Source organism: Sphingobacterium sp. lm-10 (assembly GCF_023554555.1).
GTDB lineage: Bacteria > Bacteroidota > Bacteroidia > Sphingobacteriales > Sphingobacteriaceae > Sphingobacterium.
The window spans coordinates 1614801-1672471 of record NZ_JAMJWC010000001.1 but is presented as its reverse complement, the minus strand read 5'-3'; the positions used below and the strand labels follow the sequence as shown (position 1 = coordinate 1672471).

Here is a 57671-nt window from a genome sequence, read left to right as displayed (position 1 = left end):
CTGAATACCAAAGTCTACCACTACGGCCATATCGTGTGATAATAGTACAATCGGCAAGATCATGAGTACTAATAGCATCGACCGTAGCACGACTTCTTTCTTCGAGGAGTTCGTCTTATCAGCGTCTTTATGGAATGCTACTTTTTCTGGCGAAATTTTCTGCGTTCGCGGGTACGGGATACGCATAGATCCTAATTTTGGCTGTATGTATAAATGCCGATAATCGGTCGTTTGGTACTTCAAAAACATCCCATAGATCATAAGGACTAGTACGGAGATGAAAATGGATTGTGTGGTAGTAAATTCGCCCAAGCCCTTACCCACGATATAATTGGGAAGTATTAAAGCAATTCCGCCCAGTATCACAATCATGGCAAAGTACGTGAGTGTGCCTTGCGCATTGTACTCCTGTTCTTTGTGTCGGATACTGCCCAGCAGTATACACAGACCAATAACCAGATTCATAATAATCATCATCACAGAAAAGATCGCATCTTTTCCGATATCTGGCGACTCTGCCGGACCTAAAAGCACAGCAGCGATCAACACCACTTCAATGGATACGATAGACAAAGTTAGGATGAGTGTGCCATAAGGCTCGCCCAATAAATGAGCCAGTTGATCCGCCTCTTTGACTACGCCAAAAGAAGCAATGATTATCGTGATCAACAGAATGGTAAACGAAACTCCGGCAGTGCCGTATGACATACCGGTTCCAAGAACGTTATCACCAAACAGAAACAGAAGGCCTACTACTGCCCAAATAAAGGCCAAACGAAGGAGCGTGCGGATGGGGATAATCTGTTTCATGACGAACGTGGGTAAATAATACTGTAATTTGTCACAAAATTGGATATAATATAGTGGATAATAATTTACATAGGATAAATAATGGAGGCAACGATCCGGATGTCAGTGTGTTCATCCAAATTTTTATAGTGCAATCAAGCAGTGGCTGGCAAGCAATAAAAAACTTCCCTTGGTTTGTCAAACCAAGGGAAGTTCGGAGTTTTAACTAATCGACCGAAGGCCTTTTGAGAAAAACTAATATCCAGGATTCTGATACATTCTAGTAGGATCCAACTGATATTCGTCAAATGGAATAGGGTAGTACCGATCTTTTGTGGTGATATTGGATATCTGGGCATTACCATAATCCGCTTGGCTTTTACTTTTGAAGTAATTGACCAACTCCTGCGCATTGTAATTACGAATCAAGTCAAACCAACGGTGATTTTCAAAAGCCAATTCCACGCGCCGCTCATGTAAGATAGCATCTTTGAGAGTCGGATATTTAGTGTTGTAGTTGGCATCAGCTCTGGAAGTAGCGTAAGCAGGCAAACCCGCTCTTTCGCGCACCTCATCTAGCAAGGCTATGGCTTCCGCTTCTTTTCCTAAATGCATTTTAGTCTCGGCTAATAATAGCATAACATCAGCATAACGGATCAAGATAAAATCATTTCCGCCCCAGCCTTGTGTACCAGCTGCATCGCTATTGTCACGATATTTCGTGATAAACCAGTCATTCACCTGCGGACTAGTAGCGAATTTTATGGAAAAATCTTTACGCGCATCGTTGATTTCATAATCTTTTACCAAGTCCATTTTCACATTTCCGCCTAGCCCGGTAGATGGGAATTGGGAGTTGATCGTTTCACCGCGCGCTTGATTGTTCCGCGCAATAGAAGAACTGTAGATCTGATCGCCCTGCAAGTACTGGATCTGGAAGACCAACTCCTTACAGGTCATCTTATTTTCCACGCTAAACACTTGTTCGTACGGGATCTCATTCAGTCTGCCAAAGGTACGCATACCATATGCTGCCGTCAGATGTTGCTCTGCTTTTTCTAAATTGGCAGGCCTGTTTTCGGTCATGGTGGCGCCCATAGTGAGGTATACCTGTCCTAAGGTAGCATTAATAGCTGCCTTCGAAGTTCTGCCTACGGCATATTCCCATTGCGTGTTAGGAAGGTTACTGTCTAATGCGTCTGTAAGATCTGCTACGATTTGTGTGTATATAACGGTTTCTGCTTGTCTAAAAGCCAGGGCGCTGGCCTGCTCTTTGCTCGTGATCTCTACCGTAGAAAGAGGCAAATCGCCAAACTTGCGTACTAGGTGAAAATAGAGCAAGCCACGCACAAATTTGGTTTCGGCCATATAGCGCTTTTTCATCTCTTCGTTAGCGAAGTTAACCTGATCAATGCGCGATAATAATGTGTTGCAACGAGCAATGCCGTCATACATGTTTGCCCAATGCGTTTTGAGGTAAGAGTTACTTGGCAGGATAGAGAAATCATTAAACTGGAATGGTTCACCAGCATTGGACTGGTTATCATCACGGCCGGTATTGTCCGAACGTTCTTCGCTGTAAAGCCCGCTGCCTTCGCCTAAATTGCTGCCAGAGCGTAATGCTTGGTAAATCCCATTCACAGCCAACTGCACATCATTCTCCGTTTCAAAATAGTCTCCTACAGTCACGGCATTTGGATCTCTTTGATTCAGGAAATCTTGTTTACAAGACCCTAAGCTTAACAGCAGGAGAGGTAATATATATCTTTTTTTCATGTCAATATGTGTTGGAGCTAACCGCTACTATACCGTAACGATTAGCTGAATAATCTTTAGAATGTAACTTTCAAACCTAAATTGTACCCTCTCACTAAGGGGTACAAACCATAATCTACACCGGGAGTAAGGTTGCCACGTTGGTTGTAATCCGGCTCTGGATTGTATCCTTTGTATTTGGTAATGGTGAAAGGATTTTCGACGCTGGCATAGACCCGTACTCCAGCAATCTTGAGCCTACTGGCCAAGGTTTGCGGAATGGTGTAACCCAATAAGATGTTGGTCATGCGTAGGAACGAACCATCTTGCAGGTAGAATGAAGATAGGCGTGTGCTGTTACTTTGCGTGCCAGCACGAGATGCGCGGTACACCGAGCCGTTGCCTGGATTTTGTGTCGATCTCCAGCGCTGTGCTACGTCGGCGTATTGATTTCCGGATCCCTCCATATTGTATAGGTAATAATCATACCCATCCAATACCTGATTACCTTGTGAACCGTTGAATGAAGCGCGGATATCAAAGCGTTTGTAGCTGGCATTAAACGCAAAACCGTAGGTGAAGTTCGGATGTGGGTTTCCGATGATGCGCTTGTCTAAATCATTCACCACGCCATTCCCATCCACATCTTCGAAGTATAGATCGCCCGGCTGCAACGGGTTGGTAGATCCCGCAGATTGCGCCAGGTCACGGTAATTCTCTTCTGTAGCGATACCTAATACCTGAAAGCCGTAGAACATACCGATCGGACTACCTTCCTGTGTAATATGCGTAATGTATGAGCGTTCTGCTCCATTAGTCATAATCGTGGATGCACCGCCTAAGTCAAGCACTTTGTTGCGGTTCACGTTGATATTTCCGCTAAAGCCTAATTCAAAGTCGCCCCTGCGGATCAACGTGGCATCTAACTGTACGTCAAAACCTTTGTTTTGTACTTTACTGTTGGGCAGGTTCGTTAAGATAGAGGTAGCACCGGTGATTGCAGTGATCGGTTGGTTGAATAATAGGTTGAATGATCGGCTTAAGTAGAAGTTGGTCATCAAATTCACACGGCCATTGAATAAGCCAAAATCTACCCCGGCGTTATATTGCGAGGTAGTTTCCCAGCCTAAATTAGGATCTTTCAAATCGCCAGGGAAGTAACCTGTAGCTACATTGCCACCGATAATTACACCGCTTGGCGCATTGTAGGTGGTGATAGCACGGTAGTCTCCGATGTTATTGTTTCCACTCAGTCCCCAGCTTCCTCTTAGTTTTACAGAAGATCCTTGACCTAACCAGGCATCGTAAAAGTCCTCATTAGACAATGTCCACCCGGCCGAAATCGAAGGGAATGTTCCCCATTTGGTATTCGGGCCAAAGCGCGAAGAACCATCCGTACGGAAAGAGGCCGCCAACATATATTTAGCGTCGTAATTATACATCACCCGACTAAAATAAGATTGTAAGGTCGTCACCCTTTTGTATGCATCGCGCAACTGGAAGTTTGATGGATCGGCACCCTTGTCCGTAATCTCCCCAATCTTATCGTTTTGAAATCCATTTGCCCGCAGGGAGATGAAATCTATGTCAGTACGTTGTGCAGAATACCCTAATAAGGCATTCAATTGATGTTTCTCGTTGAAAGTCTTGTTGTAATTTAAAGTCGTCTCTACTAATTTGTCGATCTCACCCAGCGTGCGTGCATCAGCGAAAGCTGCTGTTTTAGCTTGGTTGGAGAATGGTGGATTGTTACCATCCGAGAGACTGGTCGGTTTGTAGTAATCGAACTTCTCATCATAGGTTGAAATTCCTCCATTTACTTTCAGGTTTAATCCGGTAATGATCTCGAAGTCAGCAAATGCATTGTATAGCCCACGTTTACCGCGGCGATTATTTTTTATTTGCGTCACGTAGGCCAAAGGATTTTCCGGGTTTTGAATGCCAAAATTATTGGCCGACAGATTGCCCATCAAGTACTGAGCGTACGAGCCGTCTTCGTTGTATACAGGCAAGGTGGGCAGGTAAATTAATGCTGCCATCGATGGACTCTGATCGTAACGGCCCGTTGTTACCTCGTTATTATCGTTATACGTGAATGATACATTGGCACCTACTGTTAGCCGATCGCTCACCTTAGCATCTACGTTCGTGCGGAAATTGAACGTCTGCTGATCCGTGCCTAACATAATACCTTGCTGATCTTGATAAGACCCGCTCATCATATAACGTGTTTTGTCATTTCCGCCATAGGCAGAAAGGTTATGGCGTTGAAATGGCGCATTTCTATACAAGGCATCTTGCCAGTCTGTATCATAGGGTGATTTCTTCGCTGTACCCGTCGCGAAGTCATAATATTCTTCCGGGATGGATACCGAACCTGCATTCCCCACGCGACCCACACGGGTTGCATTTGGATCCATTCGCATGGCATCTGTCCAAGTCATCCCCCGATTCACCACCAAATCCTTATAAGCATTGTTGCGCCCATCGATTAGGAGATCAATAAATTGCTCCGCATTCAATAGGTCAACTTTTTTCGAGAGCTGACCAAATCCTCCCAATACTTCGTAATCTACCGTACTTTTACCTTCTTTACCACGTTTGGTTGTAATTAGAACGACTCCGCCTGCGGCTCTAGAGCCATAGATCGCCGCAGATGCAGCATCTTTCAGTACGTCGATTGTTTCAATATCGTTTGGGTTGATGTTTAGATTATTTCCGGCCGGATAGCCGTCAATCACGTACAATGGATCCGAACCGGCATTTACCGATCCAATACCACGCACGCGGATTTTGGTCCCATCGTAAGGAGCACCTGAAGTTTGCATAATCTGCACGCCCGCAATTTTACCGACTAAGGCCTGAGATAGTTTTGGAGCTGTTAAGTTCATCTCTTCGGCTTTCACACTGGCAATAGCACCTGTTAGATCAGATTTGCGCACGCGCTGATATCCAATGGAAACCATCACTTCCTCAATTGCCTGCGATTGAGGCTCCATCGAGAATACGATATTGTCAGCAGCGGCTATTCGTTGTTCCGTCGTGTTGTATCCAATAAAACGTACAGAAAGGCTATCACCGATTCGCCCGGCGAGTGTAAAACTACCGTCGTTGCTGGTCTGGATTTGTTCTTCTGTTCGGTTGTTGACTACGGTTGCGCCAGCGATAGGGTTGCCTTGAGAGTCGACAACCTTCCCCCGAAGTTGCTGCTGATTGTCCACGCGGTGAAATAGGTTGCTGTTCGCTAGCGTACGAGCTTCTGTAGGTAGGGAAGTAGCGCTGAGTGAAATTAACAACCAGAGTAATCTGGATGGTTTTGAATACATTTTTTTAGCTTTTGATATTTGTTGCAAACTTCGCTTTCTCCTGTTGCGCAAATGTTAAGAAGCTTTTAAAATATTATTACTAAAACGTTTTATCAAATTAAAAAACCTATTTTCCAGCTATTAATGGACGATACACATTATTCGTAGGTGATGGGTAGCGGTGCAATTTTCGGATGAGGGGGGTGACTTAACCATAAAGTGTCCTACCGTACCCGAATGATTATGCCGGTAAGGTAGGACACTAAATTTTACGGAATAAATTAGACTTTAGGGAGTATCTTGGTCATTATACTCTTGATCCGTCACAGGCTCCAACCAGACGGCGCCGCCTACATTGGTATTGGTGCCAATGGCGATGTGGGTCATGGCTTCGGTAGGCGTAGCGCCGTGCCAGTGTGCCACATTGGGTGGGCATTTCATCACCTGGCCTTTCTCGATAATTTCCACTGCACTTCCTTTTTCCTGATAGAGTCCTCTACCCTCGGTTACTAGAAGTATTTGCCCGCCCTTATGGTAATGCCAATTGGTTCTTGCGCCGGGCTCAAACGTAACCGATCCAATATTTACATGGTGCACGGTATCTGTTTCGGCCAGGTAATTCAACCAAACTGTTCCGGTAAAATTGTCATTAGTGACTTTTTCACCTTTGGCAAATGGATTACTGACCTTGCTTTGCATGTCGTCGCTGTTTTTTTTATCGTGTGAGTTGTTGCAGGATAGCAGGCAAAATGCTCCGCAAAATAGGCTTAAAGTTGCCGTTCCTTTTATAAAATTTATATGGCTCATCTTTGTATTATTTAATGATCAGAACACGCTGGTGGAGTTATTTTTTTAATAAATCATGTAATACAGCTCGAGTGACGGCCGCTTTCTTTTTGCCTGCTGTAGCTTTTATGATGTCTGAAAACTCCATCAGCTGATCGGGAGTGAATCCGATATTAAGACATATTTTGAGGTGTGAAGTAAGCATGGGTTCGACACCACCGATACTACTTAGAACGGATACGGTGACCAATTCTCTTTCGGCATAATTCAGTATATCGCGCTCAAAAATATCTGCGAACAGATGCTCTTTTAAGAATACTTCTATGATGGGTGCGAAAGCAGCATAACCACTCTTCGTATCGCTTTCTGCTACACCCGTTAACTCTTGTAAAATAGCTTTTCCACGATTATATTTACTATTTTGATCGTTGATTGGAGTGGCATCTGCACCCTGTACGTCGTATATTCCTTTCGCTTTACGTTCTTCCAACACGCTCATAAATGTCTGCAATGCGCGAATGCTTCTTGGAAATCCTGCATAGGCGTACAAGTGCACGATGGCTTCCTGGATTTGACTGATACTCCATCCGTCGTCTAATCCTTTTTCAATAGCGCTAGCAAGTTTGTTTAGTTCACCCTGTGCAGCATAGGATGCAATAGCAATCATGCGCTGTTCTTTTTGGCTTAACGTTGATGGTTCCTTGGGTAAGGATTGTGCCTGCAAAAGGCTGTAAAAACCAACTAATAGTGTCAGGGATAAAGTAATTTTTTTAATACTATACATTATGATGAGGGTAATTAATTCGCGTTAACCACTAATTTAGTAAAGGATAGGGAACCTAATTTCCAAGCGTTTTTTTGCCGAATGTATACCTCGGTTACCATAAATGGGTTGCTCACTTCATTTCCGCCGACTACCGCTAATAGATCAATGCGGTTTAATAAGATGGCAGTATTGCCAATTACGTTGACCGATACGGAATGAATATCTGCTTTTTTATACCATATCCCTCCCGATTCTATGACTTGCAGCTCTTGCTGCTTACCCCAGGAGCCTCCCATATGTACAAACATTGATTTTTCATCAAAGAGGCTATCCAATAAAACGATGTTTTTCTCTGCCATCCATTGCCATTTATCTTTGGAGAGCTGTATAATTTCCTGGTGTGAACCCTCTTGCTGCGCAAGAAGAGACTTCATTCCCAACATGAGCAGTAAAAAGCTTAAAGATCCTATTTTCATGTGATTTGTTTTTGTGTTTATAACCTTAATACTCTACGGACCCTATTTTAGGTAACTTTCGTAGAACTCCGTCAACTTAGCCACTGCCTGATCTACATATTCGGGTACCCAATAGGTTTCAATATGAGAAGCGCCTTCTATTAAGTAGTGTTCTTTGTATTTTGAATTTGTCACCAATGGAAAAGCCTCATCGGTCATGTATTTTGTGTCCGCTTCACTCCCTGTAATCATTAAGAGAGGCTGTTCGATCAGGTCTAAATTAGACTTCGCATCCCAAGCCATCAAATCCATCAGGCTACTTTTGGTATACAGGAAGGTAGAGTTAGGGTGTGCATGCGTGCGATAATAATATTGAAATCCATCCTGATAAAGACCAGCGGGAGTTTTGGCTATTTCTTCATCGGTTACGCTAGCTACGCCAGCGTAACTTATTTCGCTTCCAGAGGCTTCCTCCGCCCGGGCATCAGAGGCATCTTTAAGGCGTTGTTGAATGGTATTTAATTGCGCGTTTTTAAAGCCATTGCGCCGTACTTCACCAGAGTTAAACATACTTAAGGTAGCAACTGCCTTGAAGCGTTTGTCGGATTGCGCTGCCTTTAGCGTATAACCACCACCACCGCAAATACCTAGCACGCCCAAATTATTCGCATCAGCTCCTGCGTACTGCGTAATGTAATCTGCCATACCATAAATATCATCTATACGGTGCGCAGGCTTGTCGGTATGCCGAGGTTCTCCACCACTTGCTCCCTGATAGGCTGCATCGGCGGCAATAGTGAGGTATCCATGCTCTGCTAATCGTTGTGCATACAAACCAGCAGTTTGTTCTTTGACGCCGCCATTGGGATGAGCCACTACCACGGTAGGGTATAATTTGGAAGGGTCATAATTTGCGGGTGTATACACATTGGCCGCAATCTCGATACCATCCAGTTTATACGTTACCGGAATAATGTTGACCTGACCTTTTATATTTTCCCGGATGGCATCGCCATATACCAGGCCGAATGGATTTTTCTGTTTATCTTGAGCAGATGCGTTCAATCCTGTTGCTAAAAATAGCGCTACTATAATCATCTTCATCTTTTCCATTTGTTATGTTTTTTTATTTTTTTCTGTTGAGTTGAGCGCTTTTGCCCGCCTTCGTCTGATCCAGTCCCTTTTGCTTTAACCATTGAGATAGCTCTTTTGCGACTTGTAAATTGTTAAGGTCAGAGAACGGAAAGTGTGTGTTCCCCGTAATGCCTATCTCTGGTAGATGTACAACGGTAGCATCTCCACCATGTTTGTTAATCGTTGCCGCCCATATTTTAGCCATTTCTAGTCCGGAACGCCAGTGGTCTTTGTTCCATATTTCAGTAGGTTCTAGGGCTATATTATCCCCATAGTAAACCACAATAGGGATTTGAGTTAGTTTTTTAAAATCTGCTAATGCTATTTCTACACCCCTCAACTCGCCAAAAAGTCCGGAAGAATGAATAGGTTCTGGCAGTTCTCCTGCTGGAAATACAAAGCCGCTGTAAGGCTCGTAGGCAACCACCCCTTTGATATTCGCGTTATTTATAGCCGCTAGCCATCCAGGGCCGCCTCCTTGCGAATGCGTGACCAGTATGCCTTCGCCAATCTTTTCGAATAGATTCGAAACAGCATCTGCCACTATATTAGCATCAAAAGCGCCGATATTAGGAGTCATTTGCCGAAAAAACTGTTCCAGCGAAGCGTCATCTTTTGGAAACTGCACCTGGTCAAAATAATTCGGGTATTGACCAAGTCGAAATTGTGTAAACCAAAACTGTTCGTCTGCAGTCGGCTTGATCGTTGCTTCTTCCATACTTCTTCCAGCAGCTCCACGCCTAGGTTGGTCGATTAAGTACACGGGATATTTTTTTCGTAGAAATATATTCTGAAAACCTTCTCTGCCATCTGGAGTCGACTCCCAAGTCTTTTTCGACTGCCCTGCACCGTGCAGAAAAACCAAGGGATAGGTACGTGCTTTTGCTGGAATTTGATAAAAGATGTAAGCATGGTCTCCATGAAATGTCTGTCCATCCGCTTTCAATGCTTCGTTTATGTCAAAGCTGCCCGGCTGTGTATATAAGGTACCACCTACAGAAAAGCTGCCCTGCTCTGCAATGAGTAAAGGCTTATTGTTTTTCTGAGCATAGGCCGATACCGTTGTCAACAACGTTAAGGATACTACCGTCAGGGATTTTTTTATATTTTTCATCTCCAATGTTTTTTGGTTGATATGAACTAATACAAAGATCTCCGCTTTTTTCTTCAAAAATGTATACATATTGCGGAACTTATTACCCTTATTACTGATATTGATCGCTAGTCGGCACTATTTTCTTGGCTGAACTTTTCAGGCCATCGTAAAAATCATTACCTTCAAAAAACAAAACCTATGAGATTTCCGATTTTAACACTGATTGTTTTTTTAAACATCATCGCTTGTTCATTTGCACAATCCTCCGAGCCTGGACATTCTGCCTTGATGATGAAGGTTAGCGATGAATTTGTTTTTCAGGAAGATAAGTTCTTTGCCCAGTGCCATGCATCTACACTCGAAGAAACAAAGGATGGCACATTGTTATCCAGCTGGTTTGGTGGAAGCCACGAAGGCAATAAAGATGTGGTGATCTATGGTTCACGCCAGGCCAATGGACGATGGGAAGATCCGCAGATTTGGGCTGATGGTAGAATGAACGATACGGTGCAATACCCTTGCTGGAACCCAGTGCTCTTTCGTGCAAAAGATGAAACAGAGATCTTCTTATATTATAAAGTTGGTCCTAATCCTCGTGAGTGGTGGGGTATGGTCAAAACATCACTGGATGGTGGAAAAACATGGGGAGAGCCTCGGAGACTTCCAGAAAATATTTTAGGCCCGATAAAAAATCGACCATTAGAATTGAGCGATGGCACTATCGTGTCTCCATCGAGCGTGGAATTGAGCGAAGAGCGCTGGCTATCGCATGTAGAAATCAGTAAAGATCGGCAAAAAACATGGCAAGCTTTTCCTGTCGATCATCAGTCAGAATTGAATACTATTCAACCCAGCGTAATTGAATACGCAAATGGAAGATTGCAAGTTTTTTGCCGCAGTAAGGAAGGTGTGGTGACAACAGCGACGTCAGAGGATCAAGGACGCACTTGGTCCAACATGCAACAGACCAGCTTGGTCAATCCTAACTCCGGTACGGATGTTATTCGTATCAATGATTTGCTTTTTATCGTTTACAATCCAGATATTCCAGGAAAAGATTGGTGGGAAGGACGTACGAAGCTGCGATTGGCCTGTTCAAAAGACGGCTATACCTGGGAGGATGTCTTTACCTTTGAAGATGAGGATAAGGGAGAATTTAGCTACCCGACTATTATACAAACCGCCGATGGTCTGATCCACGTTAGCTATACCCATAACCGAAAAAATATCCGACATTTCGTATTGGCAGATAGGGGATAATTATAAGGCTAGCGATTCTCCATCGACTCTAGTGATACTCGCGTTAGGGATTATTATTTTTTATATTTTTTATTTATTTGTTTATCAAGCGATTGTGTTTTGTTTTTAACACCAATCCACTAGGTTTGAAGTTTCTGAATTTAGGCATCAATACTATTTGAATTTTCACAATTTCGTCGTATCATTGCACGTAATTTATTCTAATTCTAAATAGTGGGTGATATAACAATTCCGATTCGTCGCAAAGCTAGTACTCTTTTTGGCTGGTGCACGCTTGCTGCATTTATGTTGATATCGGTAACTCATGTACAGGCACAAAATGTACGTGACACAATTCCGACCGATACATTGAAGCGCAAAAATGTGGAGGAAGTACAGGTGGACGGAAATGCGGCGATCAGAAAAGTAAAGGAACAGGCTTATAATATCAATGTGATTGATGCTAAGCAGCTATACAATTCCTCTTTGGATATTAACCAGGCGCTGAATCGTACTACCGGGGTGCGGGTACGGGAGGATGGCGGACTAGGTTCAACATTTAATTTCTCGCTCAACGGCTTTACCGGCAGACAAGTTAAGTTCTTTATCGATGGTCTGCCGATGGATAATTTTGGTTCGTCCCTCACGCTGAATAATCTTCCGACTACCATGGCGGAGCGAATTGAGATTTACAAAGGCGTATTGCCAGTGAGCCTTGGAGCAGATGCTTTAGGAGGAGCTGTTAATATCGTGACTCGGAAGAATGCGAACTATTTGGATGTGTCGTATGGATTAGGTTCTTTTAATACGCACAAAGCAGGGGTTAACGGTGCTTATACCAACGCTAATACCGGATTTACCATCCGTGCAAATGCTTTTTACAATTATTCAGATAATAATTATCGCGTACGTGTCCGTCCTGTAGATCTGAATTCTGGTCAATTACTCGAAGAACAGGAGGTAAAGCGTTTCCATGATAGCTATAATTCGATTGGCGCACAGGTAGATGTCGGACTGACGGGTCGATCTTACGCAGATCATCTCTTGTTTGGTGCTATCGTATCTGGCAATGATCGGGATATACAGACGGGCGTGACCATGCAACAAGTTTTTGGTGGTCGAACAGCTCACAGCAGTTCCGTTATTCCTACATTAAAGTATAAGAAAAGTGATCTATTTATAGAAAATTTGGATTTTACGTTATATAGTGCCTACAATCTCACGACAAATAATTTTATCGATACCACACGTTTGCGGTTCAATTGGTTGCAAGAAACTGTTCCAACTACAGCTGCAGAAGTGCTGCGAAGCCAGCTGAAAAACCGTGATAATGAATTATTATCAACAGCTAATCTTTCTTATAAGCTTGGCCAACATCAGGCGCTGTCACTGAATTATTTGCTTACCGATTTTCGTAGACAATCCAGCGATATAGAAAACCCAGATAACCCAACATTTTTGATGCCTCAAGGTTTGCGTAAGCAGAATGTAGGGCTAGCTTGGCAGACGACTTACGAGCGATTTACCGCAACTGTATTTGGGAAAATGTTCTTGCTTAACGCTAAATCGTTTGAAGATGTATCTAGGAATACCGTTCCAGACTATCAGCCAACCACATTACAGAGTACAAATGGTGGCTTCGGTGCAGCAACTTCTTATTTCATCCGAGCAGATTTACAAACCAAAGCATCTTATGAGCGTACTTACCGCTTGCCCGAGGCGATTGAATTGCTCGGCGATGGCTTATTTGTACGAAGAAACACAAACCTCAGGCCTGAGCGTAGCGATAACCTAAATTTGGGGGTTTTGTACACGGTATTAAATGAAGGCATGCATCGCTTGAATTTAGAGGGTAATTTTATCTTTCGTAATGCCAAAGATTATATTCGCCAAGATCAGCAACAATCGCAACCTGTAGATCGCCAATTTATCAATGTGGGCGATGTACGCACTACAGGAGGAGAGGCGGAGATTCGATATAGCTGGAATAACCGGTTTTTTGCGAATGTAAATGCTACCTATCAACACATTATCGATCGCACAGAGTTTTTGATTACCGAAAACCTTACCGGAGTGACCCGAACTCCCAATCTAAACTTTGGTTACCGCATTCCTAATATGCCTTATTTCTTCGGAAATGCGAATTTAGGTGCTCGTTTCGAACCATTAGGTAATGACCGCGACGTACTTAACCTCAATTACAACGTCAATTTCGTAGAACGATATTTCCTGACGCCAAGTCAGCTAGGACTAAACAATACAGACATTATTCCACGTCAGGTATCGCACGATTTTATCGCGGATATGGCATTTGGTAACGGCAAATACATCGTCGCTGCCGAGTGTCGCAATCTCTTTAATAGCGACCTTTTTGATAATTATTTATTACAAAAGCCAGGGCGCTCTTTCTTTTTAAAACTAAGATATTTTATCACACAATAACATCACTTAACAAGTAAATAAAGCAATCATGAATACGACAAAAGTATCTCAATTCATACAAAGCAGTGTATGCCTTGCCGTAGCGCTAGGACTAGCGTCTTGTAGCAAAGACAATAATAATTTAAATACCGTTCCGTTAGATGGCAATGTGTATACCTTAGGATTAGGTGTAACGACACCTGAAGGCACTACGAATTATGTGACCTATACCAACGATTTAATGAATGGAACGATTTCTCTTCTTAAGAACGGTAGCTTACAAGATGGATATCGCGATTATGCTAACATCGGAAATTATTTCCAAGCGGTAGGCGGTTTGGGGCTTACTGACGTAAACACCTACTACGTCCAAGCCAATGCCTTCCAAGTTAAGACAGGATTGAACTTATCTGCGAGACCCGTAGACACGATGGATCCGGATGGAAAAGGAACGACTATGATTGCCGTTACATTACCCGCTAAACCAACAGAAGGTACAGAAATGTCTTTCGCAACGGTGGATGTCGCTTCCAATATGATTACGTCTACAAAAAAGGTTACGGTAAATAATACGAAATTCCCTATTGAAAACGAGTGGATGTTGCATACAGGACTTGCGATTAGTGGCAATCAGGCTTTCCAAACGATCTTGCCGTTTGACTCAGAAGGATGGAATACCAGAAAAACGGATAAAACCTATGTTGCCGTATACAGCTATCCGGAGTTTGTCTTACAAAATGTGATCACCGATGAGCGTACTGGTCCGGCTGGAGCATTCGGTACTCGGTCAGGTATCTTTGCAACCGAATCAGGTGATGTGTACACCATCTCCCACAGTGGGTATGGCTATAATCAACGTTCGAAGGCGCCTGCGGTATTGAAAATTGCATCTGGTACGGCTACTTTTGATACGAACTACTTATTTGAGACCATGAAGGTGGATAATGGCGGTCGTATCGTTCACGCGATCTACATTGGTAACAACAAGCTTTTTGCGACAGTAAGTACGGGTGAACAAGCGGCACAATGGGACGATAAAAATTTAAAATTTGCGATTGTAGATTTGAAAGCACAAACCATTACAGCGGTAGCAGGCTCGCCGACCTTCTCAGGTAATGGCGGTCGTAGCTTTGCAGCATTTCACCGCAACGGTAAGGCTTATGCAGCAGCTACGGTGAACGAGGTACTTAATGTTTATGAGATTGATTTGACTCGTGCTACGGCACGTAAAGGTGCGCAGGTAGATGCGTCTTTCGTGGGCGGTTTGGGACAAATCCAATAATTGTAGATTGCAAAAAAGATTCCGATGCTTTACCAAGAGCATCGGATTTTTTATGAATATGAGAGATAAAAAAACAAATAAAGGCAAGGGATTTGCTCGTAAAATCAACGACTGGCTGCATTTATGGTTGGGACTGGCATCTGGTATTGTTGTATTTATAGTTAGTATCACCGGATGTTTTTATGCTTTTCAATCCGAGATAAAGGATGCTTTAGAGCCGTGGCGTTTTGTAGAGGTGCAAGCTGATGGTTTCGTGCCACCGAGTAGACTGCTGGATACAGCCGCGAAATATATGCCTGGTCAGGTGGCAAGCGGACTAACTTATGCCGACGAGCAGGGAGCCGCCGCAGCGGGATATTTTGGACAGGAAAATGGTAAGCGAACTTTTTCCGTCGTTTTTATGAATCCGTATACCGGAGAGTTTCTAAAGAAGCAGCAGACTAGAGGAAGTGGAGAGTTTGACTTCTTTCGTTTCATTATCGACGGGCACCGTGCCTTGTGGCTTCCTTACGAAATTGGTCGTCCTATTGTAGGTGTAGCTACTTTGGTTTTTGTGTTATTGCTGATTACCGGTTTGGTCATGTGGTGGCCGAAGCGTTGGAATAAATCCAATAGAAAGAAAAGCTTTAGCATCAAATGGAATGGCCGCTTTAAGCGCATAAACTATGATTTGCATAATGTGCTGGGCTTTTATAGCTTACTGTTAGCGTTGGCATTGGCTGTTACGGGTCTCGTCTGGAGCTTTACCTGGTTTGATAAGGCATTATATTATGTCGCTTCTGGTGGGGAACACAAGTCTGAACATCATCATCCGCATTCCGACCTATCTAATAAAGATAGAGATTGGACCGCTTCCATCACTCCGCTCGATAGTGCTTGGTACGCAACCCTAAAACAAGTCGATCAGGTCGGAGGTATGTATATGACACCTTATCTAACAGATGAAGATGACTCTTATGAAATTTTAGTATATCACGATGTTGGTTCATTTTATAATCAAAGTGAGTTTTTCTATGATCGCTATACCTTACAACCATTGGAAATGGAGGGTAGTAAATTCAGTGAAGCTAAGTTTGCCGATCGTCTACAGATGATGAATTACGACATACACATTGGTGTGATATGGGGATTCCCGGGCAAAGTATTGGCTTTTCTGGTTAGCTTAATCTGCGCCAGCTTACCGATTACTGGGTTTCTAGTGTGGTGGAACAAAAGGAAATAGCCTAATCTCGTAAAATCAAGAATTAGCCATCCTTTTGTTGATTGATCGTTTGATTCTTAATAAAAACGTGATAACACATTATCTCCCAATCTTCTTTCGTAACCATTTTCGTACCGGCTCATCATACCATTTTAGTGAGGCGTACGCCAATGCGATACTGGCTAACAGAATGAGCAAGGCTATTGGCCAAACTTCCCAGAGGGTCATGCCTCCGTTATTACTGATCCAAGCCACATAGAAATAAATTATTGGGAAATGCACCAGATAAAGCGGGTAAGAAATATCACCTAAAAACTTACAAATTTTGCGTTCAGTTTCAGAATGAATAAATCCACTTGCACCCAGATAAACGATCAAAGGAAAGATCACGATAATGCATAAAGACTCATAAATTCCATTGATCCAAACATGATTAGCACCTCCTATACGTGGCATAAATAATACAAGCACAATCAATAAGCTACACCAAGCCAAAGCATGGTTTATACGAGTCGGTTTGGTGATTCTTGAAAGTAGTAGGCCGGCAAAGAAAGGATACATGACGCGCGTAAAACCAATGTATACATGTTCTACATTTAAGGTCCAGCCTCCACTTACATCACCTCGGCTGATCGCTAAATGTGCCAATGCTACACCAGCAATGATTACCACAGTAGTCAGCGCTTTGTTGGATAGCTTACGGATACCTATCGCATAAAGGATATTGGCAAGGTATTCGAATAATAATGACCAGCCAACGCTATTTAGCGGATGCATTTCTTGCCAACCGCGTATATCTAATGAAAGTGGAACAGGAAGAACGGTGTAACCGATGAACAATACTAGAAGCATTTTCCACACAGGTACTGTATGGATAAGTGGCCAGATTTCGGAATCAGTAAAATAGAAACCAATAGCCCCTAAAGTCATACCAAGTACGACCATTGGCTGTAGTCTCTCTACACGGCGCATTAAAAAACTACCTACACTCATCCGCTGCCACCGCTCATCATAGGCATAGCCAATGACAAATCCTGACAAAAGAAAGAAAAAATCAACAGCAAGGTATCCGTGATTTACTAGAATATCCATCGGTCCGCTCGCCAGCGCTTCTGTAAGATGAAATAGGACAACAATAAGGGCGGCCACACCCCGTAAACCATCTAATATCAAGTAATGTGGCTTAGCAGATTGGCTATCTTGAAAATCAGTATTCATGAATAGATTTTATTCGGTAGTTTTTAGTAGTACGACCTTCGTCAGGGGTAAAACTAAATAAATGAAACTTGTAAAATCATCCAAATAGTATCAAAACTTATCCCATTCTATAAAAAGCCACCTATAGTCAGTGAAGTGACGGCTAGCTAGTTGTTTTTAGAAGTCAAGACTTGTAATTCAGTGAGTATGCTGATTAATTTTTCTTGATCTCGCGCAGCGAAAATCTTTCTGTCACCATTGTGCAACAGCAATTTGATACCCGGCTGGCGTCCTCCTAAATAAGCCATATTGGTCTGCATGCTTCGAAATCCTATACCGAAGATTTCCCGGATCGGCTTGTAGTTTTCTACGCGTATTTCTCGAACGGCACTCCACTTGCTTAAATCACTCGGGAGTATAGATAATGTACTTAGGTAAAAACCTTCTTTCGTGATCTTCAGTTCAGCGCGGATATTGTTTAGAAGAAGCAGAAACAAACCGCAACAAATAGTGAAAGTGATTAAATGGATATCGGACACGGGTTTATCACCGAGCGGATGATTATAGATAACCTGTCTTAAGACGCCATATAAAAGCAGTATATATGATGCAAAAAGAGGAAGCAGCATAAATCTGAAGTGTTTTGTACTTTCTTTAAATAAAATGGTTTGGTTCATAATAAACGGTCTGCTCTTTTACAATAAGTAATATATTCATTTTATAGCAGATGTAGCACGCATTTGCTGTAGAAATTATTGTTAAAGGGTTTTTCGCCATACTCATTCAGGAGTAGTAATAATTGTTACATTATTAATTCGAGCGTTAACGTTATTCAAAGGGAGCACTTTTGTAAGTGTAATACTTGATATTAATAGAGTTTTTGGATTCTGCCTGGAGTCTCCAAGGCAAAATATGCACGATTTTTGAGCTTAGAATGTTTATCTTGCTTCCACAAAACCTGTGGTTGTTGGGCCGCGATTTATGGCATTAAAAAAAAACAAGAATCAGTCTGGGGTGAATGATCAATTTCCTATCATTGGAGTAGGTGCATCTGCGGGTGGATTGGAAGCTATAAAGGCTATGTTATCAACTATACCAGCACATTCTGGTATGGCATTTATCATAGTACAGCATCTTTTTCCGGAAAAAACCAGTTTGTTGCCTGATATTCTACAAAAGATCACAAAAATACCGGTAGTATCTATTACAGAGCACCTGCATATTGAACCCGATCATATCTACGTAATTCCGCCAGGAAAAATAGTGACAGTAGCCAATGGTCTGCTCAAACTTAATCCTAGGCCCACAAGGGAAAAGGCGAATAAAGCAGTCGACGCACTATTTATATCGATGGCATCTGCTTACGAATCAAGCTCGGCGGCGGTGATACTTTCTGGTATGGGTATAGATGGTACTGCTGGGATGAGCGCCGTAAGAGAGCAGGGAGGGTTGACTATTGCGCAAGATAATTCCGCCGGTTTTACTGCCATGCCGGGGCATGCAATTGATGCAAACATCATCGATTTTGTTTTACCTCCTGAGCAAATAGGTAAAAAGCTTACCGATTATTTTGCCATGTTGCGAAAAGGATGGTCGGACAGAGAGCCGATCTCCAAATCTGTTGATGAGGAATCGACTTATAGAAAAATCATGGAGCTGATGCATCAACGTAAGGCTGCAGATTTTAGCTTGTATAAGCAAACCACGGTTAGGCGTCGTATTGTACGCAGAATGCTGATGTTGAAAATTGTGGATATTTCGGCATACCTTAAGTATATAACGGAGCATATTACAGAGCAAGATTTATTGTTTTATGATTTGTTGATTTCGGTTACGTCATTTTTCAGAGATCCTTACTGTTTTGAGTTATTGATTAAGAAGATCGTACCGTTAATGCTGGACGGTAAAAATAATGGAGAACCAATAAGAATATGGGTAGCGGGCTGCTCTACAGGGCAAGAGCCCTACTCCATAGCGATCGCTTTGCACGAGTTTTTTGGACAACAATTACATCAGCAACGCATCCATATTTTTGCCACAGACATTTCTGACAAGTCAATCAAGATTGCCCGAAGCGGAGTGTATCAAAAAAAGGATCTCGAAGGCGTAAGTGTGGGGCGGTTAGCAAAGTACTTTGAGAAAGATAAAGGTCACTATGTAGTTTCAAAGACCATTCGGGATATGTGTGTATTCGCTGTACACAATTTCCTGAAAGATCCGCCCTTCGCGAAAATGGATTTGATTACATGCAGAAATGTGATGATTTATTTCAAACCGTTTTTGCAAAAGAAGGCGATTGCTATTTTTCATTATGCCTTGCGTGACAAAGGAATTCTTTGGCTCGGAAATTCAGAGACAGTGGGCTCCGCTTCAGAATTTTTCAATCCATTGCAGCGGAAAAGCAAATTTTATACACGTAAACCTGGAGTCGGCAGGTACATCACCATCATGGGCGAAAGTAAAGAAACGATATTTGAGGAAGAAAATATGTCGCTTCATAGAAAAGAAGTAAAAACAGAGAATTATCAAAAAAGTGCAGATGAGATTGTTCTGGCAAAACATGCTCCCGCTGGGGTGATTGTGAATGATCAGTTTGATATTGTACAATTTCGGGGAATCACCAGTCGATTCCTGGAACCCCCTTCTGGTAAAGCTACTTTCAACCTCATGAAGATGGCGAAGGAAGGGCTTTCTTTTGAATTGCGGAATGCACTTCATCGAGCTCAATCATCGAGTGAACCGTTTTCGAAATCTGGCGTGTCTATCAATGGAGGAGAAATCATGGTGGGCATAGAAGTTATTCCTATGCTGAATACCTTTGATCCCTATTATTTGGTGCTTTTTAAAGAAGAGCCAACGATGCCTATGCGACGTAAGGTATCTGCCAAAACCATAAAAACAGCGGAACAGGAAAGAATTTTACAGCTGGAAAGAGAGCTCACTCAAATTCGGGAAGATATGCGTAGCATTACCGAAGCGCAGGAGATTGCCAAAGAAGAGCTGCAAAGCTCTAATGAAGAATTGTTAAGTGGTAGTGAAGAGCTGCAGAGCCTTAATGAAGAGTTGGAAACGAGTAAAGAGGAATTGCAAAGTACCAACGAAGAGCTCCTTACCGTCAATCAGGAATTGTTCGAGAGTAACGAAGAATTAAACATTAGCCGCAAACTGGCGGAAGCTACTATCGCCGTGTTGCACGAGCCGCTTATTATGTTGAACAGTGATCTAATGATTCAAAGCGCAAATAATGCTTTTTGTAAGATATTCAGGATCAGTCAAGAACAAGCTGTTGGTAAAAGCTTTTACCAACTTCAAAATGGGAGATGGAATATACCAGGTCTTGCCAAAGAGTTTGCGCGTATTTTGCAAAACAATGAAAAAATAATCGAAAAAGAGATCAGCTTTACTTTTCCAACACTGGGAGAGCGCGTAGTTAAATTTAATATCCAACCTGTTAAGAAGGCTAATGGGGAGCAGTTAATTTTGCTGGCAATGGATGATATTACAGAGCGTAAAAATGATATTCTAGAGCAGAAAGTGTTTTCTGAGGAACTACAGAAACAGATTGCGGAAAAAGTGAAGTTGGAACGTCAAAAAAATGACTTCATCAGTATGGCCTCGCATGAGCTGAAAACGCCTGTGACCAGTATTAAAGGGTACACGCAAGCATTACATCGTCGATTTCAAAAAGAGGGTAATAAGGAAGCCGAAGATTTTCTGGCTAAGATGGATAATCAAATCAATAAGCTGACCTCCTTGATTGGAGATTTGCTAGATGCCACCAAAGTCACTGCCGGTCAGCTAGAGTACAATATAGATCTTTTTGATTTTAATGATTTGGTGAAGGAAGTTACGGAAGAAATGCAACAAACCTCCAGAAAACATCAGATGAAATTAAGTCTAGATACATCGGTCACTTTGCGAGGCGATCGTAATCGTATTGGGCAGGTAATTACCAATTTATTGTCCAATGCTATTAAATATTCTCCTAAAGCAGATCAAGTGGTGGTATCTACTTCTTTAGAGAACAACAAGATCAATTTGTCCGTAAAAGACTTTGGTATTGGTATATCCGAAGAAAATCAAAAGAGTGTTTTTGAACAATTTTTTAGGGCGAGTGGATTTTTACAGAACACCTTTTCAGGACTGGGTTTGGGTCTTTTTATATCTTCAAAAATCATCATTAGACACCATGGAGATCTTCGAGTAAGTAGTGCTGAAGGAGAAGGGTCAATTTTTACTATTTCACTCCCTGTAGAAAACGAAAAATGAAAAAAATACTTGTCGTAGACGACAACGAAGGAATTCTTGATGTGCTGAGTATCATCCTTGAAGGAGAAGGATATGAAGTTCAACAGATAATTGAACCAGAAAAAGTGTTGAATCTTGGTTCTGATCTCCCGGATTTGATTCTTTTAGATATCTGGATGTCTGGTGCAGATGGTCGTGTGATTTGTAGGCACTTGAAAGATCAGCCAAAGACCAAGCATGTGCCTGTTTTACTGATGTCTGCGAACAAGGATATCGCAGAGATTGCAGAGGAAGCAAGCGCCGATGGATACATTGCTAAGCCCTTCGAAATGGAAGAACTTATCGAGATGGTGGGACGTTTCGTGAATAAATCAGCAGGTTAACGTGACGCTAACAAGATAGTTTGCTATAGTGCTTCGCAATTAGATTAACTTTCTTTTCGCTTCATCAAAATCAGTTTGCGTAATAATTCCACGTTCTTTAAGTATATATAGTCGCTCTATTTCGGAGGTGATATCCTTATCTGCAACCGTGTTGTGGGGAGTGTAGTTGTTGATTATTTGGTTAGTAAATTGTGGGGCGTTGATTTGAGGAGCAACATGCATATTGCTATTATACTTTCTGTTAAAGTTTTCTGTACTCATGAGTAGGAAGCAAACGAAATCAAATAATGCAATACATGCAGGAATGAAGGTCCAGCAAAAAATAAGATAGGCGAAACCAAGTCCTGTTTGTCCCAAATAGAAACGATGTGCTCCAATTCCACCCAGGAAAAAGGCTAATAATGCTGTAGTTGTTTTGTCTTTCATTTGACAAATCTAGCTTCATGACGAGTAATATTTTTACGGTTTACAGTAATTATTAAAGTAAGTGTTCGAGGCGCTATTATGAAAATATACATTATGAAAAATTTGATGCCAAACGTATTAAAGCTGGAAGAACTTGCGCAATTCCTGCTTTCGATCTTTATGTTTAGTCAGTTGAGCTATTCCGGTTGGCTATACCCAGCATTGATATTGTTACCCGACGTATCTATGTTGGGATATCTCTTCGGCACCAAGGCGGGTGCTTTGCTGTACAATATTTTCCACCATAAGTTTGTGGCTATTGCTATTTTACTTGTTGGGTTTTGGCTACAAATTGATGTTTTAATCCTTGCTGGAGTTATTCTATTTGGCCATTCGGCGATGGATCGTCTATTTGGTTACGGTCTTAAGCATGAGGATAGTTTTAAACATACCCACTTGGGATGGATAGGTAAGAAATAAGGAAAAATTATGCTGTATGTACTAAGTTATACAGCATAATTTGTTCAGGTTATATACCTCTCTCTTTTAATCTTTCTTCTCCGGAATTTTTGCTTCCGGATCGTTTGGAAGATCGTTTATCTGTTCCTCTTTGGAGTCTATTCCAGCTTCCGCATCTTTATTTTGTTTGTTCTCTTTATTCTTTTTCACTACGGAAGTGAGTTCTTGATATGTCTCTTCTGGTTTATCTTTTTTTAAACCGGTATTTTTTGTTTCTACTTTCGTTGCCATAAGTGATCTGTTTTTAGTGAGAACTATTTGAGGTAGAATTTTGTAGCTGTAACCTTCTATATTAACCTCGTAATAATATAAGCCATTCAGGATATATATTGTTTTTCGGTGCCGCATATTGCGTACTTATTCATAAGATGTAGTATTTGATACAAACCGACTATTATCGCTGAAAAGCAATCAGTGAAGGCATTCTGGTTCAAGATGTGATCCTTATAAGTATCCAAAAAATAAAAGTATTGATTTGCTCAGGTAGCGGAAACGTTTACTAAAGAAGATAGGTGCACCATGTAACGCTATAATCTCGCTAATATGTTAAAATAATCATTTGATTATAGGTTTTGTGCGTATAGCAAATTATTTTATGTACATTTACATAATTAATAATATTTTATCCATACAAAGCAATGCAAGAAGGCATAGTAAAATTTTTCAACGAGACCAAGGGTTTCGGATTTATAACTCCAAATGACGGTGGTCAAGAAGTTTTTGTTCATGTTTCAGGATTGACTCAAGATATCCGTGAGCAAGATCACGTTTCTTTTGAAGTTGAACAAGGCAAAAAAGGCCCAAACGCAGTAAATGTTAAGTTGATTTAAGTTAATTTTTGCATATATTGTATTAACCGTCCTGCTTACGCAAGGCGGTTTTTTTATGCTCTTAATTTTAATTCGCTTGAAGTGATAGATACCATTACAGGTATGCAACACACAAAAGAGCGGTCACGCTATAATAGCATGACCGCTCTTTTTGTGTGTTTAGATTGGTGACGTTTGTTCCGATAGTAAAGCTCAGTAAAAATTGAGCTTATCGCCAATTAGCGAGACATACTTTTGATCACGCTTGCATGAGATTTCCAGGCTTGGCCAAAGGACGCAAACTCGATATAATTTACCCGAAACTCTTCGCATACGTTTTTTACAATTTTATTGATCTCTGGGTAATGAATATGGCTGATCTTTGGAAACAAGTGATGCTCCACTTGAAAGTTTAACCCTCCCAACAACCATGTCAATACCTTATTGCGCGTAGCGAAGTTTGCCGTGGTACTCAACTGGTGTACGGTCCACTCGTCTTCCATACGGCCTGGCTCGCTTGCAGTAAACTCGGTCTCTGTCACGACGTGTGCCAGTTGGAATACAGTCGCCAGACAGATGCCACAGGCGAACCCCGCAATCAACAAACCGATTAATGCCGGAAGCCATCCTACCAAGATAACTGGAATCGTAATAAATAGTTGAAAATGTACGATTTTACTGATCCAAAAGATCCACTTCTCTTTGTTTGGCATATTGAACAGAGCTGAATGTTTACCTAGTCTGCGTCTGAAGTATTTTTCGTAATCCTGAAAAAAGATCCACGCTAGGTAGGATATCGCGTAAAGCACTGGAAAGTAGAAATGTTGGTAGCGATGATGGCTTTTAGGTTCTTGAGAATCATGGATGCGCAGGAACTTAATTTCAATATCGTGATCTTCGCCCTCAATATTTGTATAAGTATGGTGTGCTATATTATGCTTTAGTTTCCATAGATAAATATTTCCACCAAGCGCATTTAAAGAGTAGGAAAGCAAGGTATTCACGTTTTTATTGCTCGACAAACTGTTATGTCCTGCATCGTGCATAATATTAAATCCTATTGCAGCAAAATTTACCCCCAGCAAAATACATAAGACGACGGAAATTGGCCAGAAAGGCGATACAAATACCAAAATACTATACAGAATAATAGCTGAGCTAATAAGCACGATCGTTTTCTGATACATCTTTGAGCCGCCGGTAGTGCGCTTAGCTGAATTTTGAAAATATTCGTTTACCCTGCTTTTCAATATTTTAGAGAAGGAAGTATCGGTATTGTTGAATTTTGTTGATTTTTTCATGGTGCTATTTTAAAATCTCGCCTCACTTACCCATAGAAATACTAAACGGAGTGAATAGGGGCTAAGGGTTTTGATATACTGCGAAATAATAGACGAGTTTTGAGTGCCGTGATTTTCAAACGGTAAATACAATTTTTTACATTGTAAATGTACTTCTTTTATTTTATAATAGCTCATAGCTATATCATCATTCGAAATAAATAACGTATTCTTAACATGATACGAAGAATCGGTGCTATTTTTTATTGTGCCGGTTTGCTAGGCTTCAGATACATTTTGAATGCTATAGGGCAGTTTTTTGTACATTCGGAATACCGCTTAATCCTCCAATTGCGTATGTAAAGCCATCAATATGGCATTCGCCTTTAAAAGACACTCGGAATATTCTTTTTCTGCTTCTGCATCAATCGTAATAGCACCACCGGTATGGAAAGAAAGGTATTGCTTTCTGCTATTGTATAGCAACGTGCGGATCACTACATTAAAATCAAAGGCTCCGTCTGGGGCGAAGTAACCTACAGCGCCAGCATAAACACCTCGCTTAGATTTTTCGTAGCGCTCGCAGAGTTGCATGGCTCGAAGTTTAGGTGCTCCCGTCATCGAGCCAGCCGGAAAAATACGCTTTATAGCTTCCAAATCAGTTACATTAGGATCAATCTCACAGGTAATGGTAGAAATCAATTGATGTACTTGACGAAAAGTATGTACTTGCGGCTGGCGTTCAGCGGCCACGCTTCCGGCTTTAGCGCTTCTAGTCAAATCGTTACGTACCAGATCCACAATCATCACGTTTTCAGCGATTTCCTTCGGATCAGATTTTAACCGCTGTATGATCTCCTGATCTTCATTTTCAGTATTGCCACGCTTGGCAGTACCTTTTATAGGCTGAGACAATAGCGTGGTACCCCGTTTTGCAATAAAGCGTTCGGGCGAGGCGGAAAGGATGTAGTGTTCTCGAAATTTAAAAAAAGTAGAAAATGGGGTAGGAGATACCGTATTTAATTCCCAGTAGATGCTTGGCGGATGAATAGCACAATTTTCCTGGTAAAACTCCTGACAAAGATTCACTTCGTAAATGTCGCCCCGCTGAATATGCTGTTTTAACTGCTGAAATGATTGCATATAGGCTTCCTTACTCATCCGTTTTCGAAACGGTTTTGCCAAATTAGTTGAGTCGAACAGTAGGGAGGTACTACAAATGCGATCATAAATGTCTTGTGCGTTCACCGCTTCCAGAGTATCTATAGTCACTTTTCCATGTTGAAAACGGAATACTATTTCCGGGACGAAAAAGTATGCATCTGGAAATTCCAGTTCATCCGGTAGAGCCGTGTGAAGATCCTCGATTTCGTTCTTCAGATCGTAACCAAAAAAACCAAGCATCCACTCTTGGGGATGCTTGGTTTTAAAAGCCTCTATTTTTTCAAACGTATTGTCGCCATCGGCAACAATTTCCCGATGAACACCTACTGCTAACAGACTTTGGATATTGGCATAAGGATCACCAAATTCATTGGAATGAAGCAGGCAAGCTGTCTCAAAAGAATCCGCCCAAAGCAATGCTTTAGCCAGAAAATCTTCTGCTTCAATCGCTAATGTTGCCGTAGGCATTTCTTGTTTTTTATAATACGATAGTCTGTACGCGATCCGGACCTACTGATAGGTACTTAATCGGCACTTCCAGCGCTTTCTCCAAATAAGAAATGTAATTTTTCAAAGCAGCAGGGATTTCTTCTGGTTTTCTAATACCCGTTAGATCCTGATTCCAGCCTTCGATTTCCTCATATACTGGCTCTGCTTCATTCGTGATAATCTCGTAAGGCATGTAGTCAATTACTTCACCATTGTGTTTGTAATGTGTACAAGCGTAGATCTTATCGAAAGTGTCCAATACGTCTGCTTTCATCATGATTAATTCGGTTACACCGTTAATCATAATCGCATATTTCAACGCAGGAATATCAATCCATCCGGTACGTCTGGCACGGCCAGTAGTTGCGCCAAACTCGTGACCCAACTGGCGAAGTTGTTCTCCAGTCTCATCATGCAGTTCTGTCGGAAACGGCCCGCCACCAACGCGGGTAGCGTAAGCTTTAAAGATACCATAGACAGCACCAATACGATTGGGAGCAATGCCCAATCCAGTACAAGCACCCGCCGTGGTTGTATTAGAAGATGTGACGAAAGGATATGATCCAAAATCAACGTCTAACAATGTTCCTTGTGCACCTTCGGCTAATACGCGTTTGCCATCCTTAAGGTATTGATTAACCAAATGTTCCGAGTCCACGTGAGGAATCGTTTTCAGGAATTCAATAGCCTCTAAAAATGCTTTCTCCCGATCAGCGAAATCAGGCAGTTCGCCGTAATGCGCTAAGATGGACAAATGCTTCTGTTTCAGCTTCTCATAGCGATCTATAAAGTCCGGTAGGGTGGTGTCGCCTACACGAAGACCATTTCTGCCTGTTTTATCCATATAGGTTGGTCCGATACCCTTTAAGGTGGAGCCAATCTTGCCCGTTCCCATGTTAGTTTCAGAGGCAGCATCCAATAATTGATGCGTTGGCAAGATCAAGTGCGCTTTGCGTGCGATGACCAATTTGCCTTTTGCAACAGGATCAAAACCAGCTTGTTTAAGGTTGTCCAGTTCCCTTTTCAGAATAATAGGATCGATTACCACACCATTACCGATGAGGTTTAGGGTGTCTTCATTAAAGATACCGGAAGGAATGGTGTTTAAAACGAATTTTTTGTTGTCAAACTCCAGCGTGTGGCCAGCATTCGGTCCGCCTTGAAAACGGGCAATCAAATCGTATTTCGGGCAAAAAACATCGACGATTTTTCCTTTACCTTCGTCGCCCCATTGTAAGCCCAAAAGGACATCAACTTGCATATTGAATTGTGATATATGAATAAATAATTTGTATACTTTGCAATGCGCAATACATAAAAAAGTTCGGGATAACTGATGTGTTCAATTATCCCGAACAAAAGTACTATTGTTATCTAGAAAAGTGAAACTTATGTCAAAAAAGCAGACATATCACTACGCTTCAGAGGCAACGGTCTGCGCGGCAGACTTCGCAGCTTCTTTTTCTCTACATTCTTCACAGACTCCATACAAATTTAAGGAGTGATGTTTAATCTCGAACTTAAGCAATTCTCCCATCATGCTTTGGATCTGATGTATTCTTGGGTCACAAAATTCGACCACCTTATTACATTCAATACAGATGACATGGTCATGCTGCTTATAGCCGTAAGATTTCTCAAACTGTGCCATATTGCGACCGAATTGATGCTTAGTCACCAAATCACACGAGACTAATAATTCCAGTGTATTATATACTGTCGCTCTACTCACCCGATATTTCTTGTTTTTCATGTGGATATACAACGATTCCACATCAAAGTGATCTGTGCGTGAATAGATCTCTTCCAAGATGGCATATCTTTCTGGGGTCTTTCTGAGATTTTTATTTTCCAGATAAGCCTCAAATATCTTTTTTACTGTTTCGTAACTTTCACCTTGCTTCATACATTCCTTGTAGTCTTCTGTACAAATTTACCAAATTTTGCTGGGATTTCATACCAGTGCACAGTCACAATAAAATGAGTGCATAATGAATCACACGCTAATTTCTGGTTTCGGCTTCGTAACGTGATACACTGGTGATTCCTGGTATGCGCATCACATTGCTAATCAAGTTGTCTAGCTGTTCAATATCATTCACAAATACCATAATATTGCCTTCAAAAATCCCTTCGTTACTGGATATAGATAGCGACCGGATATTGACGTTGAAGTTTCTGGAAATGACGGTCGTGATTTTATTGACCAGACCAACGTCATCGATCCCGACAATGCGAAGCCCTGTTAGGAAAGAAACGTTTCCTTGAGAAGAAGACCACTGCGCCTTTAGAATCCGGTAGCCATAGTTCGCCATAAGTCGAGAGGCGTTCGGACAACTGGTTCGGTGGATCTTGATTCCGTCATTCACTGTTAGAAAACCAAAAATATCATCACCAGGGATTGGGTTACAACATGGAGCGAGGGTATAGTCAATCTTTTGCAGATCGTCGCCAATCAAAATCGTATCCATGTCCTTTTTGTTGATCTTATCGACCAAGCCCGTGACATGGGACTGAAATTGGTTGTTATTCGCATCTTCAGACTTTTCTGAAGCAGCAAATTCTCTCAGATTCTTAATATCAATCGTACCCTTAGCTACTTGAAAAAACAAGTCCTGAGAACTCGCAAACTTAAAGTGGTTTGCAATTTTATTGATGTTATCGGTGTTGTACGTTATTTTTAGAGACTTGAGTTTTCTTTCCAGAATTTCCTTCCCATCTTCCGCTACGCGTCTTTTCTCCTCCTTCAAAGAGGATTTGATCTTTGAACGCGCTTTTGCCGTGACCACAAAGTTAAGCCAATCCTCTTTCGGACTTTGCTTAGCCGAAGTGATGATCTCTACCTGATCCCCATTGTGTAGATGGTGAGACAGCGGAACTAACTTATGATTTACCTTCGCACCGATACAGGTAGCACCAATGTCGGAGTGAATCTCAAAGGCAAAGTCGAGCGCAGTTGCATCATGGGGTAGCTGCACCAAGGTACCTTTGGGCGTAAAGATGAAGATCTCGTCTGAGAAGAGATTCATCTTAAAATCGTCCACGAAGTCGATGGCATCTGGCTCAGCAGTACTTAATACATCACGTACTTTCTGAATCCACTGATCCAGCCCACTGTCTGAATTTGATTCCTTATATTTCCAATGTGCTGCAAATCCTTTTTCGGCAATTTCATTCATGCGTTTGGTGCGGATTTGTACCTCCACCCATTGGCCGCGAGGGCCCATCAAGGTGGTGTGCAGCGATTCATAGCCATTTCCTTTTGGCGACGAGATCCAATCGCGTAAACGGTCGGGATTTGGACGATAAAGATCCGTTACAATAGAATATACCTTCCAGCATTCCGTCTTCTCTTTCTCGTCGGCGGTGTCAATGATTACGCGAATGGCAAAAAGATCGTATACCTCTTCAAAAGGGATGGATTTCTTGCGCATCTTATTCCAGATCGAATGGATGGATTTAGGGCGGCCAAATACATTGGCTGTAATACCTTCCCCGGCCAAGATTTCTTTGATGGGTGAGACGAAGCTGGCGATGAACTTCTCGCGCTCGGCCTTCTTCTCATTCAGCTTTCTGGCAATAAACTTATAGGTGTCAGGATCTGTGTATTTCATGGACAGATCTTCCAACTCCGATTTTATGGCATACAGACCCAAACGATGTGCAAGCGGCGCATACAAATAACTGGTTTCCGAAGCGATTTTAAGTTGCTTATGCCGCGCCATGAATTCCATGGTACGCATATTGTGCAATCGGTCCGCAAGCTTTATTAAGATAACGCGAACGTCGTCTGCCAGCGTAAGAAGCATTTTACGGAAGTTCTCGGCCTGAATGGAACTATTGGTGTCAAAGATGCCGGAGATCTTCGTTAATCCATCGATGATGCGTGCTACCTTTTTTCCAAACTGCTGTTCAATGGCCTCAACCGTCATGCTGGTATCTTCCACCACATCGTGTAATAGCGCACACACGATGGAGGTGGTGCCTAATCCAATCTCTTCCGCAGCAATCTGTGCTACTGCGATCGGATGATAAATGTAAGGTTCGCCAGACTTGCGGCGCATATCTTTATGACTTTCCAAGGATAAGTCAAAGGCTCGGCGGATTTCCTGTTTGTCCCCCCGTTGTAACGTGGGCTTACATGCTCGTAACAGTGCTCGATATCGTTTCCTAATCTCCTTGTTTTCCGCCTCAATATCAATCACATATTCTTCCATATCATCTCCCAAAGGTTGTGAGTTGTTTCAAATTACTTTATCTTTACTAGTTAAAGAGGGTGTATTAAAGTAGCATGATTTTTGTTAGAAATAAATTTAAGGAAAATCTGTGTATATTTAAAATGAATTTGCGATTTAATTCGTGTATGAGAGTCTTGATTAGTGCGGTTGCGACGCTTGTTTTACTTCCTTTGATAGGTCATACTCAACAGTTGACGATGCCCCATTATGGTGGGGGTCAGGCTCAGGTTGTAGATACCTATCAGACGGTACGCCTAGAGACGGGCGAGGTAGTGCCCACCTTTCTTATTCCAGAAGTAGTAATTGTCGCTTTTCGACCTTGGAAGAGCGAAGAGGAGCGTATGCAATATCTTCGTTTAAAGAGAAATGTGCTCCGTGTGCTTCCATATGCTATGTATGCGCAAAAACGGTACGCTCAGTTGGATCGTGATTTGGCACTTGCGCAGAATAGAAAGGAAGAGCGCAGGCTAGTGAAGGAATGTGAGCATGAGATCAAGCATAAAATCACATCAGAAGTGAAAAACCTTTCCATCAGCCAGGGTAAGATATTGATTAAGCTCATCGAAAGACAGACTGGAAATACCAGTTATGAGTTGGTTAAAGAGATGAAAGGTGGTGTTGCCGCCTTTGTATACCAAGGTGTTGCCCGTGTGGTAGGGCACAATCTAAAAAGTTCGTACAATCCACAAGAGGATTTCGTTATTGAGACGATTATCCGGGAGTACGAACAGGCCAGACCGATGGCTGGGAATCGCTAATTACTACCTATTTATTAAAACGTATTAGTTTTTGTGAAGTTAGATCTCTGATTTCACAATTTCTCCACATAACTATGCGTTTAAACATTATATTTGTCCCTATTTTTAAACAATAATCTACCCGTATGGAATTGGATTTGATGGTGATAACAGTGCATCCTGATGATGCGGAGCTTGGTGCTGGTGGTACAATTGCGAAGTATGTGGCAGCAGGGAAGAAGGTCGGGATCGTGGATATGACGCGTGGCGAACTAGGTACGCGCGGAACGGCTGAAACGCGCGCCGCCGAAGCACAGGCTGCAGCAGATATTTTGGGAGTAACACTGCGTGTTAATTTGGGATTGAAAGATGGTTTTTTTGAGAATGACGAAGCGCATCAGCTAGCAGTAATTCGATGTATTCGAAAATACCGTCCCGAGATTGTAATCACCAATGCAGTGGATGACCGGCATCCAGATCATGGGCGTGCGAGCAAGCTCGTTAATGACGCGTTGTTTCTGTCTGGTTTAAGGCGCATTGAAACGCGGGATGACGAAACTGTTCAAGAGAGCTTTCGTCCACGACTACAGCTTCAATTGATACAGGATAAATATATTCAACCAGATATTATTTTAGATATCACGCCTTATTGGGAGATCAAGAAGCAATCCATATTGGCGTATACTACACAATTCAATGCTGCTGCAGATAGTGATGAGCCGCAAACCTATATCTCGACGCCAGACTTTATTCAATACACCGAAGGAAGGGCCCGGGAATTTGGCCGTAGCATTCAAGCGACTTATGGTGAGGGTTTCACAAGCAGGAAGTTGTTAGGCGTTGATGATTTGTTTTCTCTGCGTTAGCTATTCATTATGAAGCAGTTTCTGCTGCTATCCCGACCCGTACTACACATTCAGGGCGGGCTTTGATGAAAAAATATTTGTTAGCAAAAAGCATTTTGCTATATTTGCAACACCAAAACAAAACGGGCACAACTCTTTATGCTTTGGAAGCGGCGCTCATAGCTTAATTGGATAGAGCACCTGACTACGGATCAGGAGGTTAGGGGTTCGACTCCCTTTGAGCGCACTTAGTTAACATCAAAGCCTAATTCGATCCACGGATTAGGCTTTTATTTTGCAATAAACAAAATAACAGAACGTTATGTTAAACCTTGTAATTTTTGGCCCTCCTGGTGCAGGTAAGGGGACACAGTCGGAAAAACTAATCGCTCAATATGGATTACATCATATCTCTACAGGAGATATGTTTCGTGCTCATATTAAAAACGAGACCGAGCTGGGCAAGAAGGTAAATCAGATTATCGCTGACGGTAATTTGGTGCCTGATTCGATTACTATCTCTATGCTGGAGCAGGAGATCAATGAGCATCAAAATGCTAAGGGCTTTATCTTTGATGGTTTTCCGCGAACGGTGGCTCAGGCAGAAGCATTGGATCAATTTTTAGAATCTAATGGACAGCCGATCAGCACAGTGTTGGCGCTGGACGTCAGCGAAGAAGAATTGACGGCACGTATTGCCAAAAGACAAGAAGTGTCTGGCCGTGCCGATGATGCAGCAGACAAGTTGAAAAAACGTATTGAAGAGTATTTTAGCAAGACAATACATGTGTTGCCATACTACGAACAACAGGGTAAATTAAATAAGATCGATGGTATTGGAGAGATCGACGAAATATTCGTCGCTTTATCTAAAGTGATTGATACACACAAAGTAGGGTAATCTACAGGTAATTTTTAATATTGATATGGCACAGGGTTCTAATTTTGTTGATTATGTAAAGGTATGTTGTCGTTCTGGCCACGGAGGTGCAGGCTCGGCGCATCTGCATAGAGACAAGACTACCGCCAAAGGCGGTCCCGATGGCGGCGATGGCGGTCGTGGGGGTCATATCATTTTGAAAGGTTCTACCAATCACTGGACCTTGCTGCATTTAAAATACCGTAAACACATTATCGCTGCCGATGGCGAACGAGGCGGAAGCGCGTTGAAATCTGGCGCTACCGGTAAGGATGAGATTCTGGAAGTGCCTTTGGGTACAATTGCCAAAAATGCAGAAACGGGTGAGGTACTTTTCGAAATTACGGAAGAGGGCGAAACAAAAATTCTGACTCCAGGTGGTAAGGGTGGTTTAGGCAACTGGCATTTCAAAACACCTACACAGCAAACTCCACGCTATTCGCAGCCCGGAATTCCCGGAAAAGAAGAGTGGATGATTCTGGAACTGAAAGTGCTTGCTGATGTTGGCTTAGTAGGATTTCCAAATGCGGGGAAGTCAACTTTGCTATCTGTGGTCTCCGCGGCCAAGCCAGAAATTGCTGATTATCCATTTACCACCATTGTGCCTAACCTAGGAATTGTATCTTACCGCGACAGCAAATCTTTCGTGATGGCAGATATTCCTGGTATTATTGAAGGGGCATCGGAAGGTAAGGGCTTAGGCTACCGCTTTCTAAGACATATTGAACGCAATTCGGTATTGCTGTTTATGGTACCGGTAGATACGGATCGAACCATCTCGGAAGAGTATGATATTTTGCTGCGAGAGCTAACGGCATACAATCCAGAATTGGTCGATAAGCCACGTTTATTGGCGGTGACAAAAGCAGATATGCTGGATGAGCAGTTGGAAGAAGAGATGAAAGCGCAAATTCCGCAAGATATCCCTTATTTATTCATCTCCTCCGTAACCGGAAAAAACATTCAGCAGCTCAAAGACGCTATCTATAAACAGATTGTAGGTTAATTTCGTATGGCTCATTTTGATTTAAAAGAGTTTTTGGATCAAAAAGTGGCCGAATACAATCGCCCTGGCTTTATCGAATCAGATCCTATTGCTATTCCACATCGTTTTACTTTAAAGCAGGATGTGGAGATCATGGGGCTCTTTGCGAGTATTTTGGCGTGGGGTCAGCGCAAAACCATTATCAACAAATGTACTGAACTAATAGCACGTATGCAGGGCGAACCTTATGCCTTTGTGCTACATCATTCTGATCAGGATCTTGCTGGCCTTCTTGGATTTAAACATCGTACTTTCAACGATACCGATCTGCTTTATTTTATCTCGTTTCTGCGTCATCATTATGCGCAGCATGATTCCCTAGAAATGGCATTCATTTGGGGACAAGAAGAACAGGCGGAGGTATCTGTGGAGCAGGCCCTGAATTATTTTAAATCTTACTTTTTCTCTTTATTGGATTATCCCGAACGCACGCGCAAGCACATCAGCTCGCCCGTACAGAAATCCAGCTGCAAGCGTTTGAACATGTTTTTGCGCTGGATGGTACGCCAGGATGAGCAAGGTGTAGACTTCGGAATTTGGTCGAAAATACGACCTGCCAACTTGGTCTGTCCCTGCGATGTGCATGTAGAGCGGGTAGGAAAGAAATTAGGGCTGATTACGACTCCAACCGTCAACTGGAATATGGCCATGGAATTGACTCGCCAACTTCGCTTGTTGGATGCTCAGGATCCCGTAAAATATGATTTCGCACTATTTGGATTAGGCGTCGAGGGTCGTCTCTAAGCGATTTAAGATCTGAACAATATCGACCATACGATTAGAATATCCGTATTCATTATCGTACCAACCTACCACCTTTACTAAACCACCCACAACAGAGGTAAGCTGTGCATCAAATACGCAGGAGTAGGGATTATTGATAATATCCACGGATACAATTGGATCTTCCGTGTAATACAATACATTTTTTAAGTCACCGTCAGCCGCAGCTTGGAACTTTTTATTGATTTCTGCTACGGTAGTCGATTTTGCTAAGGTACAGGTGAAATCGGTTAGCGAACCATTTAGTACAGGTACACGGATGCCTGCACCACCTAACTTCCCTTCCAGATGTGGAAATACATTAGTGATGGCTTTTGCCGCGCCGGTTGATGTGGGGATGATTGAAGTAGAAGCGGCACGTGCGCGGCGAAGATCCCGATGCGGTGCATCATGCAGGTTTTGATCTCCCGTCATGGAGTGCACTGTGGTGATGTAGCCGTCTTGTATGGACCAATTATCGTCCAGGATTTTGACCAAGGGTGCCACATTATTGGTGGTACAGGAAGCATTAGAAAATATCGGAGCACTCCAGTCAAATGTTGCATCGTTAATCCCTAATACAACCGTCGGAATCTCTTTGTCCGGCGACGGGGCGGAGATGACTACTTGCTGGGCACCTGCAGTAATGTGTTTTGCGGCAGCAGCTGAAGTCGTAAAATGACCGGTAGCTTCTATGACCAGATCTATTCCTAAAACGGACCATGGCAGACGTGCGGGATCTTTTTCATTATAAACCTGGATGGATTGGGCTCCGATTTCCAAATAACTATCTCGATGCGCAACCGGAAAATTTGCCGGACCGTGTACCGAGTCGTATTTAAAGAGATGAGCAAGCGTTGCAGCATCTGCCAGATCATTGATGGCGACAACAGTTACTCCTTCCAGCTCACGTTGAATAAGATGACGCAGGGTATGCCTACCTATTCTTCCAAACCCATTAATAGCAATCCTCATCGTTCTTATTGTACGAATGCTTTTAAAATGTCATCGATATTTTTTTCTCCAACCCAATACGTTTTTAAATTACCATCTGCTCCGTACACGTAATTTGCAGGGAACATTTTGGGAATATGAAATTTACGGATAAACTCCTGATCTCGGTCATACAGTACTTCCACATTAGATTTGCCATCTAACTCTTTGCCGAATGACGGAAGGAAGTTTACCATCAATCCGGGGTCGTTCATGGAGATATATAACAGGTTGACGTCTTTAATTTTTTCGTAGTTTTTAGCTAATGCTTGTGTCTCTTGCTGGCAATGTCCGCAAGAGGGGTCGAACAAGATGAATACGGTATTTTTACTACTTGGGATGTCACTTTTCTCGAAGCCAAAACCAGATTTTACTTTGTAAAATTTGAAGTCTGGAATGCTAGCAGCGGGATCTTGCTCTTCTGGTTGAGCCGGTGGAGGAGTTTGTGTATGTGGCGTCGATGCGGCAGTTTGTGCGCTGTGATCGTGTCCTTCATGCGGATCTGTAGAAGTCGTCTTGCTATCTGAACCACCGTTATTACATGCGGCCAAACCAAGGGCCAATGCCAAACTCAATACTGAAAATTTACCTTTCATAAACTGCCTTATAAATGCTGGTCAAAGCTAAAGAAAAATGAGGAATATCCCGAATATAGGTTTCTGTTTAATTAAATAGGTATAACATATAAACGTAAAAATAGGATCGCTTTTGGGTTATCTAAGGGGGAGTTTACCTGATTAAACCGGATATAAAAAAAGCATTCCCAATCGGGGAGAATGGGAATGCTTAACTAACCAATTATTAACCTAAAATTATGAATAGTCAAATATACGGCAAGCGACAAGCTATTGCAAGTGCTTTAACTATTCTTAACCCTTATATCACATCGTAATGAAAAAGAGCAGGCTTCCTGTTTCCAGAAAGCCTGCTCTTTATTAATGCTAATAGCTTATACTTGATTAGCTTGTTACTGTTTTTACTTCTTTCACTTTTGGAGCGATCTCTTGTGCAGCATTTTCTTCTGGTGTCAAATCGTACATGCTTGGTGCAGCGATAAAGATAGAAGAATAAGTAGCTACAATAATACCGATCAAGATCGCAAAAGAGAAGCCTCTGATAACTTCACCACCGAAGATGAACAATACGGCCAATACAAAGATCAAAGTTAATGAGGTAATGATCGTACGACTTAATGTAGAGTTGATCGCTCTGTTGATGGTGCTACCTAAGTTTTCATTCTTCCCGAAAGGCTTCGTTAAGTATTCACGAAGACGGTCAAATACGACCACGGTGTCATTCACAGAGTAAGCTAATACCGTCAATAAAGCAGCCACGAAATGCTGATCAATATCTAAGGAGAATGGTACCAATCCATCTAATGCAGAGAAGATACCTAGCAATACGATACCATCATGTGTGGTGGAGATTGCTGCAGATACGGAGTACTGCCATCTGCGGAAACGAAGCAAAATGTAGGCGGCAATAATTAGAATAGAGAATACCGCAGCGTAGATTGCACGATCGCGAATGTCGCTGGCAATTGAAGGACCTACTTTTTGCTGGGATAAGATCTCATAATCGTTGGCACCTACTTGAGATAAACCTTCGTTTAATTTCGCTAATACTTCTCCATCAGCTTCATCGCTGGTTTCTTCGATATGGTAGGTCGTCGTTACTTTGATTTGGTTTTCACTACCAAATGTTTTCACCTCGGTTGTTAATCCAAATACCTCATCCAAATTCCGGCGTACATCTTCTAGATTTACATTGTTATCATAACGAACCGTATAGGTGCGACCACCTTGGAAGTCTACACCCAGAGAGAATCCTTTGGTGAAGATCGAGATGATACAGAGCACAGATACTACTGCAGAGATCATATAGTACACTTTTCTTTTCGCTACAAACTGGAAGTTCGCATTTTTAAGCGTATTAGCAGACCAAGGAAAAGAAAGTGAAATCTTTTTGTCTTTGTCCAAAAGGTACTCAAAAATCAAACGGGAGATAAAGATCGCCGTGAAAAGTGAAGTAACAATACCAATCATCAACGTAGTGGCAAAACCTTGGATAGGTCCGCTACCAGTGAAGAACAAGATCACACCAACGAGCAATGTCGTGATTTGTGAATCGAGAATCGATGGCATGGCATGTTTATAACCGTCTGCGATGGCTTGACGCATTGATTTACCTAAGCCCAATTCTTCACGGATACGCTCATAAATCAGTACGTTGGCATCTACCGCTGTACCCATGGTTAATACGATACCAGCAATACCAGGTAGTGTCAATACGGCGTTTAGCGAAGCTAGAATTCCTAACAAGAAAAACACGTTGAATACCACGGCGATGTTAGCAGCGATACCCGCACGGTTATAGTATGCAATCATGAACACCATCACGACAGCGAAACCAATCACTGCTGAGTTTACACCAGCATCGATGGCTGCCTGACCTAATGAAGGTCCTACAATCGCTTCCTCTACGATTTTTGCGGTAGTTGGAAGGCGACCTGCTTTCAATACGTTGGCTAAATCTTTGGTATCTTCGATCGTGAAGTTTCCGGAGATCGAAGAGTTACCTCCAGGGATTTCTTCATTCACCGTAGGTGCTGAGTACACTACGCCGTCTAAGATAATAGCTATCGATGCATTACTTTGAGCGGCCTGTGCGGTGATACGTCTCCACTGACGTGCGCCTTCAGCATTCATTCCCATAGAGACTACCGGTCTGTTGCTTTGGTCAAAATCGTCACGTGCTTCTGTAATTACATCGCCTGTAAGTACTGCGCCGCTCTCCGTGTTGTTTGTTTTAATAGCAAACAACGACAAGAAATCTGGGGAGTTATGCTCCGGTTTTACCGACCACATAAATTTTAGATTCGAAGGAATCATTGAACGTACTTCCGGACGATTCAAGTATTGATTTACGCGTGCTGTATCTTTCAAATGAGCATAACCCACTGTGGCGCCTGGCGTTAAAGATGGTTGCCCATTTTGACCCTGATACACGGATGGATTAAGCACTGCGAAAAGCGGATTTTGTTCTGCTAATTGCCCTAGAGCTGCAGCAGAATCCGTATCGGTTGTTTTTGCGCCAAGATTAGCCAATAGGTTGGCATCAGAAGCCGTTGTGTCTGTAGCAGTGCTGTCTGCTTTAGCTACTGATGAAACAGTTTTAGAACTCGATTTATCGTTACGTAATGCCGCAGCTAAGCTCTTATCGATGTTTTCCAATAAAGGATAAACATCCGGGTTGCTGTGCGTTTCAAAAAACTCCAATTTTGCAGATCCCTGCAATAATTTACGTACGCGATCTTCATCCTTGATACCAGGAAGCTCCACCAAAATACGGTTCGTACCTTGTTGAATCTGGATATTTGGAGAAGCTACACCGAATTTGTCGATACGGGTACGTAATACTTTGTAAGAATTCTCGATGGCATTATCTGCTTCACGTTTAAGGAATGTGCGAACTTGTCCTTCCGAACTATTTGCACTAATGGAAGCCGCATTATCTTTTGTTGCAAAGAATGACGCGATAGGAGTACCCGATCCAGAAGCTTTGTATTCTTCTACAAATAAATCGATCAATGAGGTGTTGGTTGATCTACTTTTTGCTACGGCAGTTTCCAACGATTTGTTGAAAGCCTGATCCTTTGGATTATTGGCCAGGTTGCGGATCAACTCATCTAATGAGATCTCCATAGTGACGTTCATACCACCTTTAAGATCTAGTCCTAAAGCGATTTCACGTGCTTTTGCTTCGCGATAGGTATACTTCGCTACACCAAGGTTGTACACCACTTGTCCGGCAACCGAATCCAAATACGCTTTTTCTTTGAGCATATCGCCCTGCGCGTATTCTGCGGCATCGCTTTCCACTTTTCTGGTTACAAAAGTGAAAGATAGGGAGTAGAGGCATGCTAATGAAACCACTACTACCAAAAATTTAATCAGCCCTTTACTCTGCATTTCTATCAGTCGTTATAATTATGATTTGTTGTATTTTCAGTTTAATAATAAAAATATTCAAGATTTGCAAAGGTATAAAAAAAAGGAAAAAACAAGAGCATTATCACAAACAATTGACGGTTAAGTTTGTGTTGCTCATAATTATAGGCTTACGCCAAAATAAAACGCTCCTTTTGCTAAGCAAAAGGAGCGCTGTATCAAGTAGGTTATCGATCTACTAGTTCAACGTGAATTTCAAACCGATACTGAAACGAGCTGGCTCGAAGTGCGAGCGGTTTGTAAGATTCCAATTAGGCTTCCAGTCAAAGTGCATAGCTAAAGGAGCCTGCGGTACTTTAAATTCTAGACCAGCTGCTGGACGGATTGCGAAAAATGATCTTTCATTTGCGAATAAAACTTGAGGGCCTACACCTAAGTACCACGTTAATCCGTTGGCACCCGCGATCGCTTGGTTGTATGAGTAATCTACGCCTAATATAGTAGCGCCACCACCGAACAATACTTGTGCATTACCCGCATTATTTCCGCCGAAGTTATGTTTGATCTGTGGTCCTACGAATGTACGGCCATCCCCTAAATCAATTCCTAAACCAAGTGCTGTTCCATAAGGAGTCTGTGCTTTTGCTTCCTGTGCGCCAAATGCCAAGGCAATAGCCGCACCTAATGATAGTAGTACTTTTTTCATATTTGTTTTATTTTGATGACTAAAATTATTGTAACCGATATGGCGACCGTTGCGCAATTATCTTGCCAAAAAGATCTCAATGAGGGAGTTTATTGCATATTTAAATAATTAAATTGATATTTTTTTTGACATTGTATCAAATATTTAGTAGTTTTGCCTGGCAAATAGAAATCCCTTAGATATTTGCCCATGCAATTAGACCCACACAAATTTGTAGCAGAAGGACTTACTTACGACGATGTGTTATTAATTCCGGCTTTTTCGGAAATATTACCTCGCGACGTGGATACGAGTACCTATCTTACCCGTAAAATCAAAATTAATATTCCATTAGTTTCCGCTGCGATGGATACCGTTACTGGTGCTGATCTGGCTATTGCTATTGCGCAAGCTGGCGGTATCGGTATGTTGCACAAGAACATGACCATCCAAGAGCAGGCTGCCGAAGTGCGTAAGGTAAAGCGCTCAGAGAGTGGAATGATTCAGGATCCCGTTACTTTAAATATTAATGCCACCGTAGGTGACGCTTTCCAGATCATGCGTGACCACAAAATTGGTGGAATACCAGTGATTGATACCGATGGGAAATTACAGGGTATCGTTACCAATAGGGATCTTCGTTTTCAGAAAGATATGGGTCTCCCAATTGCTGAGTTGATGACCAAAACAAATTTGGTGACGGCGCCAGAAGGAACTGATCTGATTCGGGCCGAGGAGATCTTGCACGATTACAAAATTGAAAAGCTGCCAGTTGTCGATAAAAATGGCATCTTGAAAGGCCTAATTACATTTAAAGATATTCAGAAATACAGACATTACCCTAATGCAGCTAAAGATGAGCATGGTCGCCTGCTAGTTGGTGCTGCGGTAGGCGTTACGCCGGATACCATAGAGCGGGTGGATGCCTTGGTAAAAGCAGGAGTAGACGTGGTAACCATTGATACGGCACATGGCCACTCATTGGGCGTTATCAATAAGCTGAAAGAGGTAAAAGCAGCCTACCCGAATCTGCAAGTGATCGTGGGTAATATCGCCACAGGACAGGCCGCTAAGGATTTGGTAGAAGCTGGAGCAGACGCTGTAAAAGTGGGTATTGGTCCAGGATCTATTTGTACTACCCGGATCATTGCTGGCGTAGGTGTTCCGCAATTATATGCGGTATATGAAGTGGCCAAAGCATTGGAAGGAACGGGGGTGCCATTAATTGCCGACGGTGGTATAAAACAAACGGGTGATATCGCAAAAGCGATCGCAGCCGGGGCTAGTACCATCATGGCAGGTTCTCTATTTGCGGGGGTAGAAGAAGCCCCTGGCGAAACGATTATATACGAGGGTCGGAAATTTAAATCCTACCGTGGAATGGGCTCTGTAGAAGCGATGGAAAAGGGTTCTAAGGATCGTTACTTCCAGGACGTAGAAGAGGATATTAAAAAATTGGTACCAGAAGGTATTGTAGGTCGTGTTCCGGTCAAAGGAACATTGGCAGAGGTGGTATATCAATATATTGGTGGCTTGCGCGCATCTATGGGTTACTGTGGTGCTAAGAATATTGAGCGTTTGAAAGAAGCACAATTCGTCAAAATCACAGGTGCTGGTTTACGGGAATCGCATCCACATAATATTCAAATCACGAAAGAAGCGCCAAACTATAATAGTCGTGGATAAGGTTTTTCTCTATTAGATAATGGATCCCGCTCTGAAAGGAAGCGGGATTTTTTATTTTTGCTAGTTGACCATCAGAGCGTTGATGTCTGTATTGGCTTGATGGCCTGCGTAATCTATAACGTTTTTACTTACTAATTAGAGGGTTAGTTTGCTGGAGGAGGATCGCTGTATTTGTGTAGTTCACAAAAAATGAATACATTGCTAATAGAGCGTTCAAATCATAATGTTCATTAAATTTTAGAAACTATGGGTAAAGGTGATAAGAAAACTAAAAAAGGAAAAATCATTGCAGGGTCTTATGGAAGAAGTAGACCCGGAAAAAGGACAGAAGGGCGAAAGCCTTCAGATACAACTGCTAAGCCAGTAGAAGAATAATAATAAGGGGAGAACATTTCGTTCTCCCCTTATTATTATATTGAATAAGTAGCACGTGTTTATTGTGCAGCAGCAAACCATGCCGCCACTTCTTCTTTCGAAGGCATTGACAGATCCAATTTCAATTTTTTGCGCATCCCGCCCAAGTCGTTAAAGACTTTATTAGGATTCGCTTCTTTCAATGACTCAATGGTTTCAAAACCCATTTTTTGCAAAACAGGTACCCAGCCAGCTGGAATTCCCAATGCCGCAAACTCTTCTTCCGTAGATACCTTACTTATTTTTTCTGGGCGCATTTGAGGGAAAAACAAGACTTCTTGAATCGAAGCGTTATTGGTTAGAAACATGATCAAACGATCCATTCCAATTCCTAGGCCCGAGGTAGGCGGCATGCCATACTCCAACGCCCGTAGAAAGTCCTGATCAATAAACATAGCCTCGTCATCACCTTTCTCCGAAAGGGTTAGTTGATCTTCAAAACGCGCGCGCTGATCGATTGGATCATTCAGCTCCGAATAGGCATTGGCAATCTCTTTACCGCATACCATCAATTCGAATCGCTCCGTCAACTCCGGGTTATCCCGATGTTTTTTTGTTAGTGGCGACATTTCGATAGGGTAATCGGTGATGAATGTCGGTTGGATAAAATTACCTTCACATTTCTCTCCAAAAATCTCGTCGATCAATTTACCTTTTCCCATGGTGTCGTTTACAGCGATTCCCATTCCGCGGGCAGCTTCGCGAAGTTCTTCTTCCGATTTTCCAGAGATATCGAAACCAGTGAACTGTTTGATGGCATCCGTCATGGTAACGCGTACAAATGGCGCTTTGAAGTCAATTGTCTGCTCACCAAAAGTGGCTTTAGAAGTGCCATTTACGGCGATAGCACAATGCTCCAATAATTTCTCGGTGAAGTTCATCATCCAATGGTAATCCTTGTAAGCCACATAGATTTCCATGACCGTGAATTCTGGATTGTGCGTGCGGTCCATACCTTCGTTGCGGAAGTTCTTGGAGAACTCATATACGCCATCAAAACCACCAACAATCAGACGTTTCAAATACAATTCATTGGCAATACGTAGATAAAGTGGGATATCTAGGGCATTATGATGGGTCACAAATGGGCGTGCAGCGGCTCCGCCTGGTATGGATTGCAATACCGGAGTTTCTACTTCCATATAACCTGCATCATTGAAAAACTGACGCATAGCACTATATAATTTGGTGCGCTTTACAAAGGTTTCTTTGGTTTGCGTATTCACAATCAAATCCACGTACCGCATACGGTAACGTTGCTCTGGATCGGTGAATGCATCATATATCTTGCCTTCTGCTTCTTTGACGATAGGTAGCGGACGCAAGGCTTTGGTGAGTACTTTCAATGCTTGCACATGAATACTGATTTCGCCGGTTTGCGTGGTAAACACGTATCCTTGTATCCCGACGATGTCGCCAATATCTAGCAGTTTTTTGAATACGGTGTTGTATAAGGATTTATCTTCTCCGGAGCAAATATCATCGCGCTTCACATACGCCTGGATACGGCCGGTAGAATCTTGAAGCTCTACGAACGATGCGCTGCCCATAATGCGGCGGCTCATAATGCGTCCTGCAAAACTAATATTCTTGTAGTTTAACTTATCTCTTTCGTAATTCTCCGTGATATCGGCTGCGGTTACATTGACCTCAAACTCCTCCGCAGGATAAGGGTTTATACCTAAATCGATGATACCCTGAAGATTTTGCCTGCGTTGCTGTTCCTGTGCGGAAAGTGCCATATTATTTCTATTTCTTATTTTTAACCTAGTGCAAATTTAGAAAATTTAAGGGTTTTTTTGGCTTAAAATTGCTTTGTATGGCTACTCGGGTTAGCCTAAAACATAGAGCAATAATATTTGTTCAAAATATTTGAATATATATAGAGAATACGTTAACTTTGCACCTCAATTATTGAGTATACAAGTAATCATAAGATAAAATGAAAAAAGATTTGCATCCATCAAACTACAGATTAGTTGTTTTTAAAGACATGTCTAACGACTACTCTTTCATTACAAAATCCTGTGTAGATACTAGAGAAACGACCACTTGGGAAGATGGGAACGAGTATCCATTGGTCAAATTGGAGATTTCTCATACCTCACACCCATTTTATACTGGTAAAATGAAATTGGTTGATACGGCTGGACGTATCGATAAATTCCGTAGCCGTTACAACAAGAAGTAATCTTCTGGCACGACATATTTATACATATACGAGTCTCGACCGATAAGGTCGAGACTTTTTTTTATGCCGTTACCAAGCCAATAAAGAGTGCATCTCTGGGATGATGTACGAGCTCTGCGTTAGTTTTGTATCTTTACCCTATGATCGACGCTATTTTTCTATTTGATGATGCGGCCTGGCGAAAACAGTTATTGCCGCTCGTGGCTACTCGTCCGGTGTCTGATTTGAGAGTCGGAATTTATACGATCGCGCAGAAATGGTCTTTACTTACCAATGGTCGATCCATTTCATACCTCACTGTAGATTATTTGCGCGAGAAATACACAAAAGCATCGCAATACCCTGATTCCGCATACGTCATAAAAGGAAATGTTATACCCGATAGGGAGCTTGTGGAGCGGGTGAATAATTTGCCAATCGGCTCTGTATTGATGAAAGACGGAGAATGGATTGCCTGTCATGCTTTGAATTTGAGCAATTTCACAGAGGCAATAGTATCTGCTTTTACTGTTGTAGGCTTTGACGGATCTATTGTAAGTATAGAGCACCCGGAAGATATTTATCTCACGAATGCGGGCGAGATTAATTCGGACTTGGTACATGGTCAGCATGCTGCTAATGCGGTCTCTTTGCCAGAAGGAAATACATTATACGGCAATCAACTCTTTTTAGAGGGGACACCATCGTTTCGCGGTGTGTCAATTCATACAGAAGAAGGGCCCGTTTACATTGGAGCAGGCGTTGTGATTGAAGATGGTGTGTATATCAAAGGGCCGGTAGCGATATGTGCTGGCGCCCGAGTGAAGACCGGAGCTCGTTTGTATCCCAACGTAACCATAGGGCCAGGAGCTACTGTTTGCGGTGAAATAAATAATACGGTTATCTGGGGAAATTCTGCTAAAGGACATGAAGGTTATCTGGGTTGTGCCGTCATTGGTGAGGGATGTAATTTAGGGGCAGGTACTTCCAATTCCAACCTACGAAACGATTGGAAGAATGTTCGCTTGTATGATTATTCATCCGAAAATTATCGGGATACGGGGTTGCTGAAATGCGGACTTATTATGGGCGATTTTGCTATGGCCGCGATACATACACGGTTTACAACCGGTACGGTGATTGGAGTGGGAGCACAGCTGGCCTTGTCGCGATTTATTCCCAAATTTGTGCCTGACTTTCTCTGGCTTACCGACGAGCGATCCGAAGCCTATCAGTTGGATAAGTTTATTGCCATGTTAGTACGTAGAGATGCTAAAAAAATTAATACGATGAATCTTGTGGATTCACGTATATTTGAGTGTCAGCATGCTTTAACAGAAAATTTAAGAAAAAAATATTTATATAGTTTATCAAAATAAAAATTATGCGTAAGAATATCGTTGCAGGAAACTGGAAAATGAATTTAGACTATGAGCAGGGTGTTAGTCTGTTCTCAGAAATTGTGAACATGGTGAAGGATGAAGTAGTGGGTTCCCAAGAAGTAGTGGTATGTAGTCCGGCTATTCATTTATCTAGTATTGCAAAACTTTCTTCCGGTGTCAACAATGTACACATTGGTGCACAAAACATTCATGAAGCAGAGTCAGGCGCTTATACTGGAGAGATTTCTGCTTCACAGGTGAAATCTGTTGGCGCCAATCATGTGATATTGGGACACTCTGAGCGTCGTGCTTTTTTTAAAGAAACTGATGCCCTGTTGGCAGAGAAAGTAAACGCAGCATTGAAACATCAGTTGACTCCGATCTTTTGTATTGGTGAGACGAAAGAAGAGCGTGAATCAGGACGTTTTTTTGACGTGATCAAAACACAACTAGAAGCGGGTTTATTCCATCTGTCTGCGACCGATTTCGAGCGCGTTGTATTGGCATATGAGCCGGTATGGGCTATCGGTACAGGGTTAACAGCTTCGCCGGAGCAAGCACAGGAAGTGCATGCATTTATCCGCAAAACTGTAGCAGAGCAATATGGAGAGGCTATTGCTGAAGATACATCCATTCTATACGGTGGAAGTTGTAACCCATCTAATGCACAAAATTTGTTTTCACAGAAAGACATCGATGGAGGCCTTATTGGTGGCGCATCGTTGAAATCGCGTGACTTCTTGGATATCGCGAAGGTATTCAATGCTTAATATTATATGAAATATACATCAGTCACTTTTTCTTCCTCTACTATCGAGGATTGGCAAAAGGATCTACTGATCGCTGAATTAGGAGATATAGGCTACGATACGTTTGAATATACGACCGACGGATTTGTAGCCTATATTCCGGCAGCTAATCTAGATATCCCCGCATTAGAGAGTCTATTGGTTCGCGAGGCAGAAGGGTATGAGGTAGATTACGAAGTTCAGGAGGTGGAGGAACAGAATTGGAATGTGCTGTGGGAAAGCAATTTTCAACCTATTACGGTAGACGGACGTTTGTACGTACGTGCTACTTTTCATACCCCACAACCTCAGTATGAATATGAGATTGTAATCGATCCGAAGATGTCTTTCGGTACTGGGCATCACCAGACCACGGCTATGATGCTTTCTTACATCTTAGACGCCGACTTGGACGGAAAAGCAGTGCTGGATATGGGATGTGGTACCGGTATTTTAGCCATTGCCGCAGCCAAACGTGGCGCTAGTTCTATTCTTGCGGTAGATTACGATGAGATCTGTGTGAGTAGTGTGGCGGAAAACAGTGCACTAAATGAGATTACTAAGATTGAGGCCGCGTTGGGTTCTCAAGAACAGATCGCCGGTAAATCTTTTGATGTAATCTTGGCTAATATTAATCGGAATATTCTACTGGATCAGTTAGAAAGCTACAGCGAGAGCTTATCGTCTGATGGGAAACTGTACATTTCAGGTTTTTACGAGGGCGAGGATTTAGACATTTTAAAACAAAAGGCGCAATCGGTTGGTTTGGTCTTTAATGACCAGAAGGTGTTAGATCGTTGGTGTTCTGCGATGTTTGTAAAAAATAGCTAGATAGGATAGGAAAAGGATATGCGCGTACATTTTATAGCGATAGGCGGCAGTATCATGCACAACTTAGCCATTAATCTGGCTGAGCAAGGGCATCAAGTCACCGGATCAGATGATCAGATCGTGGAGCCCTCTAAATCACGTTTGGAAAAAGCCCATCTTTTCCCAAAGGAATTGGGATGGTTTCCTGATCAAATTACGGAAGAGCTGGATGCTATTATTTTGGGTAAACATGCCTCAGAAGATAATTCAGAGCTGAAAAAAGCACGGGAATTGGGGGTGAAGATTTATTCATACCCTGAATTTGTGTACGAGCAAAGCGTGAATAAAACACGTGTAGTCATTGCTGGCACTTATGGCAAAACGACCGTCACGAGCATGATTATGCATGTGTTGCGACAGATGGGCGTCGAATTTGATTATTTAGTAGGAGCACATCTGGAGGGATTTGATTCTCTGATAAAGCTGACCAATACGAGTCCTTTAATCATTATCGAAGGAGATGAGTATTATGCATCTACGTTGGATAATCGTTCTAAATTTCACCTGTACCGCCCTAATATTGCTTTAATTACCGGGATTGAATGGGATAGCTTTCGCACAGTTATATCCAGCGAAGATTATTTCCAGCAGTTTCGTAAGTTTATCGAAAGCATCACTCCAAAAGGAACGTTGATTTATAATAAAGACAACGCCAGTTTGCATCAAATCTTGGAAGAGACCAAAGATTTAAAAATCAATAGACACGGCTACAAATTACCAGATTATAGCATCAATAAAGGCGTTACGTCGGTATCTGTTTGTGGACACGAGTACCCGTTAAAAGTTTTTGGTAAGCACAACCTGTCGAATATTGTGGGTGCGTATACGGTATGCGAATGGCTTGGTGTGAAACGAAAAGAGTTTTATCATGCAATACAAGACTTTAAAAGTTCCATCCGTTATTTGGAGTTTGTTGCCAGTGGTAATGGGAGCGTGGTGTATCAGGATTTTGCACATAGCCCATCGAAGGTGAAATCTAGCATTCATGCTATCAAAGAGCAATTTCCTGCCAAAGCACTGGTTACTTTCATCGAGCTGAATCCTTATGATGCTATCGAAGATGATATTATGAAACAGTATCAGCATAGTATGCAAGAGTCGGATCACGCAGTCGCTTTTGTTAATATAAATTCATATAAAGAAAAAAATATTACCACCAATCTTTTAGAGCACAATCTTGCTAAAGCGTTTGATCACCCATCTTTCCACATTATCAGCGATATAGGTGAGCTAGAATCCTTTTTGGAATCTTTTCGTTCTAATGGGTATAACTTGCTTTTTATGAGTTCAAACACCCATAATGGGGTCAATATGGCTAGTTTGGCAGATAAATTTTTGAAAGAGACGTAGAATTTCCTTATTTTATTTCTGCGTTTTATGTTTTTTAGTTAAATTTGCTCTATCTGCTATAAACAAAAGAGTACAAAATTTATCTATGAACACATTAGGAAAAAAAATTAGACTATTAAGACATCAGCGAGGCTGGAGTCAAGAAGATGTAGCCAAGAGACTAGACATCTCTATTCCGGCGTTTTCAAAAATCGAAACTGGTATCACCGATGTTAACCTTTCTCGTTTAAATCAAATAGCAAACCTTTTCGAGCTTAGTCTTGTATTGTTGCTATCTGACGCCGATTCGGAAGAAAGTAAAGGTGTTCAGGAGGAGATGAAAGAATTGGGAAAAAGACTGCAAACACGTGAGCTAGAAGTGATCGAATTGCAGAAGAAAGTAATTGATCTTTATGAGCAACTACATAAAAGATAAAATTTTTAAATAGAAAAGACAGGCTAATTTAGCCTGTCTTTTCTAGAAGCATTTGGTGTTTGCTAGTAAACCATTAAAAATTGTCGTCGTCGTCGAAATCGTCATCACCAACCACATCTAATCCTTCAATATCCAAGTCATCGTCGAACTCATTATCGTCGTCTTCGGGTCCGTCGAAGTTGAATAACTTCTCATCTTCTAAAAAGCTTTTTTCCATCGTTTCCATCACGTTTTCCATTGAGCAGGTATGTCTTTTTTTTTGTAAAAATATATAAGAAAAATAGATTTAACCAGTTTTTTACAAAAAAATATAATCTGAAAATCAGTTAGTTATCGATCTTTTTTTGCAGATGAATATGGAATGGCATTTTCTAGCACATAATGATACCAATGTGTGGGATTGGAGTTCACCCGTAAAAAATTAAACACTGCCTGATAGACATGTGACCACAAGGCTTGAGTACACTTAATACATGTATGTGCTATTGCTTAGCTATCTTAAGTGTTATTCTTACCATAGGATTACGTGGGAGCGATCGTAGATTAGTAATCAATCACCTGTACTTCCATCTGCTCTGGCATGGTGCGGAAATCGTAGACTTGGTTGCGTAATTGCGGTTCAAAGCCAGCTTCTTTGATCGACTCCTGAATAGAAGTAGACGTAAAACGATGCGGTGCACCGGCGGCTGAAACTACATTTTCTTCAATCATGATCGATCCGAAGTCATTTGCGCCAGCATGCAAACACAACTGTGCGGTGCGCTTACCGACTGTGAGCCAAGAAGCTTGAATATTTTTAATATTCGGCAACATAATCCGACTGAGGGCAATCATTCGTATGTACTCATCACCCGTCACATCATTGGTGATACCACGTAGGCGTTTCAGTAGCGTTCCATCATCCTGAAAAGGCCAGGGTATGAAGGCAACAAATCCGTAATGGCCTTCTGGTTTCTCTTGCTGCACTTCTCGTACCCATACGAGATGCTCAAAGCGTTCTTCAATTGTTTCAATATGGCCAAACATCATGGTTGCTGAAGTGGGCAGATTAATCTGGTGAGCAGCGCGCATCACATCCAACCATTCTTGTCCGCCACATTTTCCTTTAGATATTAACCGACGAACCCGATCATTCAAGATTTCTGCTCCGGCACCTGGCAAGGAGTCTAACCCAGATTCTTTGAGGGAACGCAGCACCTCAATATGCGATAGGTTTTCGAGCTTAGCAATATGGGCTATCTCAGGTGGGCCTAAAGAGTGTAAGCGCAGATTTGGATAAAGAGATTTGAGTTCTTTGAAAATATTAGCGTAAAAGGATAATCCTAAATCGGGGTGATGGCCACCTTGTAGTAGTAATTGATCTCCCCCAAATTTGAAAGTTTCTTCAATCTTTTGCTTATAGGTTTCGATGTCCGTAATATAACTATCGGCATGGCCAGGCCGGCGAAAAAAGTTGCAAAACTTGCAATTCGCAATACACACGTTTGTTGTATTTACATTGCGATCTATCTGCCAGGTGACTTTGCCATGCGGAACTTGAATTTTTCTCAATTCGTTAGCCACGTAAGCCAGGTCAGCAGTCGGGGCATTATGATAAAGAAAAACACCTTCCTCTTGCGTAAGGAAGTCAAACTTTAAGGCACGCTCTAATAAATTATTCACTTTCATCTAATAACAAAGATACAGGATTTTGGGGATAAGTAAAGAGCGTGCTTGCGGTACATATTAATTATGAACTCGTGCTGACAAGTAGTCTGTACGTTATAAAAAATCTCTTCTTTGATAGTGTATAATTTACACTATGGTTTTTATGTTGTGTATTTTTCCGTATCTTTAAAGACAAAAGTTTTTTTAATTATTTATCTCAAAACACATATGAGCCTAAAAGATTTTAAAGGTGTATTGACAGGAGATCAGGTACAAGAACTGTTCGAGAAAGCGAAGGAGCATAAATTTGCTTTACCTGCCGTTAATATTATTGGTACCAATTCATTGAATGCCGTGATGGAGACAGCAAAAGCTGTTAATTCTCCAGTGATTATTCAATTGTCTAATGGTGGCGCACAGTTCTATGCTGGAAAAACTGCTAATAACGATGATCTTAAAGCTTGCGTCTTAGGAGCTGTATCAGCAGCGCAGCATGTGCACTTATTGGCCGAGCACTATGGTGTGGCTGTTATCTTACATACCGATCACGCAGCAAAAAAATTATTGCCTTGGATCGACGGATTGCTAGACGCGGGTGAAAAATTCCATGCGCAACACGGCAAACCATTATTTTCATCTCATATGTTGGATCTTTCTGAAGAGCCTTTGGAAGAAAATATTGAAATTTCTGCAAAGTACCTAGCGCGTATGAAACCACTGGGTATGACGATCGAAATCGAGTTGGGTGTTACAGGTGGTGAAGAAGATGGTGTAGACAATACAGATGTAGACAGCTCTAAATTATACACGCAACCAGAAGAGGTAGCTTATGCTTATGAAGAGTTGTCCAAAATTTCAGACAAGTTTACGGTAGCGGCTGCTTTTGGTAATGTACACGGAGTATATAAACCAGGTAATGTGAAATTGCAGCCTGTGATCTTACATAATTCTCAAGAATTTATCCGTGATAAATTCAAGCTAGATGCGCAGAAACCAGTGAACTTTGTGTTCCATGGTGGTTCTGGATCTTCTCCTGAAGAGATTACAGAAGCGCTGTCTTATGGAGCGATCAAGATGAATATCGATACCGATATGCAATGGGCATTCTGGGATGGTGTACGTCAGTATGAATCTAAAAATCACGATTACTTACAAGCTCAGATTGGCAATCCAGAAGGAGCAGACTCTCCTAACAAGAAATACTACGATCCACGCGTTTGGTTACGTAAAGGTGAAGAAGCATTTGTTGCTCGGTTGAAACAAGCTTTCGAAGAGCTTAATGCTGTCAATTCTACCGACAAGCTATAAGCTACTAAAAATATATTCTGCTGATTTACAGTTAGGAATTAGGGAGACTTAAGAGCGTCTCCCTTTTTTATGCTATAAATTTCAAAATCTTTGGGCTTCCGCTAAACAATTTTATTCTAATTGATGTTTAGACATACGTAGACAACATAATTAGATCAAAAAATTACACCTTATGAGATCAAAATTTTATTTTTCGATGATTGCCATCTTTTGTGCAATTACCTTCGTACAACCTGTATTGGCAAACGATGCCCCTAATGCTAAAGAAGTGGTAGCTGACCCTGCTACTGAAGCACGTATTTCTGAGATTGAAACTCGCGTAAACGAGATCAAATCGATGGATCGTAGTAACATGACCAAAGCGGAACGTAAGGCCATGAAAAAAGAGTTGAAGGAGCTGAAAAAAGAATCAAAAGCGTTGGGTGGTGGAGTTTACCTTTCAGTAGGTGCAATTATCATCATTATCTTATTGTTGATTCTAATTCTATAATCAACGATTCTTTAATTTTTAGTAATAAAACGCCCCGATCATTCTCGAATGATCGGGGCGTTTTATTACTATATTGGGTTGCCTATTTATCGCTTATAGTTAAACCACTTGATCAATTCTTTGAAACTGGCTTTCTTTCCATACATCAAGATGCCTACGCGGTAGATGCGTGCGGCTACCCAGGTAGTCAGGAGGAAGCCAATTACTAATAATACGAACGACGTAACGATTTGCCAAAGTGGCACATCAAACGGAATTCGTACCAGCATGGCGATGGGTGATGTCAATGGAATAAAGCTCAGCCAGGTAGCAATCGAGCCATGTGGATCATTGATAATAACGCCAATTGATAAGGCATAAGCCAATAACAATGGCATCGTGATCGGCATCATAAACTGATTGGTTTCTGTTTCACTATCTACCGCGGATCCTACAGCCGCAAATAATGCACTATACAATAAGTATCCCGCTAAGAAAAATAGAAAGAAGCAAATCAATAACTCCGGAAAATCGATAGAACCTAAAGCAACTTGCAAATCAAAACCTCCCGCATTTTCAGCAATATCTATCTGTTCCATGCCGGGTCCGGTTTGCATCGCTGCGGTCATTTCTTTCGGATCGTCCATTAATAAAGAAGCAGCAGAGATCAGGCCTGCGCTCAGAATTACCCAAAGCAGAAACTGCGTCAATCCCACCAATCCAATTCCTACAATCTTGCCCATCATCAATTGAAAAGGCTTTACCGAAGAGATGATGACTTCCACAATTCTACTGGATTTTTCCTCAATAATACCGCGCATTACCTGAGTGCCGTATAAAAACAAGGATAGATACACCAGAAAAGCTAAGGCGATCGATATTACCATGGCGACGCGTGTGTCACTATCTTTAGTGTCACCGGTATCGGTTAACTCCTTGGCGGTGATACGGATATTGGAATCCAGGTCGCGAATCAACGCAGGATCAACGCCAAGCTCGCTGTATTGATGCGCCTGCAAAATACCGGTCAAATTGCTTTTTACTTCATTTTGCGTAGCCATATTAGGCTTGCCAGAAGATAAAAACTCAATTCGTTTGCTGGTGTAGAAGTCGGTCGGTATGATCAATATGTTGATATTGTCTTTTTTGCCTTTAATCTCCGAGATCTGCTCCTGCAACTCCACGTTGGATTTACTATACGTGATGTTTCGATTATTTTCGAGCTGCTCACCAATGCCACCTTGTTGGTCTAGTACAAACACTGTTGCATGGGTATCCTCAAAGCTCTTCTTGGTCAGGTAGAAAATCCCTGCATACATTGCGATAAAGAAAACGGGAACCAAAAAGGTTACCAACAAGAATGATTTTTTGCGTACGCGGGATAGGTATTCGCGTTGTATAATAAGTGATATTTTGTTCATGTCGGAAGCTTAAAACTTTTTAGTACTAGTGACCTGCTCGATGAAGATATCGTTCATAGAAGGTACAATTTCTAAAATCTGGTTAATGTTGATCTGAGGGATCAGAAATGATAATACGTCGTTCAAATTATAAGCCGGAGAGATCTGTATTTTGGCCGTATGCTCCCCGTCATCTTCTGCATTCTCCATCACGGTATATAACTCGCTGTTGCTATGTAGTGCTTCCAGTGAATCTTTAGGTGTATAGCTCAATCTGTAGGTTTGGTTTTTGTGACTCGCTTTGATTTCTTTGACTGCGCCGTCCAGGATTTTCTTCGACTTATTGATCAATGCAATGTGATCACATAACTCCTCTACCGACTCCATACGATGGGTGGAGTAGATAATCGTAGCTCCTTTTTTATTCAATTCTAAGATTTCCTCCTGTATAATTTGTGCATTAACCGGATCAAAGCCGGAGAATGGTTCATCCAAAATAATCAATTCTGGGTCGTGCAACACCGTCGCTACAAATTGAACTTTCTGCTGCATTCCTTTACTCAGGTCTTCTACTTTCTTTTTCCACCAGCTCTCGATTTCCAGCTTTTCGAACCAAAATTTAATCTTCTTCTTTGCCTCTTCTTTCGACAAACCTTTCAACTGCGCCAGGTAGATCATTTGCTCACCGATTTCCATCTTCTTGTACAAACCGCGTTCCTCTGGCAAATAACCTATCCGGCTAATATGCTTTGGCTGTAGGCGTTCGCCGTGAAGGAAAATCTCGCCAGCATCTGGCGCGGTGATTTGATTAATGATACGTATCAAAGAAGTTTTTCCAGCGCCATTTGGCCCTAATAGACCAAATATTTGCCCCTCGGGCACGAAAAGAGAAACATCGTCCAACGCGCGATGGTTGGCGTATTGCTTTACAATGTTGCGAATGTCTAACATGGATAAGATTGGTTTTTTCGAGGTGTAAATTACTCAAAAAAAATCAGCGTGCGCGATATTTTTCAAGATACAGGCCAGCCAACTAGGCATTCTCCCGATTTCGTGGATAAATGCTACCTTTGCGTATGTTGATCAAAACCGCAGAGTTCATCTGCAGCAATACACAAATTGATAAATTACCAGTGGCTAATAAGCCAGAGTATGCCTTTATTGGTCGGTCCAATGTGGGAAAGTCTTCTCTTATCAACGCGATAACAGGCCGTAAGCATTTGGCAAAGACCTCTCAAAAGCCAGGAAAGACGCAGCTAATTAATCATTTCGTCATTAACGATAATTGGTATCTTGTCGATCTTCCAGGTTATGGCTTCGCTCAGACATCGAAAAAAAATCGCGCGGACTGGGAGAAATTCATTAGAGCGTATCTTACCAAACGCGAGACCTTACAATGTGTATTTGTACTGATCGATAGCCGCCATGAACCACAGAAAATTGACCTTGATTTCGTCTACTGGCTGGGTGAAAATGGACTTCCTTTCATGTTGGTATTTACCAAAGCGGATAAAAATTCTGGTGTAAAATCTGATCAAAATATTGCCAAATTTCGACGTGCTTTAAAGCAGTGGTTTGAAGAAATTCCGACGCACTTCCTCACCTCTTCAGAAACCAAGATAGGCTGTGATGAATTGTTGAAGACCATTGGTGATATTAATGAAAAATTCGTGTTGCCGGCATAAATATGAAAAAGTACTTATCCCTTGTGCTTTTTGCACACAGTATTTTCGCGCTGCCCTTTGCTATAATTGGTTTCTTCTTGGCGGTGTCGATGGGCTTGTTCCATTTCGACTGGTTATTGTTCGCCCTTATGTTGGTATGTATGGTGACGGCTCGCAATGCTGCGATGGCTTTTAATCGTTATCTGGATCGTGATATCGATGCGCTAAATGCACGTACGGCAGTGCGCGATATACCGGCAGGGCGTGTAGCTCCGCAAGAGGCACTTCGTTTTACGATTATCAATTGTGTCGTCTTCGTCCTCGCTACGTATTTCATCAACCCGCTCTGTTTGTTTTTAGCTCCAATAGCACTTTTTGTGGTATTATTCTATTCCTACATGAAGCGGATATCTCCTTTATGCCATCTCGTACTCGGATTGGGCTTAGGATTGGCACCCGTAGGGGCATATCTTGCTGTGGCAGGGCAGTTTCACATTGTTCCGATTTTCTACGGCTTAGCCGTACTGACTTGGGTAAGTGGTTTTGATATTATTTATGCCTTGCAAGATGAGTTGTTTGATCGGGAACAAGGGCTACATTCTATTCCGGCACGGTTTGGTGCTGCCAAAGCATTGCAGATCTCCACATTACTGCATGTTCTTTCTTTTGTATTCGTTTTGCTGCCTTTATTTTATTTACCCGTAAGCTGGCCTTATTATGTAGGGCTAGCTTGTTATGGCGGGTTGCTGATTTATCAGCACCGTATTGTGAGTCCGACGGATTTAAGCAAAGTAGATCGTGCCTTTATGACTACCAATGGTATCGCCTCCGTGGTATTTATGTGCTGTTTCTTGTTGAATTTATGGGTAATAGGATAAGCGTATAAAAAGATATATAAATTAAACAGGGCAATCCGCTTCGGATTGCCCTGTTTAATTTATTGCCAACCGCCACCGACGCCTCCTAAAAAGGATATTGAAGCAAAAAAATCCGTCATTGCGAGGAAGTATGACGTGGCAATCTAAATCTTTAAGAACATAAGATTGCTTCGTCGTCGTTCCTCCTTCTCGCAAAGACGTTCCCGTCTCGCATACCGGATTGCCCTGTTTAATTTATTGCCAACCCCCACCGAGCGATCGATACAGATCTACTAAGGCATTGTATTGGGATTTCTGCGATTCTATTAATTCAAATTTTGATTCGAGTACATC

General features: G+C 42.0%; 52 protein-coding genes and 1 tRNA gene (2 of these 53 cut by a window edge). 26 read left to right on the top strand and 27 right to left on the bottom strand.

What is annotated here, in order from left to right; translation table 11 throughout:
- The 8 genes from M8998_RS06690 to M8998_RS06655 form a co-directional block, all read right to left on the bottom strand.
- On the bottom strand, nucleotides 1–810 hold the 5' portion of the coding sequence (locus tag M8998_RS06690; RefSeq protein ID WP_249991611.1) for a calcium:cation antiporter. It extends 354 nt beyond the left edge of the window; only the first 810 of its 1164 coding nucleotides appear in the window; it begins with the start codon at nucleotides 808–810; its stop codon lies beyond the left edge, outside the window.
- Between the two features lie 234 nt (nucleotides 811–1044).
- Complete coding sequence (locus M8998_RS06685) at nucleotides 1045–2565, bottom strand: RagB/SusD family nutrient uptake outer membrane protein (RefSeq protein WP_249991609.1); 1521 nt, start codon at nucleotides 2563–2565, stop codon at nucleotides 1045–1047.
- Between the two features lie 56 nt (nucleotides 2566–2621).
- Nucleotides 2622–5870 carry a SusC/RagA family TonB-linked outer membrane protein gene (locus M8998_RS06680; RefSeq protein WP_249991601.1) on the bottom strand — a complete coding sequence of 1083 codons (3249 nt, stop codon included), beginning with the start codon at nucleotides 5868–5870 and terminating at the stop codon, nucleotides 2622–2624.
- Nucleotides 5871–6137: 267 nt separating this feature from the next.
- Nucleotides 6138–6656 (bottom strand): (R)-mandelonitrile lyase, encoded by a 519-nt coding sequence (locus tag M8998_RS06675; protein ID WP_249991599.1) that lies wholly within the window; start codon nucleotides 6654–6656, stop codon nucleotides 6138–6140.
- 37 nt (nucleotides 6657–6693) lie between these two features.
- A complete protein-coding gene (locus tag M8998_RS06670; protein ID WP_249991597.1) occupies nucleotides 6694–7419 on the bottom strand; it encodes a carboxymuconolactone decarboxylase family protein in 726 nt (241 codons plus the stop codon).
- Nucleotides 7420–7433: 14 nt separating this feature from the next.
- Complete coding sequence (locus M8998_RS06665; RefSeq protein ID WP_249991595.1) at nucleotides 7434–7877, bottom strand: nuclear transport factor 2 family protein; 444 nt, start codon at nucleotides 7875–7877, stop codon at nucleotides 7434–7436.
- Between the two features lie 42 nt (nucleotides 7878–7919).
- A complete protein-coding gene (locus M8998_RS06660; protein ID WP_249991593.1) occupies nucleotides 7920–8969 on the bottom strand; it encodes an alpha/beta hydrolase in 1050 nt (349 codons plus the stop codon).
- Between the two features lie 13 nt (nucleotides 8970–8982).
- Nucleotides 8983–10104: an alpha/beta hydrolase gene (locus M8998_RS06655; protein WP_249991591.1), complete on the bottom strand. Its 1122-nt coding sequence runs from the start codon at nucleotides 10102–10104 to the stop codon at nucleotides 8983–8985.
- Nucleotides 10105–10284: 180 nt separating this feature from the next.
- Between M8998_RS06655 and M8998_RS06650 the strand changes: the two genes are divergently transcribed.
- The 4 genes from M8998_RS06650 (at nucleotide 10285) to M8998_RS06635 (ending at nucleotide 16250) form a co-directional block, all read left to right on the top strand.
- Nucleotides 10285–11346, top strand: coding sequence for a sialidase family protein (locus M8998_RS06650; RefSeq protein WP_249991589.1), 1062 nt, complete (start codon nucleotides 10285–10287; stop codon nucleotides 11344–11346).
- A gap of 213 nt (nucleotides 11347–11559) precedes the next feature.
- Complete coding sequence (locus M8998_RS06645) at nucleotides 11560–13767, top strand: TonB-dependent receptor plug domain-containing protein (RefSeq protein ID WP_249991586.1); 2208 nt, start codon at nucleotides 11560–11562, stop codon at nucleotides 13765–13767.
- 28 nt (nucleotides 13768–13795) lie between these two features.
- Nucleotides 13796–15028: a DUF4374 domain-containing protein gene (locus tag M8998_RS06640; RefSeq protein WP_249991584.1), complete on the top strand. Its 1233-nt coding sequence runs from the start codon at nucleotides 13796–13798 to the stop codon at nucleotides 15026–15028.
- A gap of 58 nt (nucleotides 15029–15086) precedes the next feature.
- Nucleotides 15087–16250, top strand: a complete 1164-nt coding sequence (locus M8998_RS06635; RefSeq protein WP_249991582.1) for a PepSY-associated TM helix domain-containing protein — start codon at nucleotides 15087–15089, stop codon at nucleotides 16248–16250.
- 78 nt (nucleotides 16251–16328) lie between these two features.
- Here M8998_RS06635 and M8998_RS06630 read toward each other — a convergent pair whose 3' ends face one another.
- Nucleotides 16329–17447 carry an acyltransferase family protein gene (locus M8998_RS06630; RefSeq protein ID WP_249991580.1) on the bottom strand — a complete coding sequence of 373 codons (1119 nt, stop codon included), beginning with the start codon at nucleotides 17445–17447 and terminating at the stop codon, nucleotides 16329–16331.
- A 146-nt stretch (nucleotides 17448–17593) separates the two neighbouring features.
- A complete protein-coding gene (locus M8998_RS06625; protein ID WP_249991578.1) occupies nucleotides 17594–18055 on the bottom strand; it encodes a hypothetical protein in 462 nt (153 codons plus the stop codon).
- Nucleotides 18056–18407: 352 nt separating this feature from the next.
- Between M8998_RS06625 and M8998_RS06620 the strand changes: the two genes are divergently transcribed.
- Both M8998_RS06620 and M8998_RS06615 read left to right on the top strand, forming a co-directional pair.
- Nucleotides 18408–21695: a CheR family methyltransferase gene (locus M8998_RS06620; RefSeq protein ID WP_249991576.1), complete on the top strand. Its 3288-nt coding sequence runs from the start codon at nucleotides 18408–18410 to the stop codon at nucleotides 21693–21695.
- Complete coding sequence (locus M8998_RS06615; protein ID WP_249991574.1) at nucleotides 21692–22057, top strand: response regulator; 366 nt, start codon at nucleotides 21692–21694, stop codon at nucleotides 22055–22057. The genes M8998_RS06620 and M8998_RS06615 overlap by 4 nt, the downstream gene beginning before the upstream one ends.
- Nucleotides 22058–22096: 39 nt before the next feature.
- Here M8998_RS06615 and M8998_RS06610 read toward each other — a convergent pair whose 3' ends face one another.
- Complete coding sequence (locus M8998_RS06610) at nucleotides 22097–22483, bottom strand: NINE protein (RefSeq protein ID WP_249991572.1); 387 nt, start codon at nucleotides 22481–22483, stop codon at nucleotides 22097–22099.
- Nucleotides 22484–22576: 93 nt separating this feature from the next.
- On the opposite strand from M8998_RS06610, the gene M8998_RS06605 reads away from it, so the two are divergent.
- The gene (locus M8998_RS06605) at nucleotides 22577–22942 is read left to right on the top strand and encodes a DUF4260 domain-containing protein (RefSeq protein WP_249991570.1); all 366 of its coding nucleotides are present in this window, start codon (nucleotides 22577–22579) and stop codon (nucleotides 22940–22942) included.
- Nucleotides 22943–23008: 66 nt separating this feature from the next.
- On the opposite strand, the gene M8998_RS06600 is transcribed toward M8998_RS06605, so the two are convergent.
- Nucleotides 23009–23212 (bottom strand): hypothetical protein, encoded by a 204-nt coding sequence (locus M8998_RS06600; RefSeq protein ID WP_249991569.1) that lies wholly within the window; start codon nucleotides 23210–23212, stop codon nucleotides 23009–23011.
- A gap of 407 nt (nucleotides 23213–23619) precedes the next feature.
- Here M8998_RS06600 and M8998_RS06595 point away from each other — a divergent pair, with 407 nt between their 5' ends.
- Nucleotides 23620–23811, top strand: a complete 192-nt coding sequence (locus M8998_RS06595) for a cold-shock protein (protein ID WP_249991568.1) — start codon at nucleotides 23620–23622, stop codon at nucleotides 23809–23811.
- A 218-nt stretch (nucleotides 23812–24029) separates the two neighbouring features.
- Here the strand turns inward: M8998_RS06595 and M8998_RS06590 are convergent, their stop codons facing one another.
- From M8998_RS06590 to M8998_RS06570, 5 genes are all read right to left on the bottom strand, one after another.
- Entirely contained in the window at nucleotides 24030–25091 is a 1062-nt protein-coding gene (locus M8998_RS06590) for a fatty acid desaturase family protein (protein ID WP_249991566.1), read from the bottom strand.
- A 318-nt stretch (nucleotides 25092–25409) separates the two neighbouring features.
- On the bottom strand, nucleotides 25410–26702 hold the full coding sequence (locus tag M8998_RS06585; protein WP_249991564.1) for an anthranilate synthase component I family protein: 1293 nt from the start codon (nucleotides 26700–26702) through the stop codon (nucleotides 25410–25412).
- Nucleotides 26703–26712: 10 nt separating this feature from the next.
- Complete coding sequence (locus tag M8998_RS06580; protein ID WP_249991562.1) at nucleotides 26713–27984, bottom strand: adenylosuccinate synthase; 1272 nt, start codon at nucleotides 27982–27984, stop codon at nucleotides 26713–26715.
- 153 nt (nucleotides 27985–28137) lie between these two features.
- On the bottom strand, nucleotides 28138–28629 hold the full coding sequence (locus tag M8998_RS06575) for a Fur family transcriptional regulator (protein ID WP_249991560.1): 492 nt from the start codon (nucleotides 28627–28629) through the stop codon (nucleotides 28138–28140).
- Nucleotides 28630–28726: 97 nt separating this feature from the next.
- Nucleotides 28727–30940, bottom strand: coding sequence for a RelA/SpoT family protein (locus tag M8998_RS06570; protein ID WP_249991558.1), 2214 nt, complete (start codon nucleotides 30938–30940; stop codon nucleotides 28727–28729).
- Nucleotides 30941–31086: 146 nt separating this feature from the next.
- Between M8998_RS06570 and M8998_RS06565 the strand changes: the two genes are divergently transcribed.
- The 6 genes from M8998_RS06565 to M8998_RS06540 all read left to right on the top strand — a co-directional run bounded on the left by M8998_RS06565 (nucleotide 31087) and on the right by M8998_RS06540 (nucleotide 35251).
- Nucleotides 31087–31719, top strand: coding sequence for a DUF4294 domain-containing protein (locus tag M8998_RS06565; protein WP_249991556.1), 633 nt, complete (start codon nucleotides 31087–31089; stop codon nucleotides 31717–31719).
- A gap of 125 nt (nucleotides 31720–31844) precedes the next feature.
- A complete protein-coding gene (gene bshB1, locus M8998_RS06560; RefSeq protein ID WP_249991554.1) occupies nucleotides 31845–32564 on the top strand; it encodes a bacillithiol biosynthesis deacetylase BshB1 in 720 nt (239 codons plus the stop codon).
- A 152-nt stretch (nucleotides 32565–32716) separates the two neighbouring features.
- Nucleotides 32717–32790: transfer RNA gene (locus tag M8998_RS06555), tRNA-Arg, on the top strand.
- 75 nt (nucleotides 32791–32865) lie between these two features.
- Nucleotides 32866–33444, top strand: a complete 579-nt coding sequence (locus M8998_RS06550; RefSeq protein ID WP_249991552.1) for an adenylate kinase — start codon at nucleotides 32866–32868, stop codon at nucleotides 33442–33444.
- A gap of 25 nt (nucleotides 33445–33469) precedes the next feature.
- On the top strand, nucleotides 33470–34468 hold the full coding sequence (obgE, locus tag M8998_RS06545; RefSeq protein ID WP_249991550.1) for a GTPase ObgE: 999 nt from the start codon (nucleotides 33470–33472) through the stop codon (nucleotides 34466–34468).
- A gap of 6 nt (nucleotides 34469–34474) precedes the next feature.
- Nucleotides 34475–35251, top strand: coding sequence for a TIGR02757 family protein (locus tag M8998_RS06540; RefSeq protein WP_249991548.1), 777 nt, complete (start codon nucleotides 34475–34477; stop codon nucleotides 35249–35251).
- On the opposite strand, the gene gap is transcribed toward M8998_RS06540, so the two are convergent.
- The 4 genes from gap to M8998_RS06520 all read right to left on the bottom strand — a co-directional run bounded on the left by gap (nucleotide 35228) and on the right by M8998_RS06520 (nucleotide 40918).
- Nucleotides 35228–36244: a type I glyceraldehyde-3-phosphate dehydrogenase gene (gene gap, locus M8998_RS06535; RefSeq protein ID WP_249991546.1), complete on the bottom strand. Its 1017-nt coding sequence runs from the start codon at nucleotides 36242–36244 to the stop codon at nucleotides 35228–35230. The two genes, M8998_RS06540 and gap, sit on opposite strands and share 24 nt — an antisense overlap.
- A 5-nt stretch (nucleotides 36245–36249) precedes the next feature.
- Nucleotides 36250–36858: a peroxiredoxin family protein gene (locus M8998_RS06530; protein WP_249991545.1), complete on the bottom strand. Its 609-nt coding sequence runs from the start codon at nucleotides 36856–36858 to the stop codon at nucleotides 36250–36252.
- Nucleotides 36859–37221: 363 nt separating this feature from the next.
- Nucleotides 37222–40233 (bottom strand): protein translocase subunit SecDF, encoded by a 3012-nt coding sequence (gene secDF, locus M8998_RS06525; protein WP_249991543.1) that lies wholly within the window; start codon nucleotides 40231–40233, stop codon nucleotides 37222–37224.
- Nucleotides 40234–40450: 217 nt separating this feature from the next.
- Nucleotides 40451–40918: a hypothetical protein gene (locus M8998_RS06520; RefSeq protein ID WP_249991541.1), complete on the bottom strand. Its 468-nt coding sequence runs from the start codon at nucleotides 40916–40918 to the stop codon at nucleotides 40451–40453.
- 189 nt (nucleotides 40919–41107) lie between these two features.
- On the opposite strand from M8998_RS06520, the gene guaB reads away from it, so the two are divergent.
- Nucleotides 41108–42583: an IMP dehydrogenase gene (gene guaB / locus M8998_RS06515; protein WP_249991539.1), complete on the top strand. Its 1476-nt coding sequence runs from the start codon at nucleotides 41108–41110 to the stop codon at nucleotides 42581–42583.
- A gap of 246 nt (nucleotides 42584–42829) precedes the next feature.
- On the top strand, nucleotides 42830–42958 hold the full coding sequence (locus M8998_RS16280) for a 30S ribosomal protein THX (protein WP_349665650.1): 129 nt from the start codon (nucleotides 42830–42832) through the stop codon (nucleotides 42956–42958).
- 59 nt (nucleotides 42959–43017) lie between these two features.
- Here the strand turns inward: M8998_RS16280 and lysS are convergent, their stop codons facing one another.
- On the bottom strand, nucleotides 43018–44739 hold the full coding sequence (gene lysS / locus M8998_RS06510; RefSeq protein ID WP_249991537.1) for a lysine--tRNA ligase: 1722 nt from the start codon (nucleotides 44737–44739) through the stop codon (nucleotides 43018–43020).
- A 200-nt stretch (nucleotides 44740–44939) separates the two neighbouring features.
- Between lysS and M8998_RS06505 the strand changes: the two genes are divergently transcribed.
- The 6 genes from M8998_RS06505 (at nucleotide 44940) to M8998_RS06480 (ending at nucleotide 49972) form a co-directional block, all read left to right on the top strand.
- Nucleotides 44940–45188 (top strand): type B 50S ribosomal protein L31, encoded by a 249-nt coding sequence (locus M8998_RS06505; protein ID WP_284040135.1) that lies wholly within the window; start codon nucleotides 44940–44942, stop codon nucleotides 45186–45188.
- A 140-nt stretch (nucleotides 45189–45328) separates the two neighbouring features.
- Nucleotides 45329–46546, top strand: a complete 1218-nt coding sequence (locus M8998_RS06500; RefSeq protein ID WP_249991533.1) for a putative sugar nucleotidyl transferase — start codon at nucleotides 45329–45331, stop codon at nucleotides 46544–46546.
- 5 nt (nucleotides 46547–46551) lie between these two features.
- The gene (gene tpiA, locus M8998_RS06495; RefSeq protein WP_249991531.1) at nucleotides 46552–47319 is read left to right on the top strand and encodes a triose-phosphate isomerase; all 768 of its coding nucleotides are present in this window, start codon (nucleotides 46552–46554) and stop codon (nucleotides 47317–47319) included.
- 6 nt (nucleotides 47320–47325) lie between these two features.
- Nucleotides 47326–48168, top strand: coding sequence for a 50S ribosomal protein L11 methyltransferase (gene prmA, locus M8998_RS06490; protein ID WP_249991530.1), 843 nt, complete (start codon nucleotides 47326–47328; stop codon nucleotides 48166–48168).
- A gap of 18 nt (nucleotides 48169–48186) precedes the next feature.
- Nucleotides 48187–49557 carry a Mur ligase family protein gene (locus M8998_RS06485; RefSeq protein ID WP_249991528.1) on the top strand — a complete coding sequence of 457 codons (1371 nt, stop codon included), beginning with the start codon at nucleotides 48187–48189 and terminating at the stop codon, nucleotides 49555–49557.
- An 85-nt stretch (nucleotides 49558–49642) separates the two neighbouring features.
- Nucleotides 49643–49972, top strand: a complete 330-nt coding sequence (locus M8998_RS06480) for a helix-turn-helix domain-containing protein (protein WP_249991526.1) — start codon at nucleotides 49643–49645, stop codon at nucleotides 49970–49972.
- Between the two features lie 73 nt (nucleotides 49973–50045).
- On the opposite strand, the gene M8998_RS06475 is transcribed toward M8998_RS06480, so the two are convergent.
- Together M8998_RS06475 and M8998_RS06470 are read right to left on the bottom strand one after the other, a co-directional pair.
- On the bottom strand, nucleotides 50046–50189 hold the full coding sequence (locus M8998_RS06475; RefSeq protein ID WP_249991524.1) for a hypothetical protein: 144 nt from the start codon (nucleotides 50187–50189) through the stop codon (nucleotides 50046–50048).
- A gap of 326 nt (nucleotides 50190–50515) precedes the next feature.
- On the bottom strand, nucleotides 50516–51640 hold the full coding sequence (locus tag M8998_RS06470; protein ID WP_249991522.1) for a CofH family radical SAM protein: 1125 nt from the start codon (nucleotides 51638–51640) through the stop codon (nucleotides 50516–50518).
- A 207-nt stretch (nucleotides 51641–51847) separates the two neighbouring features.
- Here M8998_RS06470 and fbaA point away from each other — a divergent pair, with 207 nt between their 5' ends.
- The gene (gene fbaA, locus M8998_RS06465; RefSeq protein WP_249991521.1) at nucleotides 51848–52927 is read left to right on the top strand and encodes a class II fructose-bisphosphate aldolase; all 1080 of its coding nucleotides are present in this window, start codon (nucleotides 51848–51850) and stop codon (nucleotides 52925–52927) included.
- A gap of 172 nt (nucleotides 52928–53099) precedes the next feature.
- Nucleotides 53100–53417 carry a hypothetical protein gene (locus M8998_RS06460; RefSeq protein ID WP_249991520.1) on the top strand — a complete coding sequence of 106 codons (318 nt, stop codon included), beginning with the start codon at nucleotides 53100–53102 and terminating at the stop codon, nucleotides 53415–53417.
- A gap of 86 nt (nucleotides 53418–53503) precedes the next feature.
- Here M8998_RS06460 and M8998_RS06455 read toward each other — a convergent pair whose 3' ends face one another.
- Nucleotides 53504–54817 carry an ABC transporter permease gene (locus tag M8998_RS06455; protein ID WP_249991518.1) on the bottom strand — a complete coding sequence of 438 codons (1314 nt, stop codon included), beginning with the start codon at nucleotides 54815–54817 and terminating at the stop codon, nucleotides 53504–53506.
- A 9-nt stretch (nucleotides 54818–54826) separates the two neighbouring features.
- Nucleotides 54827–55747 carry an ABC transporter ATP-binding protein gene (locus tag M8998_RS06450; protein ID WP_249991516.1) on the bottom strand — a complete coding sequence of 307 codons (921 nt, stop codon included), beginning with the start codon at nucleotides 55745–55747 and terminating at the stop codon, nucleotides 54827–54829.
- Nucleotides 55748–55872: 125 nt separating this feature from the next.
- On the opposite strand from M8998_RS06450, the gene yihA reads away from it, so the two are divergent.
- Together yihA and M8998_RS06440 are read left to right on the top strand one after the other, a co-directional pair.
- Nucleotides 55873–56481, top strand: coding sequence for a ribosome biogenesis GTP-binding protein YihA/YsxC (gene yihA, locus M8998_RS06445; protein ID WP_249991513.1), 609 nt, complete (start codon nucleotides 55873–55875; stop codon nucleotides 56479–56481).
- A gap of 2 nt (nucleotides 56482–56483) precedes the next feature.
- Entirely contained in the window at nucleotides 56484–57338 is an 855-nt protein-coding gene (locus M8998_RS06440) for a 4-hydroxybenzoate octaprenyltransferase (RefSeq protein ID WP_249991505.1), read from the top strand.
- Nucleotides 57339–57572: 234 nt separating this feature from the next.
- On the opposite strand, the gene M8998_RS06435 is transcribed toward M8998_RS06440, so the two are convergent.
- Nucleotides 57573–57671: the end of a TolC family protein gene (locus M8998_RS06435; protein WP_249991503.1), read on the bottom strand. It continues 1335 nt past the right edge of the window; the window shows 99 of its 1434 coding nt (coding positions 1336–1434); its start codon lies beyond the right edge, outside the window; the stop codon is at nucleotides 57573–57575.

Bases quoted from the DNA above. Each gene is read 5' to 3' on its own strand.
- M8998_RS06685 (WP_249991609.1), bottom strand. From the start codon at position 2,565: ATGAAAAAAAGATATATATTACCTCTCCTGCTGTTAAGCTTAGGGTCT.
- M8998_RS06680 (WP_249991601.1), bottom strand. From the start codon at position 5,870: ATGTATTCAAAACCATCCAGATTACTCTGGTTGTTAATTTCACTCAGC.
- M8998_RS06675 (WP_249991599.1), bottom strand. From the start codon at position 6,656: ATGAGCCATATAAATTTTATAAAAGGAACGGCAACTTTAAGCCTATTT.
- M8998_RS06670 (WP_249991597.1), bottom strand. From the start codon at position 7,419: ATGTATAGTATTAAAAAAATTACTTTATCCCTGACACTATTAGTTGGT.
- M8998_RS06665 (WP_249991595.1), bottom strand. From the start codon at position 7,877: ATGAAAATAGGATCTTTAAGCTTTTTACTGCTCATGTTGGGAATGAAG.
- M8998_RS06660 (WP_249991593.1), bottom strand. From the start codon at position 8,969: ATGGAAAAGATGAAGATGATTATAGTAGCGCTATTTTTAGCAACAGGA.
- M8998_RS06655 (WP_249991591.1), bottom strand. From the start codon at position 10,104: ATGAAAAATATAAAAAAATCCCTGACGGTAGTATCCTTAACGTTGTTG.
- M8998_RS06650 (WP_249991589.1), top strand. From the start codon at position 10,285: ATGAGATTTCCGATTTTAACACTGATTGTTTTTTTAAACATCATCGCT.
- M8998_RS06640 (WP_249991584.1), top strand. From the start codon at position 13,796: ATGAATACGACAAAAGTATCTCAATTCATACAAAGCAGTGTATGCCTT.
- M8998_RS06635 (WP_249991582.1), top strand. From the start codon at position 15,087: ATGAGAGATAAAAAAACAAATAAAGGCAAGGGATTTGCTCGTAAAATC.
- M8998_RS06630 (WP_249991580.1), bottom strand. From the start codon at position 17,447: ATGAATACTGATTTTCAAGATAGCCAATCTGCTAAGCCACATTACTTG.
- M8998_RS06625 (WP_249991578.1), bottom strand. From the start codon at position 18,055: ATGCTGCTTCCTCTTTTTGCATCATATATACTGCTTTTATATGGCGTC.
- M8998_RS06620 (WP_249991576.1), top strand. From the start codon at position 18,408: ATGGCATTAAAAAAAAACAAGAATCAGTCTGGGGTGAATGATCAATTT.
- M8998_RS06615 (WP_249991574.1), top strand. From the start codon at position 21,692: ATGAAAAAAATACTTGTCGTAGACGACAACGAAGGAATTCTTGATGTG.
- M8998_RS06610 (WP_249991572.1), bottom strand. From the start codon at position 22,483: ATGAAAGACAAAACAACTACAGCATTATTAGCCTTTTTCCTGGGTGGA.
- M8998_RS06605 (WP_249991570.1), top strand. From the start codon at position 22,577: ATGAAAAATTTGATGCCAAACGTATTAAAGCTGGAAGAACTTGCGCAA.
- M8998_RS06600 (WP_249991569.1), bottom strand. From the start codon at position 23,212: ATGGCAACGAAAGTAGAAACAAAAAATACCGGTTTAAAAAAAGATAAA.
- M8998_RS06595 (WP_249991568.1), top strand. From the start codon at position 23,620: ATGCAAGAAGGCATAGTAAAATTTTTCAACGAGACCAAGGGTTTCGGA.
- M8998_RS06590 (WP_249991566.1), bottom strand. From the start codon at position 25,091: ATGAAAAAATCAACAAAATTCAACAATACCGATACTTCCTTCTCTAAA.
- M8998_RS06585 (WP_249991564.1), bottom strand. From the start codon at position 26,702: ATGCCTACGGCAACATTAGCGATTGAAGCAGAAGATTTTCTGGCTAAA.
- M8998_RS06580 (WP_249991562.1), bottom strand. From the start codon at position 27,984: ATGCAAGTTGATGTCCTTTTGGGCTTACAATGGGGCGACGAAGGTAAA.
- M8998_RS06575 (WP_249991560.1), bottom strand. From the start codon at position 28,629: ATGAAGCAAGGTGAAAGTTACGAAACAGTAAAAAAGATATTTGAGGCT.
- M8998_RS06570 (WP_249991558.1), bottom strand. From the start codon at position 30,940: ATGGAAGAATATGTGATTGATATTGAGGCGGAAAACAAGGAGATTAGG.
- M8998_RS06565 (WP_249991556.1), top strand. From the start codon at position 31,087: ATGAGAGTCTTGATTAGTGCGGTTGCGACGCTTGTTTTACTTCCTTTG.
- bshB1 (WP_249991554.1), top strand. From the start codon at position 31,845: ATGGAATTGGATTTGATGGTGATAACAGTGCATCCTGATGATGCGGAG.
- M8998_RS06550 (WP_249991552.1), top strand. From the start codon at position 32,866: ATGTTAAACCTTGTAATTTTTGGCCCTCCTGGTGCAGGTAAGGGGACA.
- obgE (WP_249991550.1), top strand. From the start codon at position 33,470: ATGGCACAGGGTTCTAATTTTGTTGATTATGTAAAGGTATGTTGTCGT.
- M8998_RS06540 (WP_249991548.1), top strand. From the start codon at position 34,475: ATGGCTCATTTTGATTTAAAAGAGTTTTTGGATCAAAAAGTGGCCGAA.
- gap (WP_249991546.1), bottom strand. From the start codon at position 36,244: ATGAGGATTGCTATTAATGGGTTTGGAAGAATAGGTAGGCATACCCTG.
- M8998_RS06530 (WP_249991545.1), bottom strand. From the start codon at position 36,858: ATGAAAGGTAAATTTTCAGTATTGAGTTTGGCATTGGCCCTTGGTTTG.
- secDF (WP_249991543.1), bottom strand. From the start codon at position 40,233: ATGCAGAGTAAAGGGCTGATTAAATTTTTGGTAGTAGTGGTTTCATTA.
- M8998_RS06520 (WP_249991541.1), bottom strand. From the start codon at position 40,918: ATGAAAAAAGTACTACTATCATTAGGTGCGGCTATTGCCTTGGCATTT.
- guaB (WP_249991539.1), top strand. From the start codon at position 41,108: ATGCAATTAGACCCACACAAATTTGTAGCAGAAGGACTTACTTACGAC.
- M8998_RS16280 (WP_349665650.1), top strand. From the start codon at position 42,830: ATGGGTAAAGGTGATAAGAAAACTAAAAAAGGAAAAATCATTGCAGGG.
- lysS (WP_249991537.1), bottom strand. From the start codon at position 44,739: ATGGCACTTTCCGCACAGGAACAGCAACGCAGGCAAAATCTTCAGGGT.
- M8998_RS06505 (WP_284040135.1), top strand. From the start codon at position 44,940: ATGAAAAAAGATTTGCATCCATCAAACTACAGATTAGTTGTTTTTAAA.
- M8998_RS06500 (WP_249991533.1), top strand. From the start codon at position 45,329: ATGATCGACGCTATTTTTCTATTTGATGATGCGGCCTGGCGAAAACAG.
- tpiA (WP_249991531.1), top strand. From the start codon at position 46,552: ATGCGTAAGAATATCGTTGCAGGAAACTGGAAAATGAATTTAGACTAT.
- prmA (WP_249991530.1), top strand. From the start codon at position 47,326: ATGAAATATACATCAGTCACTTTTTCTTCCTCTACTATCGAGGATTGG.
- M8998_RS06485 (WP_249991528.1), top strand. From the start codon at position 48,187: ATGCGCGTACATTTTATAGCGATAGGCGGCAGTATCATGCACAACTTA.
- M8998_RS06480 (WP_249991526.1), top strand. From the start codon at position 49,643: ATGAACACATTAGGAAAAAAAATTAGACTATTAAGACATCAGCGAGGC.
- M8998_RS06475 (WP_249991524.1), bottom strand. From the start codon at position 50,189: ATGGAAAAAAGCTTTTTAGAAGATGAGAAGTTATTCAACTTCGACGGA.
- M8998_RS06470 (WP_249991522.1), bottom strand. From the start codon at position 51,640: ATGAAAGTGAATAATTTATTAGAGCGTGCCTTAAAGTTTGACTTCCTT.
- fbaA (WP_249991521.1), top strand. From the start codon at position 51,848: ATGAGCCTAAAAGATTTTAAAGGTGTATTGACAGGAGATCAGGTACAA.
- M8998_RS06460 (WP_249991520.1), top strand. From the start codon at position 53,100: ATGAGATCAAAATTTTATTTTTCGATGATTGCCATCTTTTGTGCAATT.
- M8998_RS06455 (WP_249991518.1), bottom strand. From the start codon at position 54,817: ATGAACAAAATATCACTTATTATACAACGCGAATACCTATCCCGCGTA.
- M8998_RS06450 (WP_249991516.1), bottom strand. From the start codon at position 55,747: ATGTTAGACATTCGCAACATTGTAAAGCAATACGCCAACCATCGCGCG.
- yihA (WP_249991513.1), top strand. From the start codon at position 55,873: ATGTTGATCAAAACCGCAGAGTTCATCTGCAGCAATACACAAATTGAT.
- M8998_RS06440 (WP_249991505.1), top strand. From the start codon at position 56,484: ATGAAAAAGTACTTATCCCTTGTGCTTTTTGCACACAGTATTTTCGCG.